General features: G+C 61.5%; 51 protein-coding genes and 1 riboswitch (2 of these 52 running past the window's edge). Of the genes, 33 read left to right on the plus strand and 18 right to left on the minus strand.

Annotated features, from left to right (window positions below):
- The 4 genes from C4J89_RS02435 to C4J89_RS02450 form a co-directional block, all read left to right on the plus strand.
- Positions 1-526, plus strand: the 3' portion of a protein-coding gene (locus C4J89_RS02435) for a GNAT family N-acetyltransferase (protein ID WP_124413662.1). Its footprint begins 371 nt before the window's first position; only the last 526 of its 897 coding nucleotides appear in the window; the start codon falls outside the window, past its left edge; it ends in the stop codon at positions 524-526.
- Positions 523-1,929 carry a PIG-L deacetylase family protein gene (locus C4J89_RS02440; protein WP_124413663.1) on the plus strand — a complete coding sequence of 469 codons (1,407 nt, stop codon included), beginning with the start codon at positions 523-525 and terminating at the stop codon, positions 1,927-1,929. The genes C4J89_RS02435 and C4J89_RS02440 overlap by 4 nt, the downstream gene beginning before the upstream one ends.
- Positions 1,930-2,015: 86 nt before the next feature.
- Complete coding sequence (locus C4J89_RS02445; RefSeq protein WP_124413664.1) at positions 2,016-3,164, plus strand: glycosyltransferase family 4 protein; 1,149 nt, start codon at positions 2,016-2,018, stop codon at positions 3,162-3,164.
- Complete coding sequence (locus tag C4J89_RS02450) at positions 3,161-4,042, plus strand: glycosyltransferase (RefSeq protein WP_124360982.1); 882 nt, start codon at positions 3,161-3,163, stop codon at positions 4,040-4,042. The genes C4J89_RS02445 and C4J89_RS02450 overlap by 4 nt, the downstream gene beginning before the upstream one ends.
- A 106-nt stretch (positions 4,043-4,148) precedes the next feature.
- Here the strand turns inward: C4J89_RS02450 and C4J89_RS02455 are convergent, their stop codons facing one another.
- Entirely contained in the window at positions 4,149-6,014 is a 1,866-nt protein-coding gene (locus tag C4J89_RS02455) for a bifunctional O-antigen ligase/aminoglycoside phosphotransferase family protein (protein ID WP_124413665.1), read from the minus strand.
- Between the two features lie 158 nt (positions 6,015-6,172).
- Between C4J89_RS02455 and msbA the strand changes: the two genes are divergently transcribed.
- The 3 genes from msbA (at position 6,173) to C4J89_RS02470 (ending at position 10,539) form a co-directional block, all read left to right on the plus strand.
- Entirely contained in the window at positions 6,173-7,978 is a 1,806-nt protein-coding gene (msbA, locus tag C4J89_RS02460) for a lipid A export permease/ATP-binding protein MsbA (RefSeq protein ID WP_124413666.1), read from the plus strand.
- A gap of 208 nt (positions 7,979-8,186) precedes the next feature.
- Positions 8,187-9,611, plus strand: a complete 1,425-nt coding sequence (gene hldE, locus C4J89_RS02465; RefSeq protein WP_124413667.1) for a bifunctional D-glycero-beta-D-manno-heptose-7-phosphate kinase/D-glycero-beta-D-manno-heptose 1-phosphate adenylyltransferase HldE — start codon at positions 8,187-8,189, stop codon at positions 9,609-9,611.
- Complete coding sequence (locus C4J89_RS02470) at positions 9,604-10,539, plus strand: NAD-dependent epimerase/dehydratase family protein (protein WP_124413668.1); 936 nt, start codon at positions 9,604-9,606, stop codon at positions 10,537-10,539. The genes hldE and C4J89_RS02470 overlap by 8 nt, the downstream gene beginning before the upstream one ends.
- A 68-nt stretch (positions 10,540-10,607) precedes the next feature.
- Here the strand turns inward: C4J89_RS02470 and C4J89_RS02475 are convergent, their stop codons facing one another.
- The 4 genes from C4J89_RS02475 to C4J89_RS02490 are packed head-to-tail and all read right to left on the minus strand — an operon-like array spanning position 10,608 to position 13,993.
- The gene (locus C4J89_RS02475; protein ID WP_124413669.1) at positions 10,608-11,576 is read right to left on the minus strand and encodes a metal ABC transporter ATPase; all 969 of its coding nucleotides are present in this window, start codon (positions 11,574-11,576) and stop codon (positions 10,608-10,610) included.
- Positions 11,577-11,617: 41 nt separating this feature from the next.
- Positions 11,618-12,430 (minus strand): aldo/keto reductase, encoded by an 813-nt coding sequence (locus C4J89_RS02480; RefSeq protein ID WP_124413670.1) that lies wholly within the window; start codon positions 12,428-12,430, stop codon positions 11,618-11,620.
- Positions 12,427-13,602 (minus strand): FAD-binding oxidoreductase, encoded by a 1,176-nt coding sequence (locus C4J89_RS02485; RefSeq protein ID WP_124413671.1) that lies wholly within the window; start codon positions 13,600-13,602, stop codon positions 12,427-12,429. The genes C4J89_RS02480 and C4J89_RS02485 overlap by 4 nt, the downstream gene beginning before the upstream one ends.
- Positions 13,603-13,657: 55 nt before the next feature.
- Positions 13,658-13,993, minus strand: a complete 336-nt coding sequence (locus tag C4J89_RS02490; protein WP_124360990.1) for a multidrug efflux SMR transporter — start codon at positions 13,991-13,993, stop codon at positions 13,658-13,660.
- 103 nt (positions 13,994-14,096) lie between these two features.
- Here C4J89_RS02490 and C4J89_RS02495 point away from each other — a divergent pair, with 103 nt between their 5' ends.
- Positions 14,097-14,987, plus strand: a complete 891-nt coding sequence (locus C4J89_RS02495) for a LysR family transcriptional regulator (protein ID WP_124360991.1) — start codon at positions 14,097-14,099, stop codon at positions 14,985-14,987.
- 23 nt (positions 14,988-15,010) lie between these two features.
- Positions 15,011-16,288, plus strand: a complete 1,278-nt coding sequence (gene waaA, locus C4J89_RS02500; protein WP_124413672.1) for a lipid IV(A) 3-deoxy-D-manno-octulosonic acid transferase — start codon at positions 15,011-15,013, stop codon at positions 16,286-16,288.
- 124 nt (positions 16,289-16,412) lie between these two features.
- On the opposite strand, the gene C4J89_RS02505 is transcribed toward waaA, so the two are convergent.
- The gene (locus tag C4J89_RS02505; RefSeq protein ID WP_124360993.1) at positions 16,413-17,852 is read right to left on the minus strand and encodes a TolC family outer membrane protein; all 1,440 of its coding nucleotides are present in this window, start codon (positions 17,850-17,852) and stop codon (positions 16,413-16,415) included.
- Between the two features lie 195 nt (positions 17,853-18,047).
- Positions 18,048-18,153, plus strand: a riboswitch (TPP riboswitch).
- Between the two features lie 148 nt (positions 18,154-18,301).
- On the opposite strand from C4J89_RS02505, the gene thiC reads away from it, so the two are divergent.
- Entirely contained in the window at positions 18,302-20,206 is a 1,905-nt protein-coding gene (gene thiC / locus C4J89_RS02510; protein WP_124402873.1) for a phosphomethylpyrimidine synthase ThiC, read from the plus strand.
- A gap of 135 nt (positions 20,207-20,341) precedes the next feature.
- Positions 20,342-21,631 carry a putative hydroxymethylpyrimidine transporter CytX gene (gene cytX, locus C4J89_RS02515; RefSeq protein WP_124413673.1) on the plus strand — a complete coding sequence of 430 codons (1,290 nt, stop codon included), beginning with the start codon at positions 20,342-20,344 and terminating at the stop codon, positions 21,629-21,631.
- Here the strand turns inward: cytX and C4J89_RS02520 are convergent.
- Positions 21,600-22,346 (minus strand): RsiV family protein, encoded by a 747-nt coding sequence (locus C4J89_RS02520; protein ID WP_124360996.1) that lies wholly within the window; start codon positions 22,344-22,346, stop codon positions 21,600-21,602. The genes cytX and C4J89_RS02520 overlap by 32 nt on opposite strands.
- Before the next feature lie 194 nt (positions 22,347-22,540).
- On the opposite strand from C4J89_RS02520, the gene C4J89_RS02525 reads away from it, so the two are divergent.
- From C4J89_RS02525 to cpdA, 3 genes are all read left to right on the plus strand, one after another.
- Positions 22,541-23,158: an NUDIX domain-containing protein gene (locus C4J89_RS02525; RefSeq protein WP_124360997.1), complete on the plus strand. Its 618-nt coding sequence runs from the start codon at positions 22,541-22,543 to the stop codon at positions 23,156-23,158.
- Positions 23,149-23,598, plus strand: coding sequence for a DUF1249 domain-containing protein (locus tag C4J89_RS02530; protein ID WP_124360998.1), 450 nt, complete (start codon positions 23,149-23,151; stop codon positions 23,596-23,598). The genes C4J89_RS02525 and C4J89_RS02530 overlap by 10 nt, the downstream gene beginning before the upstream one ends.
- A gap of 97 nt (positions 23,599-23,695) precedes the next feature.
- Entirely contained in the window at positions 23,696-24,508 is an 813-nt protein-coding gene (gene cpdA, locus C4J89_RS02535) for a 3',5'-cyclic-AMP phosphodiesterase (RefSeq protein ID WP_124413674.1), read from the plus strand.
- Between the two features lie 14 nt (positions 24,509-24,522).
- On the opposite strand, the gene C4J89_RS27065 is transcribed toward cpdA, so the two are convergent.
- The 4 genes from C4J89_RS27065 to C4J89_RS02550 all read right to left on the minus strand — a co-directional run bounded on the left by C4J89_RS27065 (position 24,523) and on the right by C4J89_RS02550 (position 28,050).
- Positions 24,523-25,041, minus strand: coding sequence for a hypothetical protein (locus tag C4J89_RS27065; protein WP_256681770.1), 519 nt, complete (start codon positions 25,039-25,041; stop codon positions 24,523-24,525).
- On the minus strand, positions 25,041-25,505 hold the full coding sequence (locus C4J89_RS27070) for a succinylglutamate desuccinylase/aspartoacylase family protein (RefSeq protein WP_256681771.1): 465 nt from the start codon (positions 25,503-25,505) through the stop codon (positions 25,041-25,043). Before C4J89_RS27070 ends, C4J89_RS27065 begins: the two co-directional genes overlap by 1 nt.
- 85 nt (positions 25,506-25,590) lie before the next feature.
- Positions 25,591-26,907, minus strand: a complete 1,317-nt coding sequence (locus C4J89_RS02545; protein ID WP_124413675.1) for an MFS transporter — start codon at positions 26,905-26,907, stop codon at positions 25,591-25,593.
- A 222-nt stretch (positions 26,908-27,129) separates the two neighbouring features.
- Complete coding sequence (locus C4J89_RS02550) at positions 27,130-28,050, minus strand: LysR family transcriptional regulator (RefSeq protein ID WP_124413676.1); 921 nt, start codon at positions 28,048-28,050, stop codon at positions 27,130-27,132.
- A 222-nt stretch (positions 28,051-28,272) separates the two neighbouring features.
- Here C4J89_RS02550 and C4J89_RS02555 point away from each other — a divergent pair, with 222 nt between their 5' ends.
- From C4J89_RS02555 to C4J89_RS02575, 5 genes are all read left to right on the plus strand, one after another.
- A complete protein-coding gene (locus C4J89_RS02555) occupies positions 28,273-28,881 on the plus strand; it encodes a YqiA/YcfP family alpha/beta fold hydrolase (RefSeq protein ID WP_124413677.1) in 609 nt (202 codons plus the stop codon).
- A 46-nt stretch (positions 28,882-28,927) separates the two neighbouring features.
- Positions 28,928-30,832: a DNA topoisomerase IV subunit B gene (gene parE, locus C4J89_RS02560; RefSeq protein WP_124413678.1), complete on the plus strand. Its 1,905-nt coding sequence runs from the start codon at positions 28,928-28,930 to the stop codon at positions 30,830-30,832.
- Positions 30,832-31,827 (plus strand): esterase-like activity of phytase family protein, encoded by a 996-nt coding sequence (locus C4J89_RS02565; protein ID WP_124413679.1) that lies wholly within the window; start codon positions 30,832-30,834, stop codon positions 31,825-31,827. The genes parE and C4J89_RS02565 overlap by 1 nt, the downstream gene beginning before the upstream one ends.
- Positions 31,828-31,897: 70 nt before the next feature.
- Complete coding sequence (parC, locus tag C4J89_RS02570; RefSeq protein ID WP_124413680.1) at positions 31,898-34,162, plus strand: DNA topoisomerase IV subunit A; 2,265 nt, start codon at positions 31,898-31,900, stop codon at positions 34,160-34,162.
- Between the two features lie 173 nt (positions 34,163-34,335).
- Entirely contained in the window at positions 34,336-35,046 is a 711-nt protein-coding gene (locus C4J89_RS02575) for a membrane integrity-associated transporter subunit PqiC (protein WP_124402881.1), read from the plus strand.
- Positions 35,047-35,233: 187 nt separating this feature from the next.
- On the opposite strand, the gene C4J89_RS02580 is transcribed toward C4J89_RS02575, so the two are convergent.
- Positions 35,234-36,766: an AhpA/YtjB family protein gene (locus C4J89_RS02580; protein WP_124413681.1), complete on the minus strand. Its 1,533-nt coding sequence runs from the start codon at positions 36,764-36,766 to the stop codon at positions 35,234-35,236.
- 133 nt (positions 36,767-36,899) lie between these two features.
- Between C4J89_RS02580 and serB the strand changes: the two genes are divergently transcribed.
- On the plus strand, positions 36,900-38,114 hold the full coding sequence (gene serB / locus C4J89_RS02585) for a phosphoserine phosphatase SerB (protein WP_124361009.1): 1,215 nt from the start codon (positions 36,900-36,902) through the stop codon (positions 38,112-38,114).
- Positions 38,115-38,230: 116 nt separating this feature from the next.
- Here the strand turns inward: serB and asd are convergent, their stop codons facing one another.
- Genes asd through C4J89_RS02600 form a run of 3 tightly spaced genes read right to left on the minus strand, consistent with a single transcriptional unit; the run spans position 38,231 to position 41,516 of the window.
- Complete coding sequence (gene asd, locus C4J89_RS02590) at positions 38,231-39,091, minus strand: archaetidylserine decarboxylase (RefSeq protein WP_124413682.1); 861 nt, start codon at positions 39,089-39,091, stop codon at positions 38,231-38,233.
- A 16-nt stretch (positions 39,092-39,107) separates the two neighbouring features.
- Positions 39,108-39,923 (minus strand): rhodanese-like domain-containing protein, encoded by an 816-nt coding sequence (locus tag C4J89_RS02595; protein WP_124413683.1) that lies wholly within the window; start codon positions 39,921-39,923, stop codon positions 39,108-39,110.
- A 57-nt stretch (positions 39,924-39,980) separates the two neighbouring features.
- Positions 39,981-41,516, minus strand: coding sequence for an HDOD domain-containing protein (locus C4J89_RS02600; RefSeq protein ID WP_124361012.1), 1,536 nt, complete (start codon positions 41,514-41,516; stop codon positions 39,981-39,983).
- Between the two features lie 167 nt (positions 41,517-41,683).
- Between C4J89_RS02600 and motA the strand changes: the two genes are divergently transcribed.
- Together motA and motB are read left to right on the plus strand one after the other, a co-directional pair.
- Positions 41,684-42,535 (plus strand): flagellar motor stator protein MotA, encoded by an 852-nt coding sequence (motA, locus tag C4J89_RS02605; protein WP_124361013.1) that lies wholly within the window; start codon positions 41,684-41,686, stop codon positions 42,533-42,535.
- Between the two features lie 3 nt (positions 42,536-42,538).
- Complete coding sequence (motB, locus tag C4J89_RS02610; RefSeq protein WP_124413684.1) at positions 42,539-43,558, plus strand: flagellar motor protein MotB; 1,020 nt, start codon at positions 42,539-42,541, stop codon at positions 43,556-43,558.
- 60 nt (positions 43,559-43,618) lie between these two features.
- Here motB and C4J89_RS02615 read toward each other — a convergent pair whose 3' ends face one another.
- Both C4J89_RS02615 and rsgA read right to left on the minus strand, forming a co-directional pair.
- Positions 43,619-44,014 carry a type II toxin-antitoxin system PemK/MazF family toxin gene (locus C4J89_RS02615; RefSeq protein ID WP_124361015.1) on the minus strand — a complete coding sequence of 132 codons (396 nt, stop codon included), beginning with the start codon at positions 44,012-44,014 and terminating at the stop codon, positions 43,619-43,621.
- A gap of 285 nt (positions 44,015-44,299) precedes the next feature.
- On the minus strand, positions 44,300-45,331 hold the full coding sequence (gene rsgA / locus C4J89_RS02620; RefSeq protein WP_005784215.1) for a small ribosomal subunit biogenesis GTPase RsgA: 1,032 nt from the start codon (positions 45,329-45,331) through the stop codon (positions 44,300-44,302).
- A gap of 108 nt (positions 45,332-45,439) precedes the next feature.
- Here rsgA and orn point away from each other — a divergent pair, with 108 nt between their 5' ends.
- Positions 45,440-45,982 (plus strand): oligoribonuclease, encoded by a 543-nt coding sequence (gene orn, locus C4J89_RS02625; RefSeq protein WP_010213620.1) that lies wholly within the window; start codon positions 45,440-45,442, stop codon positions 45,980-45,982.
- 178 nt (positions 45,983-46,160) lie between these two features.
- Positions 46,161-46,778, plus strand: a complete 618-nt coding sequence (locus C4J89_RS02630) for a trimeric intracellular cation channel family protein (protein ID WP_177412764.1) — start codon at positions 46,161-46,163, stop codon at positions 46,776-46,778.
- Here C4J89_RS02630 and queG read toward each other — a convergent pair.
- Positions 46,775-47,839 carry a tRNA epoxyqueuosine(34) reductase QueG gene (queG, locus tag C4J89_RS02635; RefSeq protein ID WP_124361017.1) on the minus strand — a complete coding sequence of 355 codons (1,065 nt, stop codon included), beginning with the start codon at positions 47,837-47,839 and terminating at the stop codon, positions 46,775-46,777. The two genes, C4J89_RS02630 and queG, sit on opposite strands and share 4 nt — an antisense overlap.
- A gap of 63 nt (positions 47,840-47,902) precedes the next feature.
- Here queG and C4J89_RS02640 point away from each other — a divergent pair, with 63 nt between their 5' ends.
- From C4J89_RS02640 to hflC, 9 genes are all read left to right on the plus strand, one after another.
- A complete protein-coding gene (locus tag C4J89_RS02640) occupies positions 47,903-48,763 on the plus strand; it encodes an NAD(P)H-hydrate dehydratase (RefSeq protein WP_124413685.1) in 861 nt (286 codons plus the stop codon).
- The gene (gene tsaE / locus C4J89_RS02645; protein ID WP_124365622.1) at positions 48,751-49,221 is read left to right on the plus strand and encodes a tRNA (adenosine(37)-N6)-threonylcarbamoyltransferase complex ATPase subunit type 1 TsaE; all 471 of its coding nucleotides are present in this window, start codon (positions 48,751-48,753) and stop codon (positions 49,219-49,221) included. Before C4J89_RS02640 ends, tsaE begins: the two co-directional genes overlap by 13 nt.
- Before the next feature lie 15 nt (positions 49,222-49,236).
- Positions 49,237-50,658, plus strand: coding sequence for an N-acetylmuramoyl-L-alanine amidase (locus tag C4J89_RS02650; RefSeq protein ID WP_124361020.1), 1,422 nt, complete (start codon positions 49,237-49,239; stop codon positions 50,656-50,658).
- Positions 50,658-52,571: a DNA mismatch repair endonuclease MutL gene (mutL, locus tag C4J89_RS02655; protein ID WP_124361021.1), complete on the plus strand. Its 1,914-nt coding sequence runs from the start codon at positions 50,658-50,660 to the stop codon at positions 52,569-52,571. Before C4J89_RS02650 ends, mutL begins: the two co-directional genes overlap by 1 nt.
- Positions 52,571-53,542 carry a tRNA (adenosine(37)-N6)-dimethylallyltransferase MiaA gene (gene miaA, locus C4J89_RS02660; protein ID WP_124361022.1) on the plus strand — a complete coding sequence of 324 codons (972 nt, stop codon included), beginning with the start codon at positions 52,571-52,573 and terminating at the stop codon, positions 53,540-53,542. Before mutL ends, miaA begins: the two co-directional genes overlap by 1 nt.
- A 93-nt stretch (positions 53,543-53,635) precedes the next feature.
- Entirely contained in the window at positions 53,636-53,896 is a 261-nt protein-coding gene (gene hfq / locus C4J89_RS02665) for an RNA chaperone Hfq (protein ID WP_016976904.1), read from the plus strand.
- Positions 53,897-53,908: 12 nt separating this feature from the next.
- Complete coding sequence (gene hflX, locus C4J89_RS02670) at positions 53,909-55,210, plus strand: ribosome rescue GTPase HflX (protein ID WP_124361023.1); 1,302 nt, start codon at positions 53,909-53,911, stop codon at positions 55,208-55,210.
- Between the two features lie 96 nt (positions 55,211-55,306).
- Positions 55,307-56,482: an FtsH protease activity modulator HflK gene (hflK, locus tag C4J89_RS02675; RefSeq protein ID WP_124365625.1), complete on the plus strand. Its 1,176-nt coding sequence runs from the start codon at positions 55,307-55,309 to the stop codon at positions 56,480-56,482.
- A protein-coding gene (gene hflC / locus C4J89_RS02680; RefSeq protein ID WP_003188064.1) for a protease modulator HflC crosses the window boundary here: on the plus strand, positions 56,482-56,519 show its 5' portion. 829 nt of this gene lie beyond the right edge of the window; only the first 38 of its 867 coding nucleotides appear in the window; it begins with the start codon at positions 56,482-56,484; its stop codon lies beyond the right edge, outside the window. Before hflK ends, hflC begins: the two co-directional genes overlap by 1 nt.

A 56,519-nucleotide genomic window follows, 5' to 3' on the forward strand; every position in this document is an offset into this window, starting at 1 on the left:
CCTCAAGCCCCAGGCCGAGCAATTGGCCATGGCGCGCACCCCTGAAGAACTCTCGAAAAAGTTTCGCTACAACCAGCGGCGTGAGTTGCGCTTGCTGGAAGAAGCGGGTGGCGTGGTGCGGGCGATCAACGAGTTTTCCAGCGTGGAACTGGCGGCGATCTATTGCGACCTGTTCCAGCGTCGCTGGGGTTTCCCGGCGGTCGGCGCGGCGCGCTTGGCCGAGGTGCTGGAGTTGCTCAAGGAGTTTCTGTTCGGCTCGGTGCTATTTCTCAACGACGCCGCAATCGCTGTGCAGTTGGTGTATCAGGTGCAGTCCCGCGAATGGTTCAGCGCCGAATACGTCAACGGCGGTGTCGACCCTGAAACTCGCGCGTTCAGCCCCGGCAGTGTGTTGAGTTTTCTTAATACCCAAAGTGCCTGGGAGCAGGCGCGCGCGGCCGACAAGTCGCTGCGCTTTTCCTTCGGGCGCGCCGACCGCGAATACAAGGAGCGCTGGTGCAACCCGGTGCCGGTGTTCAGCGTATGAGCCGCAAACAGCAGTTGCTCAAGCGCCATCGGCGCAACAAACGCATTGCGCTGTTAATCGGCTTGCTGGTGCTGATCGCGACCGGTGTGCTGGTGGCCTGGTGGCTGCCGCCGATCCTCGCGGTGTTGCTGTGGGCGGCCCATGAAGCCTGGTTTGCCGACCACCTGTTCTACTCGCCAAAAGACCCTTATGCGTACGCCTTCCCGGCCGGCAGCGAACAGCCCGGTTTGCGTCTGGAGGCGGGGCGGCTATTGCTGGACGCGCCGTTGGCGGCCGATGAAACTCTGATTGTCGGGGTTGAGTTGAAAAGCTCATGGCTAGGGCGCTTCCTCGACCCGGCGTTGGACGTGCTGGGCCTGGAAACACCGGACCGGCAAGTCTTCGAACGGGGTGTCGCCGGGCGGCGTTATCTCAACCTGACCGGCGCCACTGAAGCACTTGCGGCGGGCAATATCGTCTTGCGCGGACGTTTTTGCCGGATCGAGGGCCAGCCGACGCTATGGCGTTTTCGCCAACCCGACTATCGCCAGCAACGCGTAATGGTGATCGCCCCCCACGCCGACGATGCCGAGCTGGCCGCGTTCAGCCTTTACAGCCAGGCGACACAAAGCTGGATCGTGACCCTGACCGCCGGCGAAATCGAAGCCGAGCATTACCAGCACATGGGTTTGCCCAAGGCTGAGGCGGCGCGGCTCAAGGGCCGCCTGCGCGCCTGGGACAGCGTTGCCGTGCCGCGTTGGGCCGGTGTGCCCGAGGCGCAGTGCGTGCAACTGGGTTATTTCTGCATGCAATTGCAGTCTATGCAGGCCGCGCCGGATCAGCCTCAGGCCTCGCGCGAAGCCGACTTGGCCGATACGCGACTGTTCCGTCAATTCAATAGCTTTGCTTTGCCCGGGGATGTGGACGGCGCGCCGACCTGGCACAACTTGATCGCCGACCTGCGCGCACTGCTGCTCAAGGCGCAGCCCCAGGTGATCGTGTTGCCCACGCCGTTGCTCGACCCGCACGCCGACCATATCTGCGCTCATGCGGCGGTGCTTGAAGCGTTGCATGGCCTGGCGTGGCAGCCCGACACATTGCTCGGCTACGCCAATCACCTGCATGATAACGACCGCTGGCCGATGGGCGATTCCGGGGCCGGGGTGGCGCTGCCGCCGCATTTCGATGCCGCCGTAGCGCTGGTCCCTTGCAGTTTCACCCTGACCTTGCGCCAGCAACAGGACAAGGCCATGGCGCTGGGCATGATGCATGACCTGCAGCCGCGAGCGCCGTTCAAGCGTCGCGTGCGCAAGTGGTTGCAGCAGGTGCTGGCGGGCCGTAGTCCATCGCCTTATGGCGAGAACGAATTCTTTCGCAAGGCCGTGCGTCGTCACGAGCTGTTGTGGGTCCTTAAGCAGGACTGAGACCCTATCGAAGGCAGGCCGGCATGGGCCTGCCGCTGTTTTTTACCGGGCCGTGCGCCCGTAGCCAGATCGCTGCATGGAGAGTTATGAAGCCGCGTTTCAAGGTTTTGCAGTTACAGCCGGACTACAACGTCAAGACCCATGATTTCGCCGACCTGGGTGAGCAGATCGTCAAATCCCTGCCGGTTGAGCGTTTCGAGGTGACCTCCGGTTTTCTCAGTGGGCGTCCGCAGCCAGGCCAGCCCTTGAGCGTGGCCGAGCACTCCCACTATTTCGAGTTGCCGGAGAAGTCCCTCAAGGGCATCCGCTTTGGCGCCATGTGGCAGATCTACAAGTATTGCCGCGAGCAGAAATTCGACGTGGTCATCTGCAACCGCTTCAAATCGGTGAACATGATGCTATCGCTCAACCGTTGGCTGAAGATCCCGTTGTGCATCGGCATCTCCCACGGTTTCGGCGAGTATGCTCGTGGCTATCGGCGGCGCCAGACCCAGCGTTGGGTCAGCCCCGCCTGGCGGTTCGTCGGTGTGTCAGAGGCGGTGAAGGATTACCTGGTGAACCTCAACTGCGGGTTCACCCGTGAGAACACCAGCTATGTGACCAACGCGATCGATATTCCCCAGGCAGAAGCTTTGCAACTGTCCCGCGAGGACGCCCGCCAAGCCCTGGGCCTGCCGATGGACGCACGCATGATCGGCGCCCTCGGCCGCCTGGTGCCGATCAAGGGCCACACCCATTTGCTGCAAGCCTTTGCCACTCTCAAGGACAAATACCCTGAGGCGCAGGTGGGCATCATTGGTTCCGGGCGTGCCGAAGCCGATCTGCGCGCCGACATCGAGCGCCTGGGCCTGACGGGCCGTGCGCATTTGCTGGGCTTTCGCGAAGACGGCATGAAGTACGTGCGCGGCTTCGACATCTGGACCATGCCATCGCTGTTCGAAGGCCTCGGCCTTGCGCTGCTGGAAGGCATGAGCGGCCACTTGCCGGTGATCGCGTCCAACGGCCCTGCGATGCTGCCCCTGGTGCAGGGCGCGGGCGGCTTGTCCCATGACCCAGGCAACGTCGAGCAATTGGCCGAGGCCCTGGATACCTATCTGGCGCTGAGCGATGAGCAGCTGCGCGCCAAGGGTGAAGAGGTATTCCGCTATCTGGAAGCCAACCACACCCTCGACGAGTTCAAGCACAAGTACCTGACCCTGATTGAAACCGGTTTGCGTGAAGTAGGTAGAGCATGAATCAGCAGCAACCCCTGGTCTCGGTGATCATCGCTTCCTACAACCATGCCCGGTATATCGAACAGAGCATCCTCAGCGTGTTGGGGCAGACCTACCCCAATATCGAGTTGTTGGTGGTGGACGATGGTTCCAAGGATGACAGCGTCGAGCGCATCCGGCGCTTGCAGGCCGAACACGGCTTTGATTTCCAGGTGCAACAGAACCAGGGCCTCAGCGCCACCCTCAACGGCGCGATCGCTCGCGCCAAGGGCAGCCTGATCGCACCGTTCGGCTCGGATGACATCATGTTGCCGGACCGCATCGCGACCCAGGTGGCGTATATGGAGGGCAAGCCGAAGGTGGGCATGTGCGCCGGCAACATCGAGCTGATCGATGGCGATGGCAACCTGCACCCGGAGAAGAAGCAACGTCGCGATGTGCCGTTTCGCAGTCTCGATTTTGACGACATGTTCATGGACCGCAAGCCGTTCCCACCGGCGCCCACCATGCTGATTCGTCGGGACGTGCTGGAGGAGGTCGGCGGTTTCGACCCGCAGATTCCCCTCGAGGACCTGCTGATCCAATTGAAGATCACGGCGGCGGGCTACACCATCGACGCCCTTGACGTGGTGATGGCGCAGTATCGACAGCACGGCAGCAACACCTACAAGAACCACCGCTACATGATCCAGAACATCCTCAAGACCTACGCCAAGTTCAGCGACCACCCGGCCTATGACGCGGTGCGCTACAACTTCCTGAACTCGATGTTCTTAAAGACCGCCCAGCGCGACCGGCCGTTGGCGCGCGAGATTCTCAAGCAGATTCCCCTGAAGTTCTGGGGCCGCAAAACCTTGCGCGGGTTGGTGCGGCTCTACCTGGCACCGCTGAAAAGCTGAGGCGCTTCCCCTGTAGGAGCAAGCTTGCTCGCGAAAAAACCGAGGACACTGCAGGCAGTCTGAATGCCCGCGTTATCGTTGTCGATCTTCGCGAGCAAGCTCGCTCCTACAGGGGCTTATCACCTGGACGGGCCAGGCTCTGTACCTGCTCGCGAATTTTCGCAGTGGCCGTTGGGCTCGCAACCATTGCATAGCCCTTCACCAGTTGCTCGAAGTGCGTTTCGAACAGCCAGTTGCGGTCCTGCGGATAGCGTTGCATGTGGCGCAAATTACGCTGGCGCAATGCGTAGCGCAGGGGCGACGGGAAGATGCGCAGGTCGGCGACGTCAATCAGGCCGAACTCACCGTCGTCCATCAGCAACACGTTGCCCAGGTGCAGCGAACGGAAGTACACGCCGCGCTCATGCAATTGCGCCATGAACCGACCAAAACGCTCGACCAGCGATTCGCGCAGGCTGCTGTCCAGGCTTTGCAGGGCCTGGCGCAGGGTCAGGCCGGGCAGGGGCGTGTAGGCCACGGCGCTGCTGGCATCGGGCAGGGAGTAGAGCCCGAGGACGTGTGGTGCGGGGATGTCCAGGGTGCGCAATTGCTCGCTGTTGCTGGCAAAGCGCTCTGAATACGGGTTGAAGCTACCGGAGGTGTACCAGCGGCGTGGGCGGAACAGCTTGAGGAAGCTGCCATCTTCCAGGCGCAGGACTTTTGGCCCGAGGCCATCGGCTTCGATTACATGGGCATTGCTGCACAGCTGGTCGAATGCCTGGGGCTTGATCGATTGCACAGGCATGCGCAGCAGACTGCGGTGGCGCTGGGCGACGCTCAGGCCGGCAATGATTGCCAGCGGGATCCACAGCAGGAACCAATGCTCCTTGGGTCGCGACAGGATGCCGCCGCCTTCGGTCAGGCCGGCACCGATGCCGTAGGCCAGCAAGGACGATGCAAGGATGAACAGCGGCTGTGCGCGCTCTTTCAGACCTTTATACAGGCCCCATCCGAGCATGAAGGCCCACGGGATGAAGCCAATGATACCGACGTAATAGAGCACGCCGAGGGAGAAGCTGTGGGGCTCGCGAAGTTGGTCGCCAACTGCCAGAGTCAGATACAGCTCGGAATCGTAACTATGACCGATCCACGGATGCTCTGCGATTAGGTGCAACGACATGCGCCACAGCTCAAGGCGGAATGAGCTGCCTCGTTCGGTGATCGATTCAGGGTAAAACACCAGGAGCGCGACAGCACCCAGGATCATGCCGCTGAGAAGCAGTGCCGAGCGCCGGTTACGGCTGAGAAAGCTCATCCACAGGATGGCAAGCGTCAATGCTACAAGCGGCGTGCGTGAACCGGTCGCCAGCACGGCCGTGGCCATGATCGCAAGCGCTGGTACGCTGAACCACAATACCTTCTGTCGCTGGGTGGTCATGCAGGTGTATAGCCAATAAACCGTAAAAAAACCAAAAAGGTGCGAGCTGAGCAACGGGTTGTCGAGGGCGCCAAGACCGCCGATCATGCGCATGCCGGGTTGGAATCCCTTGGCGAACGCCACCAGATTCCACAGGCTTACCACTAGCGCAATGGCAGCGGCACTAAAGAAGATCGGTTTGAACAGTTCATTGCGATAATGCAGCAACAGCCCGCAGCCACCAAACAGCATGAATGTGTTCAGCGGGCGTTTGAACAGGTCGGTGTCGGTACTGGGCTCCGGGCTCCAGAGCAGGCTCGTCAAGGCCCAGGCAGAAAACACCAGGAATGCGAGGGCAATAGGCTCGCGCAACAAATCCTTGAGTTCCTTGGGACGCATGCACAACAGGAACAAGGTGGGCACGCTGAACAGGATGTAGAAAACCCGGTGCAGTACATTACGATTGCCGACGAAGAACAGTGCACTCAAGAGCAACAGCAAGCCAGCAGGCAAAATCCACAGGACCAGGAAGTCGAAAACGCGATTTGAGCCATAGATAAGGCGCTTTGAGTGCATACGATAAAGCCATTCCAGAAAGAGAAAGCCGACCATCTTAAGGTAGTGGCTATGTAATGTCGCCCGTCTGATCCAACCGGGCTGTGGGTTACGCCGGGTGCAAGTACAACAGAGAAGCTGTGCTAAAGTCAGCCTCCTTTTTCAAAACGCCGCGTGATATGACCGACTCCAGTCCGAGCGCAAGCCCTTCGAGCTTGAAAATATACTTCCGCCTGCTCAGTTACGTTAAGCCTTATATGGGCTTGTTCGCGTTGAGTATCCTTGGATTTCTGATTTTCGCGTCGACCCAACCGATGCTGGGTTACATCCTCAAATACTTCGTCGACGGCCTGTCCAACCCCGAAGCCGTGCTGTTTCCGACCGTGCCTTTCCTGCGCGACCTGCAGCTGCTGCAGGCGGTGCCGCTGCTGATCATTCTGATCGCGGCCTGGCAAGGCCTGGGCTCATTCCTGGGCAACTACCTATTGGCCAAGGTCTCCCTGGGGCTGGTCCACGATTTGCGCGTGCAGTTGTTCAACAACCTGCTGACGCTGCCAAACCGTTACTTCGACAACCATAACTCCGGCCACCTGATTTCCCGCATCACCTTCAACGTGACCATGGTCACAGGGGCGGCAACCGATGCCATCAAGGTGGTGATCCGCGAAGGCATGACAGTGATCTTCCTGTTCGCCTCGCTGCTGTTCATGAACTGGCGCCTGACGCTGGTGATGATCGCCATCCTACCGTTGATTGCGGTCATGGTCAGCACGGCCAGCAAGAAATTCCGCAAGCAGAGCAAGAAGATCCAGGTGGCCATGGGTGACGTCACCCACGTCGCCTCGGAAACCATCCAGGGCTACCGCGTGGTGCGCAGCTTCGGCGGCGAGGTCTACGAGGAAAAAAGATTCTTAAAGGCCAGCCAGAGCAACACCAACAAGCAATTGCGCATGACCCGTACCGGGGCGATCTACACGCCGGCGCTGCAACTGGTGATCTACTCCGCGATGGCGGTGCTGATGTTCCTGGTGCTGTACCTGCGAGGCGATGCGTCGGCCGGTGACATGGTGGCCTACATCACCTTGGCCGGTTTGTTGCCCAAACCGATCCGCCAACTGTCGGAAGTCAGCTCGACTATTCAGAAAGGCGTGGCCGGTGCCGAAAGCATTTTCGAACAGCTGGACGAAGAGGTGGAGGTCGACCACGGCACCCTCGAGCGTGAAAAAGTCAGCGGCCGCCTGGAAGTGCGCAACCTGAACTTCACCTACCCCGGCACCGAGCGCCATGTGCTCAAGGACATCAGCTTTACCGCCGAGCCTGGGCAGATGATCGCCCTGGTAGGGCGCTCGGGCAGCGGCAAGTCGACCCTGGCCAGCCTGATCCCGCGGTTCTATCACCACGAAAGCGGTGAAATCCTGCTCGATGGCATCGAGATCGAAGACTACAAGCTGCTCAACCTGCGCAAGCACATTGCCCAAGTAACCCAGCACGTGACCCTGTTCAGCGACACCGTGACCAACAATATCGCCTACGGTGACCTGGCCGGCGCGCCACGCGAAGACGTCGAGGCGGCGGCGGCGGATGCCAACGCCAGGGACTTCATCGACCAGTTGCCCAAGGGCTTCGATACCCAGGTCGGCGAGAACGGCGTGCTGTTGTCCGGTGGCCAACGCCAGCGCCTGGCGATTGCCCGTGCCCTGCTCAAGAATGCGCCTGTGTTGATTCTCGACGAGGCCACCTCGGCCCTCGACACCGAGTCCGAGCGGCATATCCAGGCCGCGCTGGACAAGGTTATGCAGGGCCGCACGACGCTGGTGATCGCACACCGCTTGTCCACCATCGAAAAGGCTGACCTGATCCTGGTGATGGACGACGGTCGGATCGTCGAACGTGGCACCCACGGCGAATTGTTGGCGCAGAACGGCTATTACGCCCGCCTGCATGCCATGGGCCTGGATGCGCCGGTAGCGGCCGATATCACCTGATCTGCAATACGCACACATCTACTGTGGGAGGGGGCTTGCCCCCGATAGCGAAGTGTCAGCCTGCACATATGTCAGCTGACCCACCGCCATCGGGGCAAGCCCCCTCCCACATTTGCCCTGCGCTTGATTCGGCGTCGCGCCAGTCGCAAGCCAGCGCAAACCCTGTGCTAATATCGCGCCCCTGTTCATTTTGTATGTGGGTTGCTCCATGAAGTTGTCCATGCCGCGATTCAATCAAGCCCCTGTCTTGGTGGTCGGCGATGTCATGCTCGACCGTTACTGGCATGGTGGTACCTCACGGATTTCCCCTGAGGCGCCGGTACCGGTCGTCAAGGTCGAGCAAATCGAAGACCGTCCGGGTGGCGCTGCCAACGTTGCCCTCAATATTGCCGCGCTCGGCGCCCCGGCCTCCCTCGTGGGTGTGACCGGTGACGACGAAGCGGCCGACAGCCTGGCCAATAGCCTGCGCGGGGCGGGCGTGCGCGCGTTGTTCCAGCGCATCGCGCATCAGCCGACCATCGTCAAGCTGCGGGTCATGAGCCGTCACCAGCAATTGCTGCGCATCGATTTCGAAGAACCCTTCGCCACCGACGCCCTGGCCCTCGGTGGTCAGGTCGAGGCGTTGCTCGAAGGCATCAAGGTGCTGGTGTTGTCCGACTACGGCAAAGGCGCCTTGAAGAACCACCAGGTGCTGATCCAGGCCGCCAAGGCCCGCAACATTCCGGTGCTGGCCGATCCCAAGGGCAAGGACTTCTCGATTTATCGGGGCGCCAGCCTGATCACGCCAAATCTCAGCGAGTTCGAAGCCGTCGTCGGTGGTTGCGCCGATGAGCACGAACTGGTGAGCAAGGGCGCGGCGCTGATGGCCGATCTTGAGCTCGGCGCCCTGCTGGTGACCCGTGGTGAGCACGGCATGACCCTGCTGCGTCCAGGCCATCCGGCGATGCACCTGCCGGCGCGTGCGCGGGAAGTGTTCGACGTCACCGGCGCCGGTGACACGGTGATTTCCACCCTGGCCGCGTCCATCGCCGCCGGTGAGGAGCTGCCCCACGCCGTGGCCCTGGCCAACCTGGCGGCGGGCATCGTGGTTGGCAAGCTGGGCACCGCTGCCATCAGCGCACCCGAGTTGCGCCGCGCCATCCAGCGCTCCGAAGGCTCGGAACGCGGCGTGCTGGGGCTCGAGCAATTGCTGTTGGCGATTGACGACGCTCGCGCCCACAACGAAAGCATTGTCTTCACCAACGGTTGCTTCGACATCCTGCACGCCGGCCATGTGACTTATCTTGAGCAAGCGAGCGCCCAGGGCGATCGCCTGATCGTCGCGGTCAACGATGACGCGTCCGTCAGCCGCTTGAAAGGCCCTGGCCGCCCGATCAATAGCGTCGACCGGCGCATGGCGGTACTGGCGGGTTTGGGTGCGGTGGACTGGGTGATCAGTTTTGCTGAAGGCACCCCGGAAAACCTGTTGGCCCAGGTCAAGCCAGACGTGCTGGTCAAGGGCGGTGACTATTCCGTCGACCAGGTGGTCGGTGCGGACATCGTCAGCGCCTACGGCGGCACGGTCAAAGTGTTGGGCCTAGTTGAAAACAGCTCAACCACAGCTATCGTCGAGAAGATCCGTAATAATGATTGATACTAAAAAGTGGGTTCTGATCACCGGTGGCGCTGGCTTTATCGGTTCGCATTTGGTCGATGCGCTGCTTGCGAGAGGCTATTGGGTGCGCGTGCTGGATAACCTATCCACGGGCAAGCGAAGCAATTTGCCGCTCGATAACCGGCGAGTCGATCTAATTGAAGGTGACGTCGCCAATGCCGAAGAGGTGGAGCGGGCCGCTGTCGGCGTGACTGCGGTGGTGCACTTGGCGGCGGTAGCTTCGGTACAAGCATCGGTGGATGATCCAGTCGGCACGCATCAGAGCAATTTCGTAGGCACCTTGAATGTCTGCGAAGGCATGCGTAAGGCCGGCGTAAAGCGTGTGGTATTTGCTTCCAGCGCAGCTGTGTATGGCAATAATGGGGAAGGTGCTTCGATTGAAGAGGAGACTGCTAAAGCTCCGTTGACACCTTATGCTTCGGACAAGTTGGCAGGTGAGTTCTACTTTGATTTCTATCGCCGTCAGCATGGCCTGGAACCGGTGATTTTTCGCTTTTTCAATATTTTCGGACCACGCCAGGATCCGTCATCACCGTACTCTGGCGTGATCAGCATTTTTAGCGAGCGTGCCCAGCGAGGTTTGCCTATTTCGGTGTTCGGCGACGGTGAGCAGACCCGCGATTTCATGTACGTTGAAGACTTGGTCGAGGTACTGGTGCAAGCCGTCGAAGCGCCAAGCGCACCCTTTGGGGCTATTAACGTCGGCTGGAACCGCACCACCACCCTCAAGCAGGTCCTGCACGCGTTGGAAGAGGCGCTGGGCTCGTTGCCTGCTGTGACGTACGAGCCGGCGCGCCCCGGAGACATTCGGCATTCAAGGGCGAATAACCAAAGGTTGCTGGCCAGTTTCAAGCCGCCTGAGCCTACTCTCTTGAAGGTTGGCCTGGAGCGTTTGTTGAACGGCTGACTTCTCTCCATGTAGGAGCTGGGTGGGTAGAGCCGTCCGGCTTGCTCCTTAGCGATAGCATTAACGCTTCAGTCCCTGGCTTTTTTCTTCGGCACGATCTTGCGCAGCATCTGCTGCGCCTTGCCGGTCAAGCGCTTGAGCTTCGACTCTTTTTCCGGTTCTGCCAGGCCTTGCTGGCGCAGCCAGTCCTTCCAGCGAATCCGCTCATCACGCACCAGCCAGCCTTCCTGCTGGGCGAAGCTTTCGGCCAGGTACAAACCACGCGTGCTCGCCGGGTACAACTGATCTTTCTTGACGGTGTACAGCTCGGCCAGCGGCTCGCCGTCTTTGAGCGGCATCAAGTACAGATCCGGACGCTGTCGATCCAGGCGCGCCACCAGTTGGTCACCTTCCAGGCGCTCATCCACATGAAACAGGCTCAGCGACTTGGCCTCCTTCGGCACTTCCAGGCGCAGATCGTAAATCAGCTGCAGTGACGCCGTCGGCAGGTGCACATAGGCCCGTGGGCGCTCGATCAACTGGGTTGTCGCACAGCGCACCGGGCGCGCGGCGCCAGACAGCGGGCTCAGGCGAAACGGCAGGGCTTCACGGTAATGCAGCGCGGCGGAGTAGGGCGCCGGCAGCCACGTGTCGTTGAAGCGCCCGCCGAGCCAGCCTTCCGGGGTTTCCAGCAAGCACTCTTCGGCAATTTCCTGGATGGCGGTATGCAGCGGCAGGTTCAGTTCATGGGCCGGGACGTAGCCGGAGATCAGCTTGAGCACCACATCGCCGCGATCCTGGCGCCGCTGGCGCACCAGTACCCAGTAATCCTTGTTTTGCCAGTGCAGCGTCAGGCGCACCGAGACGCCGAGGTTCGCCAGCTCCAGGGTGAAGCGTTCGGCGTCCGGCACCTCGACCGGCTTGCGCCGTTGCAGGGTCTGGGCGAAGTTGAGCGGCATGCCGACGCTCTGGTAACTCAGGCCTTCGGGGGTGGCTTCTACGTGCAGCGGCAGTGTCTTGAAGTTGCTGGGGTTCTTTCTTATGAGCGTACGCGGCATGTCGGCTCCTTTTTGCGACGGGGTCGGCCGCGTGGGCGGCATCAGAGTTGACGGATGACTCGGGCAGCGGTTGCCACGTTATGGGCCAGGTGCAGCGGATTAATCGTCCCGACAATAGCACTGGCGACACCCGTTTGCGCAAACAACAACATGAAACTGGCCTGAATTGGATCCATTCCAGGCTCCAGGCACACATGGCCGCTGGCCAGGGCTTTTTTCACCAGGATGCCCTTGCCATGGGCCGCCGCGTATTCAATGACGGCTTTTTCCGCTTGTTCGTTCAAATTGTAAGTGACCATTGCGCAATCACCCTGTTCCAGCGCCTTCACGCCGCCTTCAACGGTCTTGCCGGAGAAGCCGAAACCGCGAATTTTGCCCTCTTTTTTCAGCGCCTCCAGGGTCTGGTACACCTCGCAATCATTGAGGATATGCAAGTCGTTACCGTCGGAGTGCACCAGCACCAGGTCGATAAAATCCGTTTCAAGTCTTTTCAGGCTGCGCTCGATTGACATCCGCGTATGGGCAGCGCTGAAATCGTGGCGGGAAACGCCCGCTTCGAATTCCTCACCGACCTTGCTGACGATCACCCAATCCTTGCGCTGGCCGCGCAGCAGAGGCCCGAGGCGCTCTTCGCTGCGGCCGTAGGCGGGCGCGGTGTCGATCAGGTTGATGCCCAGCTGGCGCGCCTGGCGCAGCAACATCCGCGCCTCGTCGTCATCCGGAATCTTGAAGCCGTTGGGGTATTTCACCCCTTGGTCACGGCCCAGCTTGACGGTGCCCAGGCCCAGCGGCGACACCAGCAAGCCGGTGCTGCCCAGGGGGCGATGCAGGTCGTGCAGGGTTGGCAGGCTCATGGCAACAGTTGCTCCCAGGCGGGTTGGCCGATAGCCGGCTTTGGCAGCTCGGGCAGGGGGGCGCTGGCGCTTGGGCGGATGCCATCGCGTTCCAGGCTGTTGATCACGCGGTCGGCGAAGTCCGGTGCCAGGGCCAGCTTGGTCGGCCACCCCACCAACAGGCGCCCCTGTTCGGCAACGAAGGCATTGTCGGGCCGGGTCAGGCCCGATTGCAGTGGCTCGGCGCGGTTGACGCGCAGGGTGGCCCACTGGGTCTGGCTCATGTCGATCCACGGCAACAACTGGGCAAGCTCTTTCTGGGCGGTAGCGATCTGCTCTTGCGGCGTGCGTGCCACGCCGTCGGCCTCGGCGATATCACCACCGATGTACCACACCCAGCGACCGTCGGCGGCCGGGTGGGTGGTCACGGTCAGGCGCGGCTTGGTGCCGCCGCCCAGGCAGTGGGCATACAACGGCCTCAAGCCCGGGCCTTTGGCGATGATCATGTGCAGCGGGCGGGTTTGCATCGCCGGCTGGCTCAAGCCCAGGGCCGCCAGCAGCTCCGCCGTGCCGGCGCCGGCGCTCAGTACGATGCGCTGGGCGCGGATGTCGCGGCCATCAACCTTCAAGCCGACCAGCGTGTCGCCGTCGAGCAGCGGTTCGATCTGCCGGCCTGCGAGCAAACCGTCACCGGCCAGATGCGCCAGGCGTTCAATCAGGCTCGGCACGTCCACTACCAATTCCGCCAGGCGATAGACCTTGCCCTTGAAGCGGCGATCCTGCAGCGCCGGAGGCAGTTCGTCGCCCTTGACCTGATCGACACGCCCGCGCACGGCCTTGCTGGCGAAAAAGCTGGTGAGATTACCGGCGAGAGTGCCGGGGGACCAAAGGTAGTGGGCTTGGGAGAGCAGGCGCACGCCGGACAGGTCCAGCTCGCCAGTGCCGGCCAGGGCTTCACGCCAGCGGCGCGGCATGTCGGCAATCGCTTCGGAGGCGCCGGTGAGGGCACCGTGCAGGGCGTATTTCGCGCCGCCGTGGATGATTCCCTGAGACTTCACACTTTGCCCGCCACCCAGGGTCGCGCTTTCCACCAGCACCGTGGAAAACCCCTGGCGGCGCAGGCGCGCATTGAGCCAGAGGCCGGCAACCCCGGCGCCGACAATCAGAACGTCGGTGGAAATAACGGATGGCATCGGCGACCTCAATGTTCAAGACAAGAGGCGCAGTATACAGGCTGTTGAGTGGCGGTCAGTGACCGGCGGTTTTCGAGAACAGCTGAATCACCACCACGCCCAGCACAATCAGCCCCATCCCCAGCATGGCCGGGATATCCAGCTTCTGCCCGTAGATGAACAACGCTGCAATGCTGACCATCACGATGCCCAACCCTGCCCATACCGCGTACGCCACGCCCACCGGCACCGTGCGCACCACCAGCGTGAGCATCCAGAACGCCACGCCATAACCGACGATCACCAGCAGCAGCGGGATGGGGGTGCTCCAGCCCTTGATGGCTTTCATGGAAACGGTCGCGATCACTTCCGAGCAGATGGCGATGGCCAGGTAACAATAGGCGGCGTTCATGGTGCGTTCCTCAAGGTGAAGCTCGTTTGATAAGGTCGGCATTCTAGAGGTTCAACAGATGGGGTAAAGTCATTACCTATCCGAATTCAAGATAGGTTCAGCCATGAGCGTGCAGTGGGATCTGGAACAGATGCGCCTGTTTGTCAGCGTTGCCGAGCAGCGTTCGTTCTCTGCCGTGGCGCGCGGGCAACGCAAGGCGCAATCGGCCATCAGCAACGCGATCGCGATGCTGGAGGCGGACCTCGGCGTCAGCCTGTTCGAGCGTAGCAGCGGCCGCCAGCCGCGCCTGACCGAAGCCGGCAGTGTGCTGCTGGAGGAGGCGCGCGAAGTGCTGCGCCAGTGCGAGCGCCTGACGGGACGGGCATTGTCGTTGACCCGGGGCGAGGAAGCGTGCCTGCGCCTGGCCCAGGACGAGGCGATGTTGTTCCAGCCGGTGCTCGATAGCCTTGAGGCGCTGGCCATGCGCTATCCGTTGCTTGAAGTGCAGTTGTCCAGTGCCGCTCAGGGCGATGTGGCGCGCAAGTTGGTGGAACGCCAGGCCGACCTGGGCCTGTTGTTCTACCACGACCAGATCCCCGAAGCTCTCGAACGACGGGTGGTGGGCAGTGTGGAAATGGTCACGGTGTGCGGAGTGAATCACCCTTTGGCCAAGGAAAAGTACGTGGATTGCCAACGACTGGCGCAGTTTCGCCAGTTGCTGATGTCGACCCAGACCAGCGTCTACCCCGGCAGCGAAGCCGCCAGCCCGCTGGTGTGGCGGGCCGACAGCTTCTACGTATTGGCCGAATGGCTGATGAGCGGCCTCGGTTGGGCCTGGTTGCCACGGCATATCGTGCAATACCCGACCTACCAGCAACAAATGGTTGAACTGGACAGCGAATGGACCCCGCCGGCGCTGGTGGTGGAACTGGTGTGGCGCCGCGATGAGCCCCTTGGGCCCGCCGCGCGTTTTTTGGCTGAACGTTTTGCCGAGTGCCTGCAGGCGATCGACTGAAAAAGCCGATAAACTCCGCCGCCATGAATAGAACTCTCTACAGCTGTCTGTTTTACCTCGCGCTGCCGTTGGTGGCTTTACGTCTATGGTTGCGCGCGCGCAAGGCGCCGGCCTATGCCAAGCGCGTGGGCGAGCGGTTTTCCTATGGCTTGCCGGTGATGCAGCCCGGCGGCATCTGGGTGCATGCGGTGTCGGTGGGCGAAAGCATTGCCGCCGCGCCGATGATCCGCGCCCTGCTGGAGCGTTATCCGCAGTTGCCGATGACCGTCACCTGCATGACGCCCACCGGTTCCGAGCGCATCCAGGCGCTGTTCGCCAATGAGCCGCGCATTCAACATTGTTATCTGTCGTACGACTTGCCCTGCGCCGCCAAGCGTTTCCTCGACCGGGTACAGCCCCGGCTGGCGGTGATCATGGAAACTGAATTGTGGCCCAACCATATTCACGCCTGCGCCCAGCGCGGTATTCCGGTGGCCCTGGCCAATGCGCGGTTGTCGGCGCGCTCGGCCAGGGGCTACGCCCGGTTTGCCAGGCTGACCGCGCCGATGCTGGCGCAAATGAACTTGATTGCGGTGCAGACCGAGACCGAGGCCGAACGCTTTCGCAGCCTCGGCGCGCGTCCTGAAACCGTTGAAGTCACCGGCTCGATCAAGTTCGACCTGACCGTCGACCCGCAACTGCCGGCCCGCGCCGCCGTCCTGCGCGAACAATGGGGTGCCGGTGAGCGGCCGGTGTGGATCGCCGCGAGTACCCACGAAGGCGAGGATGAGGTGGTGCTTGCGGCCCATCGCCAATTGCTCGCCAGCTATCCCAACGCCTTGCTGATCCTGGTACCGCGTCACCAGGAACGCTTTGACCCGGCCTTTGAGCGTTGCGTGCAGCAGGGCTTTTCCACGGTACGTCGTTCCAGTGGCGAGCCGGTCACCGCCCACACCTCAGTGTTGCTCGGCGACACCATGGGCGAGTTGCTGTTTCTCTACGCCTTGGCCGACAGCGCCTTTGTCGGCGGCAGCCTGGTCCCGACCGGTGGGCACAACCCGCTGGAGCCGGCCGCGCTGGGCAAGCCGGTGATCATGGGGCCGCACCTGTTCAACTTCCTGGAAATCACCGCGATGATGCGCGACGCCGGGGCGTTGCGTGAGGTGGATGATGCAGAAGGCTTGGCCGAGGCGGTGCGGCAGCTGTTCGAGTTGCCACAGGATGCGCGCAGGATGGCGCAGGCGGGGTTGAAGGTGATGCAGGCCAACCAGGGCGCGCTTAAGCGCTTGCTGGCTGGCCTGGACAGACTGATAAGTCACTGACTCAACACTGAACCAACTGTGGGAGGGGGCTTGCTCCCGATAGCGGTCTGTCAGTTCAAGTTGTCTTGACTGACACTCCCTCATCGGGGGCAAGCCCCCCTCCCACATTGGTTTTGCAGTGTTCTCAAGAACCTGGGCGGGCCTTCAGTTGCTCGGCGGCGGCTTTGGCCAGGTCCGGTGGCAGGAAGTCCTTGTCCGGGTTGTAGTCGGCCTTGAGGTAGCGCGTCAGGTCCTGCAGATCCCCTGGATTCAACGTGCCCGCAGCCTGCTTCAAGCGCAGGTTGTCGAGGATGTAGTCGTAGCGGCTGTTGTTGTAGTTGCGCACCGACGCGTAGAGCTGGCGCTGTGCGTCGAGCACGTCGACGATATTGCGCGTGCCCACCTGATAGCCGATTTCCGTGGCTTCCACCGCACTCTGGTTGGAGATGATCGACTGGCGGCGCGCCTGTACCTGCTCCACGTCGGTGTTCACCGCGCGGTGCAGGTTGCGGGTGTTTTCCACAACCTGGCGGCGCAGGCCTTCGCGTTGCTGTTCGGTCTGGCCCAGGCGCGAGTAGGACTCACGGACCTGGGAGCTGGTCAGGCCGCCGCTGTAGATCGGAATGTTCAGGCGCAGGCCGATGGTGCGCTGTTCGACGTCACCGCGATAGGGCGTGCCGAACGCATTCGGGTTGCTGAAACCCAGGGCATCGTTATCGCCTTTTTCGTACTGCGCCACCGCGTCCAAGGTGGGCGCGTGGCCGGCCTTGCGCTGCTTGAGGGTTTCCTCGGCGGCGGTGACGGCGTAGTTGCTGGCCAGCAGGTTCAGGTTCTGGCGGCCGGCGGTTTCGACCCAGGCTTTGGCGTCGTTCGGCAGCGGTGGCAACACCGGCAGCGTATGGACAATGCCCTGGATCGAATTGTATTGGCGATTGGTCAGGGTGATCAGCGCCTCGAAGGCGTCTTCCACCTGGCGCTGGGCGAGGATGCGGTTGGCTCGTGCCGTGTCATAGCTGGCCTGGGATTGCAGCACATCGGTCTTGTCCGACAGGCCCACATCGAAGCGTTCATTGGATTGGTCCAACTGGCGCTTGAAGGCATTTTCTTCGGCCTTGGTCGAGGCCAGGTTGTCTTGGGCGCGCAGCACGGCGAAGTAGCTTTCGGCGCTCTGCAGGATCAGGTTCTGTTCGGTCGCCGAGAGCTGCAGCGCCGCCTGCTCGTTGGTGGCTTCGGCAGCTTGCAACTGGAACCAGCGGTCGGCACGGAACAGCGGCTGGCTCAGGGTTGCACGCCAGGAGTGCGCATCGCGATTGGCGGTGGCGGCCGGCGTGTCGATCTGGGTGCGGACGTTGTTGATATCAGCGCCGCCGGTCAGGTTCGGCAGCAACCCGGCGCGAGCCTGGGGCACCACTTCTTTCTGCGCGCCGTACTGGGCCCGTGCGGCGGCCAGGTCGGCGTTGTTGTCCACCGCTTCCTGATAGACGCTGACCAGGTCGGTCCTGGCAGACAAGGGCGCTTCAGCTGCCCAGACCATTGTGTGGGTCGCACAAGACACGGCAACTGCCAGTGAAAGTTTGCGCAGCATGAGTCGATCCCTGAATAAATATTACGATGATAATGTGTTGGCCAAGGCTACGGTGACCCAACTGGAGCGTCAAGCCTTGAGGCAGCTCCCGAGTGTAGTGGCCGGACCGCGGCACAACAATCCTGCAATCACGCCATTTATCATGCCCAATGCAGCGCCATTGGCAATTTGCCCACGCCATGGTCTAGACTGGCCGCGTTCTTGTCGGGGTGCCTTGTTGGAAGGCTGAGATCGGTAAATACCGGATCCCGTTGAACCTGATCAGGTTAGCGCCTGCGTAGGGAACAAGATTTCTCGTCACCCGGCGAGTCCTCTTGTGCTTCGTCCGGGATGTTGTTCGACAATCGAACAGCCCTCGTGCGCCAAGCACAGCACTGGTTCCAGTGCCTCCGTCCGTCACAGGTTCGCTCCGACAAACATCCACCGCCTGGAGAGTTGGAGAGCCCGTGATGAGCACAGAAATAAAAAGTACAAAACTGAAAAACACCGTGCACTTGAGTGAATCGGCCAAGGTCGACTCCGGCTCCGTGCAGCCGTTTACCCGCTCGCAGAAGATCTACGTACAAGGCACTCGCCCGGACATTCGTGTGCCGATGCGCGAGGTCAGCCTGGACGTGACGCCCACCGATTTCGGCGGCGAAATCAACGCGCCCGTGGTGGTCTACGACACCTCCGGTCCGTACACCGACCCCAACGTGATCATCGACGTGCGCAAAGGCTTGGGCGATGTGCGCTCGCCCTGGATCGAATCTCGCGGCGACACCGAGCGCCTGTCGGGCCTGAGTTCGCACTTCGGTCAACAGCGCCTGAGCGATGCCGAGTTGACCGCCCTGCGTTTCGCCCATGTAAAGAACCCGCGCCGCGCCAAGGCCGGGGCCAACGTCACGCAAATGCACTACGCGCGCAAAGGCATCATCACCGCCGAGATGGAGTACGTTGCCATCCGCGAAAACATGAAGCTTGAAGAGGCCCGCGCCAGTGGCTTGCTTGACCAGCAGCACGCCGGCCACAGCTTCGGCGCCAGCGTACCGAAGATCATCACCCCTGAATTTGTGCGCGAAGAAATCGCCCGTGGTCGCGCGATCATCCCGGCCAACATCAACCACACCGAATTGGAACCGATGATCATCGGCCGTAACTTCCTGGTGAAGATCAACGGCAACATCGGCAACAGCGCGCTGGGCTCGTCCATTGAAGAAGAAGTGGCGAAACTGACCTGGGGTATTCGCTGGGGTTCGGACACGGTGATGGACCTGTCCACCGGCAAGCACATCCATGAAACCCGCGAGTGGATCATTCGCAACTCGCCGGTGCCGATCGGTACGGTGCCGATCTACCAGGCCCTGGAAAAAGTCGGTGGCGCCGCCGAGGACCTGACCTGGGAGCTGTTCCGTGACACCTTGATCGAACAGGCCGAGCAGGGCGTCGACTACTTCACCATCCACGCCGGCGTGTTGTTGCGCTACGTACCGCTGACCGCCAAGCGCGTCACCGGCATTGTTTCCCGTGGCGGCTCGATCATGGCCAAGTGGTGCCTGGCCCACCACAAAGAGAACTTCACCTACACGCACTTCGATGAGATCTGCGAAATCATGAAGGCCTATGACGTCAGCTTCTCCCTCGGCGATGGTCTGCGCCCTGGCTCGATTGCCGACGCCAACGACGCCGCGCAATTCGGTGAACTGGAAACCCTTGGCGAGCTGACCAAGATCGCCTGGAAGCACGACGTGCAAACCATGATCGAAGGCCCGGGCCACGTGCCGATGCAGCTGATCAAGGAAAACATGGACAAGCAGCTGGAGTGCTGCGACGAAGCGCCGTTCTACACCCTCGGGCCGCTGACCACCGATATTGCGCCAGGCTATGACCACATCACCTCCGGTATCGGCGCGGCAATGATCGGCTGGTTCGGCTGCGCCATGCTCTGCTACGTCACGCCCAAGGAACACCTGGGCTTGCCGAACAAGGATGACGTGAAGACCGGCATCATTACCTACAAGATCGCGGCGCATGCTGCCGACCTTGCCAAGGGCCATCCGGGTGCGCAGATACGCGACAACGCGCTGAGCAAGGCACGCTTCGAGTTTCGCTGGGAAGACCAGTTCAACCTCGGCCTGGACCCGGACACCGCGCGTTCCTATCACGACGAAACCCTGCCGAAGGATTCGGCCAAGGTCGCGCATTTCTGCTCGATGTGCGGGCCGAAATTCTGCTCGATGAAAATTACCCAGGAAGTGCGTGAGTACGCGGCTAACCAGCGCATTGAAGCGGTGGATGTGGACGTGGCCAAGGGCCTGGCCGAGCAGGCGGAGCGGTTCAAGCAGGAAGGCAGTCAGCTGTACAAAAAAGTCTGAAACCCATGATCGTTCCCACGCTCCGCGTGGGAATGCATCCCGTGACGCTTCGCGTCACAAAGGCGGACGCAGAGCGTCCAAAGCGGCATTCCCACGCAGAGCGTGGGAACGATCAGCCCCTCAGAGATACCCCCCTTGAACATTCAACCGAGTACCTACTCCCCCGACATCGCGGTGCCCACCGACAAGCGCGTCTTCGGCGCCCGCGACCTGTTCTCCCTATGGTTCTCCCTCGGCATCGGCCTGATGGTCCTGCAAACCGGCGCGCTGTTGGCGCCGGGCCTGGGCTTGTCCGGCTCATTGTTGGCCATCTTCCTTGGCACTCTGGTGGGCGTGCTGTTGCTGGCATCCGTCGGTGTAATCGGCAGCGACACCGGCTTGTCCGCCATGGCCGCGCTCAAGCTCAGCCTCGGTGCCAAGGGCGCCAGCCTGCCGGCGCTGTTGAACCTGTTGCAATTGATTGGCTGGGGCTCGTTCGAAATCATCGTGATGCGCGATGCCGCCAGCCTGTTGGGCACAAGAGCGTTCAGCGAAGGCAACCTGCTGGCGAGCCCCTTGCTGTGGACGCTGTTCTTCGGCGGCCTCGCCACCTTGCTGGCGGTGAGCGGCCCGCTGACCTTCGTGCGCCAGGTCCTGCGCAAATGGGGTATCTGGCTGCTGCTTGCGGCCTGCCTGTGGCTGACCTGGAACCTGTTCGCCAAGGCCGACCTCGCTGCGCTGTGGGCCCAGGCCGGTGATGGCTCGATGCCGTTTGCGGTGGGCTTCGACATTGCCATCGCCATGCCGCTGTCCTGGCTGCCGTTGATTGCCGACTACTCACGCTTCGGCAAGCGCGCTAAAAGCGTGTTCGGCGGCACGGCGCTGGGGTTCTTTGTGGGTAACTTCTGGCTGATGAGCCTGGGGGTGGCGTACACCCTGGCATTTGCGCCAAGCGGTGAGGTCAATGCATTGCTGCTGGCCCTGGCCGGCGCCGGCCTGGGTATTCCGCTGTTGCTGATCCTGCTGGACGAGTCGGAAAACGCGTTTGCCGATATTCACTCGGCAGCGGTGTCGAGCGGGATTCTGCTGCGCTTGAAGGTCGAGCACCTGGCGTTGGCTATCGGTGTGATCTGCACCCTGATCGCCTGCTTTGCGCCCTTGGCGCAATACCAGAACTTCCTGTTGCTGATCGGTTCAGTATTTGCGCCACTGTTCGGCGTGGTACTGGTGGATCACTTCATCCTGCGCCATCGGCGCCAGGGCGCGGTGACCCAGCTGCACTGGCCGGCGCTGGTGGCCTGGCTGGGCGGCATCGCTACCTATCATGTGCTGGCCAACCTCTATCCGGATATTGGCGCAACCCTGCCGGCATTGCTGCTGGCGGGGCTGCTGCAGTTCATCCTGGGGCGGGCGGTCAGTGGCGCGCGGGCATCAGCTCAGGCTTGATCACACCGGTAAGGCGCGCATAGGGGATGGTGATTTCGATCAACCCCTGCGCATAAGGGGCGATGGTGCTCACGTTGTACTTGAGCACCACGCCGCCACTGGTCAAGGCCACATTCGGGGTTTTCTGGAACGGCCAGTTCTTCACGAACTCCGGATCGCGGTCCATCTTGGTGTTGATCAACCAACTGTTATGGGCAACTTTTGCCGTATTCCAGAAGGCCTGCTCCTGGCCGGGCAACAGCATGTCGGCCAGGCCCAGCTCTTTATGCAGCACACGTGAATAGTTGATGAACCCGCGGCCAGGCTCACCGTGGGCCACGCCGGTGTCGAGGTAACTGGACACTTCGACGATCACCAGGGCGTCATGCTGCTCGCGTACCTTGGCCTGCAAATACATGCTGTGGCGGTCGGGGGATTCGCGCAGGAACTTGTCCCGGTAGGCATTCAGGGTTGCCGGAACGCTGGCGCCGGGGCTGGTGCGGGTCATCTGCAGCAAGCGCTGCTCCACCAGGCTGTCGAGTTGCGGGTCGGCGGGGAAATGCACGGTATCGATGTTCACCAGCGGGCAGTCAGGGCTGCCGCAGCCGGGTTTGGTTTGCTCCGACTTGTCGGTGGTAACGTCCAGCGGCTTGAGCTGGCTGGGTTGGAACAGGCTCTGGCAGGCACCCAGGGTCAAGGCAATGCAAGCCACGGAGGCGATTTTTAAAAGCGACATGTGTGTCCTTCGTAAATCGATGGAAAGCGAAAAGAGTAGCGCTTGGACTGCCAACAAGGCCGCCAGTTCGCCACTAGACTGATTAGAGTGAGTTTGACGCCCGCCGTCTATCCCGGCAACCGGAAAGGGGCTGCGCCAACCTGCATGGGCGCGTTAGGATGGCGCCCATTGCACGGCTTATGACGAGGAAGGATATGACGGATTTTACGAAGTCGACGCCGAATAAAATCGAGATTGTTCAGCGCGACTCTGCCTACAAGGGCTTCTACCAGCTCGATCGCGTGCAGTTGCGCCACGAGAAGTTTGACGGCGGCATGAGCCGCGTGATCAATCGTGAAGTCTTCGTGCGCCATGATGCGGTGTGCGTGCTGCCCTACGATCCGCAGCGCGATGAAGTGGTGCTGATCGAGCAGTTCCGCGTGGGCGCCATGGGCCGCACCGACAACCCCTGGCTGGTGGAAATGGTCGCCGGACTGATCGACAAGGACGAGCAGCCGGAGGAGGTTGCACACCGCGAAGCCGAGGAGGAAGCTGGGCTGACGTTCTCCGCGCTGTGGCCGATCACCAAGTATTTCCCCTCGCCTGGCGGCAGCACCGAATTTGTCCACTTGTACCTGGGCCGTTGCGACAGCTCCCAGGCGGGTGGTATCCATGGATTGGAAGAAGAGGCAGAAGACATCCGCGTCACCACCTGGGCATTCGAAGATGCCTTGCAGGCGGTACGCGACGGTAAGATTTCCAACGCAGCCAGCATTATCGCCCTGCAATGGCTTGCGCTTAATCGCGCGGAAGTGAGGGGGTTATGGCAGTAAAGGCACGGGAACGTTATCGGGTCGACCTGATCGGGCTGCAAGCCGCGTGCGAGGCCAACTATGCGCGGCTGATGCGCCTGCTGCCCGACATGCGCCACGCGCCCGAGGCGCGGCGCATTGCCGTGACCCACGGCGACCAGATGCTCGGCGTGCTGGCCCTGGAAGTCATCGTCAATTGCCCGTACACCACCACCCTGCGCGTGCGCCAGGAACACAGCCTGCCGTGGCTGCCGGTGCCGCAGCTGGAAGTGCAGGTGTACCACGATGCGCGCATGGCCGAAGTGATCAGCGCCGAACATGCACGGCGCTTTCGCAGCATCTATCCTTACCCGAATGTGTTCATGCACCAGCCCGATGAGAAAGCACAGCTCAATGTGTTCCTCGGCGAATGGTTGAGCCACTGTCTGGCCTTGGGCCATGAGTTCGAAGTCGTGCGTTAGATGTGAACGGTGTCCGTTTGTCCAGGTTTCCTCTTTGTGTCCTGCCCTAGCATAATTGCCCCAACTATCTATTCCTGTGATTGCTAGGGAGAGCGCCTTGCCGAGCGTATCCGCCGTGAACCCTGACGCTGTGCTGCTGGTGCAGCTGACCGACAGCCATCTGTTTGCCGAGGCCGACGGCACGCTGCTGGGTATGAATACCCGCGAAAGCCTGCAGCGGGTGATCGAATTGGTCCGCGAACAGCAGCCGTCTATCGATCTGGTGCTGGCCACCGGGGATCTTTCCCAGGACGGCACATTGGCGTCATACCAGCAATTTCGCGATATGACCGCGCCGATCGGTGCTCCCGCGCGCTGGATTCCCGGCAACCACGATGAGCCGCAGGTCATGGCCCAGGCTGCCGTGCACAGCGACCTGCTTGAGCCGGTGGTCGATGTCGGCAACTGGCGCATCATCCTGCTGGACTCCGCCGTACCCGGCTCCGTGCCCGGCTACCTGCAAGACCAGCAACTGCAATTACTCGCCCAGGCTTTGAGCGAAGCGCCGAACCGGCATCATCTGGTGTGCTTCCATCATCACCCGGTGTCGATCGACTGCGCCTGGATGGAGCCGATTGGCCTGCGCAATCCCGATGCGTTGTTTGCCGTGCTCGACCGCTTCCCGCAGGTCAAGGCGGTGCTTTGGGGCCATGTGCACCAGGAAATCGACCGCGAGCGCAACGGTGTACGTCTGCTGGCTTCGCCGTCCACGTGCATCCAGTTCGCACCCGGCAGTGAGGACTTCAAGGTCAGCGAGCAAGCGCCGGGCTATCGCTGGCTGCGCCTGCATGCCGACGGATGGTTGGATACCGGCGTAGAAAGGCTCGAAGGCTTCGCGTTCCAGGTGGACTACGGCAGCAACGGCTATTGACCATCGCGGCGCGGCTATAGGTCCAGCATCTTCGCCAACCTGACCACCGTAACGCCTTGCCCCAAGTGCCGCAGCGAGGGTTGGATCAGCACGCAGTTGTCATACGGCGTGAGGATTTCGCGTTCGGCGTCTCTGGCGATCACTGTTCCCGCGTGAGCGATCCGTTTAAGGCCACGGAAGTCATCGGTAAAACTGAAGTCCATGCTGTGCGCGATCACTGGATCGGTGACCTGCAAACAGTGCTGGGCAACGGGCTGTTCACGGCTTAGAAACCTCGAAACGTCGGCCTCGGCGACGGTTTCAGTCGCCATCAGGAAACGAGCGGCTATATCGAGGGCGACGTATTCGCTCTTTTTTGAAAAGTGCTGACCTGTTTCGATGAGCAGCGCGTTTTTGGTGCTTTTGGCGTCACCAAACCCGCCGTAGTCTCGCATGCGTTGTCCATTGGCGTGGCCAGCGTCGGCGACGACGGTGGCCGGTACACCCAACGATTTGGCAAATGCCAGGCCTTTGGCGCACGCCCCGCACATCATCAAGGGGGGGATTCTTCGTGCATTGAATGGATATCGAGCAGCAAATCGACAGTGTCGATCAGCGGTCGCAGTTCACGTGCGCGGCGCAACTCGACAGACTCTCGCTCGCCTTCCAGTGCGGATGGCAGCCAGACACGGTTCATGTCCTCGTCGATGAAGCGGGACGCGTCGATGTTTTGCGGGTCGAAGCGTTGATAGGCCTCAACGTTGCCGAACGCCAGTGACAAGCGGCCCTTGCGCGGGCGGATACCGCGGCGTAACAGGGCGTCTACCGCGATGGCTCCGCTGACTTCATTCCCATGGGTCAATGCCATGATCAAAACATGCGGCCCTGGTTCGCCGCTGTCGAAGCTGTAGACGTAGTCAATCCCGCTATTACCGTTTTTCCATGGGCTGAGGTCGGGGAAGTCGACTTCAATCGGGTATGGCTTCAGGGATGCACGCACTTGCTCTAAGGTTTTCATTTCTGTCTCCGACAGACCAACGTTTAGACGTGTCGCCAGATGAGGCACGACAATCAAGAGAAGCTGGCTTTCATAAGTGCTCGGCTCAACTGGCCGAAGGTTGCGTACCGCGCATGCGCCGGCCGAGGCAGACGATCGACACGACACTGATCAAGATGGTCCCCATCACGTAAAAGCTCGGTGCGAGCTTGCTGCCGCTGGCTTCGATCAACGCGGTCACGATCAATGGCGCAAAACCACCAAACAGGGTGACGGAAAAGTTGTAGCTCAGCGCCAGGCCCGTGCCGCGAATGCTGGTCGGAAAAATGTCGGAAAGCATCGCTGGAATCGGCCCCAGGCAGGCTGCGATCAACAAGCCAACAAGGGCTTGCACGATCAGCAGTGTGGTGACGCTGGGGAAGGTGTTGAGCAGCACGAACATCGGGTAAGACGAAAACCCGGTAATCAACAGCGCAATGGTCAGTACCCGGTATCGTCCGTAGCGGTCGGAAAGCCCGCCAAATACCGGCGCCATCAGCATTAACATAACGCCCGTCATCAGCGCCCCGAGGTAAGAAGACGTGGCGGCGATGTTCAGTTGCTTGAACGCGTAGATCGGCATGTACAACTTATGGACATAATTGAATGCGGTCGCACCGGCCACTACACCGATAGCCAGCAGCAGGCTGACATGCTCCTTGATCAAGACGTCTCGCAGCGGGGTTTTGGCCGTGCTGCTGACCAGCGTTTTCTTGAAGTCCGGGGTTTCATCGATTTGTGTACGAATGTAATAGCCCACCGGCCCGATCAGCAGGCCGAAACCGAATGCGACGCGCCAGCCCCATTCGTTCAACTGCACATCCGACAGTACATAACTGAGGATCGCGCTGACCCCCGCTGCCAGGACGGTTGCCAGCCCTTGGGTGGATAGTTGCCAGCTGGCAAAGAAGCCCCGGCGCTTGGCGTCTGCGTGTTCGACCATAAACGCCGTCGCGGCGCCGAACTCACCGCCTGTGGAGAACCCTTGAAGCATGCGCGCAACGATGATTAACAGCGGCGCGGCCAAGCCAATCTGTTCATAGGTGGGTGCGAAAGTGATTATTGCGGTGCCGAGCAACATGATCATGATCGACAGTGTCAGCGAGGCTTTTCGCCCGGCTTTGTCGGTATAGGAACCCAGCACAATGGCGCCCAGCGGACGCATCAGAAAGGAAATGCCGAATGAACCCACGGCCAGCAACAGTGAGGTGGTTTCGTTATCGGAGGGGAAAAACTGTTTGCCGATGACGACTGCAAAATAGCCGTAGATCAACAAATCATAGAACTCCAGCGCATTGCCGAAACTGGCAGCGATGATTTCCTTCCATGGGCCTCGTCGGGCTGGGGTCGTTGCCGAGGGTAAGGCGGGTGATTGAGCGGTCATGGGTGTGCCCCGGGTGTATTTCACGTTTGGCATTCGGATTCGCCCAAGCTGCTACGCGGCCTGGCGAGATCGAAAGCGTTAATTGTTATGGGTGAAAGCCCGGATGAAAGTGAATCAATAGCGGTGTAGCGGCAATTGCTGATTTGGCACAGGTTTGAGCTGTTTTGGCACGGCCCAGGCCAGTCGCGGCTGGTAGCGGTGGTGAAGCGGAAAAACGGGCGGTCATGAGGGGGGCGGCAGCGTTTCAAACGCTGCCAACGCTTCCCATATCTTCATCACCATCTCGCTCTGGTTATCGCGTAACCGATGCAGCGATACGTCGAAGCTGACGCAAAACTCGGCGCCGCCCGCAATCAGCAGTTCGCCCGACGCCAGCGCATCGCTGACGACCATCTGCGGTAACCACGCAAGGCCCTTGCCACGCTTGGCCATTTCCAGAATCGCATCATAGGAATCGGCCTGGTAAACCATCCGCAACGCCAGGCGCTGTGGCAGTCGCTCCAGGTGCTGCGCCAGCACGCCGCGCAGCGCAAGGGAAGGTGAAAAGGCCAGCCAGGGAATAGAGAGGGCGTTACTGCTTGCGGCTATCTGCTGGCGCGGTTGGCCCTGAGCGTCCGGCGCACTGACCGGTAGCAATTGCTCCTTTGCCAGCACTCGAGAGTCAAAACGCTGCGGGTCGATCAATGACTGGGTCAGCGGGCTGGAAAAGCTCAGCAGCAGATCGACTTCGCCAGCCGACAGCCGGCTGATGGCCTCTTGCGCACCGCTGGTGAGCAGTGACACCGCAAAACTGCCCAATTGCGGGTACAGCGACTCGTACCAGTCGGGGAAGAAGTCACAGGCCAGGGTTCGCCCGGTGGCGATACGCACGGGTTCATCGCGGCTCAGGGGGCCACCTTTGAATTGCGCTCTGACGGCGGTCAGCAGTTCCAGCGATTGGGTGGCGGCGTCCAGAAACAGTACGCCGCAAGGGGTCAATGACACTGGTTGTGTACGTTCGATCAATGGCGTGCCGACCCATTCTTCCAGCGCCCGGATACGGCGCCCGAACGCGGGGTGCGTGACGCACCGATTTTCCGCAGCGCGCGACAGGCTGCGGGTGCGGGTCAGTTCAATAAAGTCCTCAAGCCATTCCAGTTGCATGCTGTTTTCCCGCTCGGCAACCTATTTAACGCGCCGCCAGTACCGGCGAATTCCACAAGCAATGAAGAAAGGGTGCGCTGATCAAAAAATGAGCATTTTGCAGCCGATCAGGTGCTTAAGGGGCGTGGAACGGATAGTAACGCCAGCGGCGATGGGCTGCACCCACGACCCCGCTGTTACCTGTAAACTGCGCCTCTTTGGCGCAAGCATGGAGAGCCCGGCATGTCCGCATCAATCTTGTATATCCACGGTTTCAACAGCGCACCGGCGTCCAACAAGGCCAGCCAGTTGATGACCGTGATGGACAGCCTGGGCCTGGCCGACCAGTTGCGTGTACCGGCCCTGCATCACCACCCGCGTCAGGCGATTCCTCAATTGGAGGAAGCCATCGCGCAACTGGGTCGGCCACTGCTGGTGGGAAGCTCACTCGGCGGCTACTATGCAACCCATCTTGCCGAGCGCCATGGCCTCAAGGCGTTGCTGGTCAACCCGGCGGTCAGCCCCCATCGGATGTTTGACGGTTACCTGGGCACCCAGAAGAACCTCTACACCGATGAAACCTGGGAATTGACCCACGATCACGTCACAGCGCTGGCCGAGCTGGAAGTACCGGCGCCCCAGGATGCCACGCGTTATCAGGTGTGGTTGCAGACCGGGGATGAAACCCTGGATTATCGCCTGGCCCAGCAGTATTACCGGGCCTGTGCCTTGCGCATTCAGGCCGGTGGCGACCATGGTTACCAAGGGTTCGCCCAGCAATTGCCGGCACTGTTGAGCTTTGCCGGCATTGGCGCAGATCAGTATCAATCCTTCGATTTTTCGTCACTGTAAAAATCGCGGGTCACTTTTTTAATCGAACGACTCACGACGAGACCCCATGGCCACTCCCAGCGCTAGCTCTTATAACGCCGACGCCATCGAAGTCCTCTCGGGCCTCGACCCGGTGCGCAAACGCCCCGGCATGTACACCGACACCAGTCGGCCGAACCACCTCGCCCAGGAAGTCATCGACAACAGCGTTGACGAAGCCCTGGCCGGCCACGCCAAGTCGGTGCAGGTCATTCTCCACGCCGATCACTCCCTGGAAGTGTCCGATGACGGTCGCGGCATGCCAGTGGACATCCACCCCGAAGAGGGCGTGTCGGGCGTCGAGCTGATCCTTACCAAGCTGCACGCCGGCGGCAAGTTCTCCAACAAGAACTACCAGTTCTCCGGCGGTCTGCACGGCGTGGGTATTTCGGTGGTCAACGCGCTGTCCACGCAGGTCAGGGTCAAGGTCAAGCGCGATGGCAACGAATACCAGATGACCTTCGCTGATGGCTACAAAGCCACCGACCTGGAAGTGATCGGTACCGTTGGCAAGCGCAATACCGGCACCAGCGTGTACTTCGCGCCGGACCCGAAATACTTCGATTCGCCGAAATTCTCCATCAGCCGCCTCAAGCACGTGCTCAAGGCCAAGGCCGTGCTGTGCCCGGGCCTGCTGGTGAGCTTTGAAGACAAAGGCACGGGCGAGAAAGTCGAGTGGCACTACGAAGACGGCCTGCGCTCCTACCTGGAAGACTCCGTCAGCGCCTTTGAACGCCTGCCCAACGCGCCGTTCTGCGGCAGCCTGGCCGGTAACAAGGAAGCCGTCGACTGGGCGCTGTTGTGGTTGCCCGAAGGCGGCGACAGCGTGCAGGAAAGCTACGTCAACCTGATCCCCACCGCCCAGGGCGGCACCCACGTCAATGGCTTGCGCCAGGGCCTGCTGGATGCCATGCGCGAATTCTGCGAATACCGCAGCCTGCTGCCACGCGGCGTGAAGCTGGCGCCGGAAGACGTGTGGGAGCGCATCGCCTTCGTGCTGTCGATGAAAATGCAGGAGCCGCAATTTTCCGGCCAGACCAAGGAGCGTCTGTCGTCCCGCGAGGCGGCGGCGTTTGTCTCCGGGGTGGTCAAGGATGCCTTCAGCCTGTGGCTCAACGAGCACCCGGAGCTGGGCCTGGCCCTGGCGGAACTGGCGATCAACAACGCCGGCCGTCGCCTCAAGGCCAGCAAGAAGGTCGAGCGCAAGCGCATCACCCAGGGCCCGGCATTGCCCGGCAAGCTGGCCGATTGCGCCGGGCAGGACCCGATGCGTTCCGAGCTGTTCCTGGTGGAAGGTGATTCCGCCGGTGGTTCCGCCAAGCAAGCGCGGGACAAGGAGTTCCAGGCGATCCTGCCGTTGCGCGGCAAGATCCTCAACACCTGGGAAGTCGACGGCAGCGAAGTCCTGGCCAGCCAGGAAGTGCACAACATTGCCGTGGCCATCGGCGTCGACCCGGGCGCGGCGGACATCAGCCAGTTGCGCTACGGCAAGATCTGCATCCTCGCCGACGCCGACTCCGACGGCCTGCACATCGCAACCCTGCTGTGTGCGTTGTTCGTGCAGCACTTCCGCCCGTTGGTGGATGCCGGTCACGTCTACGTCGCCATGCCACCGCTGTACCGGATCGACCTGGGCAAGGAGATTTTCTACGCCCTGGACGAAGCCGAGCGCGATGGCATTCTCGACCGCCTGGTGGCCGAGAAGAAACGCGGCAAGCCACAGGTCACGCGATTCAAGGGCCTGGGTGAAATGAACCCGCCGCAACTGCGCGAAACCACCATGGACCCGAACACCCGGCGCCTGGTGCAGTTGACCCTGGAAGACTTCGCCGGCACGTCGGAAATGATGGACATGCTGCTGGCGAAAAAGCGCGCACCGGATCGCAAAGCCTGGCTCGAATCCAAAGGCAACCTGGCCGAGGTGCTGGGCTGATGCGCACAGGCGTCGCCCTGGCGATCCTGATGATGTGCGGGTTGGCGGCCACCGATGTGGCGGCCGCGCCCGTGGCTGAGCTCAAGCTGGTGTCGGAGCACGCGGTAGACGGCATGCGCGGCGGGAACCTGTCGGGCCTGGCGCTGTGTGGCAAGCAATTGTGGACCGTATCGGACCGTGATGATGAGCAGATTTATCGCTTGGACACCCGCGCGCCGACCTGGACCGCCGAAGTGGTGGCGATCGACGTACCCCCCGTGCCCGAATCCGGCCTGCCGTGGGGTTTGCGCTCGCGCACCAAGGCGGCTTCGTTCGTTCGCGGTGGCGACCTGGATTTCGAAGGCATCAGCTGTGATGCCGCAGGCAACCGCTACATCGTCAGCGAAGCCCACGCGGCGGTGTTGCAGGTGCCGGTAGCAGGCGCACCCGAGTGGCTGAAAATTGCCCCAGGCATGGTGCGCGAAGCCCGGGCCAGTGGCATGTTGCTGCACTTCAATGCGTTGTTCGAGGGCCTGACGGTGAACCCGCAAGGCGATCAGCTCTGGCTGGCGGCCGAGCGTGAGCGCCGCGGCCTGGTCTCGATCAAGCGCGGGCAGAGCGTGTGGGATTGCGACGGTGCTTGCGTGTTGTTGAGCGAGGCCGGCCTGGAAGTGCAACCGGCGCAGTTCCCCAACGCCAAGGCGGTGTCGAAGGACTTTGCCGACCTGGCGCTGTTCAACGGCAAGCTGTTTACCCTGGAGCGTAATGCGTTCCAGATTTGCCGGCGCGATACGGTGACGGCCAAGGTTGAGCTGTGCTGGTCGTTTGCCGACGAAACCCTGAGGCCCGAGCGGCGTTACCCCCAGCCCTATGGCCTGGCCGAAGCCCTGGTGATGGACGCCGACGGTGCCTGGATTGGCATCGACAATAATTTCGGCGCGCGCGCCGATGGTGAAAAGCGCCCGGTGGTCTATCGGTTCGCCGCCCCGGCCGGTGGCTGGAGTGCCCAGCCATGAGCCGTCACGAATTTGAATTGAATCAGCGCAGCGGCCATTCCGTTGCGCCTTACCCCATGATGAGGCCCGCATGAGTGACATCCTCGCAGACAGCTTAGATGGCGTAGAACGCCGATCGCTGGCTGACTTCACCGAAAATGCCTACCTCAACTACTCCATGTACGTGATCATGGACCGTGCCCTGCCGCATATCGGCGACGGCCTGAAGCCGGTACAACGGCGCATTATCTACGCCATGAGTGAGTTGGGCCTGGACGCCGATTCCAAGCACAAGAAGTCGGCGCGTACCGTCGGTGACGTGCTCGGTAAGTTCCACCCCCACGGCGATTCGGCGTGCTATGAAGCCATGGTGCTGATGGCCCAGCCGTTCAGCTACCGCTACACCCTGGTCGATGGCCAGGGTAACTGGGGTGCGCCGGATGATCCCAAGTCCTTCGCCGCCATGCGTTATACCGAGGCGCGCCTGTCGCGCTACTCGGAAGTACTGCTCAGCGAGCTGGGCCAGGGCACCGCGAACTGGGGGCCGAACTTTGACGGCACCCTCGACGAACCCCTGGTATTGCCGGCACGCTTGCCGAACATCCTGCTAAATGGCACCACCGGCATCGCGGTCGGCATGGCCACCGACGTGCCGCCGCACAACCTGCGCGAAGTCGCCACGGCCTGCGTGCGCCTGTTGGATGAGCCAAAAGCCACGGTCGAGCAGCTGTGTGAGCATATCCAGGGCCCGGACTACCCGACCGAGGCGGAAATCATCACGCCGCGCGCCGACCTGCTGAAGATGTACGAAACCGGCAAGGGCTCGGTGCGCATGCGCGCGGTGTACCACTTCGAAGACGGCGACATTATTGTGACCGCGTTGCCGCATCAGGTATCCGGCGCCAAGGTGCTGGAGCAGATTGCCGCGTTGATGCAGGCAAAACCGTCGAAATTGCCGCAAGTCGCCGACCTGCGCGATGAGTCCGACCACGAAAACCCTTGCCGCATCGTGATCATCCCGACCAATAGCCGGGTTGATCATGAAGTGCTGATGCAGCATTTGTTTGCCAGCACCGACCTTGAGTCCAGCTACCGGGTCAACGTCAACATCATCGGCCTGGACGGCAAGCCACAGCTCAAGAACCTGCGCAATTTGCTGGTGGAATGGCTGGAGTTCCGCGTGCAGACCGTGCGCCGCCGCCTGCAATTCCGCCTGGACAAGGTCGAGCGCCGCTTGCACCTGTTGGACGGCTTGCTGATTGCCTACCTCAACCTGGATGAAGTGATCCATATCATCCGTACCGCCGAGCACCCGAAGGCCGAGCTGATCGCGCGCTTCGAGCTGAGCGAAATCCAGGCTGACTACATCCTCGACACCCGCTTGCGCCAGTTGGCACGCCTGGAAGAAATGAAGCTGCGCGACGAGCAGGACGCGCTGCTCAAGGAGCAAGCCAAGCTGCAGGCGCTGTTGGGCAGCGAAGCCAAGCTCAAGAAGCTGGTGCGCAGTGAACTGATCAAAGACGCCGAAACCTACGGCGATGAGCGCCGCTCGCCGATTGTCGAGCGCGCAGAAGCGAAAGCTCTGACAGAAACCGAGCTATTGCCTAACGAGAAAATTACCGTCGTTCTGTCGGAAAAGGGTTGGGTTCGTTCCGCCAAAGGGCATGATATTGATGCCACCGGCCTGTCGTACAAGGCCGGTGATGGCTTCAAGACTGCGGCGGCTGGGCGTTCCAACCAATTTGCGGTGTTTATCGACTCGACCGGGCGCAGTTATTCGGTGCCGGCCCACACCCTGCCCTCAGCACGCGGGCAGGGCGAGCCGCTGACCGGGCGCCTCACGCCGCCGCAGGGGGCGAATTTCGAGTGCGTGCTGTTGCCGGACGATGATTCGCTGTACGTCATCGCGTCCGACGCCGGCTACGGTTTCGTGGTCAAGGGTGAAGACCTGCAGGCCAAGAACAAGGCGGGCAAGGCGTTGTTGAGCCTGCCGAACAACGCCAAGGTGATCCTGCCGCGACCGGTGGAGGATCGCGAGCATAACTGGCTGGCCTCGGTGACCACCGAAGGGCGTTTGCTGGTGTTCAAGATCAGCGACCTGCCGCAGTTGGGCAAGGGCAAGGGCAACAAGATCATCGGTATCCCTGGAGAGCGGGTGGCCAGTCGCGAAGAGTACGTGACCGACATCGCCGTCATCCCGGAAGGCTCAACCCTGGTGCTCCAGGCCGGCAAGCGCACGTTGTCCTTGCGCCCTGACGACCTTGAACACTACAAGGGCGAGCGCGGTCGACGCGGTAACAAACTGCCTCGCGGCTTCCAGAGAGTGGATGCTTTGTTGGTAGAAACGCCTGCTTAAGGCGTACTAGAGGCCTCGATCTACGATTTAACGCGTAGATCGACGCTTTGGCGCTGGAGTCATGGCGCATATTCACGGATGATATGGCCTTTCCAGCGCCGGCGTGGCCGAGCGTATTTAGGTTATTTTTAGTATTACATTGTGGTTCGCCGTGCGGCAGCCACCTGGATGGGATGATGACTGCTCCACGCCTTCCTCTATTTTTGATGCTCGCTGGCCTGTTAGGGCTGGCGGGTTGCAGCACGCACCAGCCGGTGTCGCTGTACCAGCTGGACAGCGGAAGTCCGGCTCAGCCAGCACAAACCGCCGGCATGGCCGTTCTGCTGGGGCCGGTAATCGTTGCCGATTACCTGCAACGCGAAACCCTGCTGCAACGTCAGAACGACGGCAGCCTGCAAGGTTCCACCGATGGTCGCTGGGCGGGCAGCCTGTCCTCCGATATCAATCAATTGATGTTGCGTCAGGTGGCCGGTCAGCTGGACAGCCAGCGTGTGGTGCTGGCGCCGGGGCCATCCGGGTTTACCCCGGATGTGCAGGTGCTGCTGACGATCACGCGGCTTGACTCCGGTACCTCGCAACCGGCGATCCTGGATGCACAGTGGCGCCTGATCGACCGTCGCGGCCAGGTGCGGGACAACCGTATCGTGCACCTGCAGGAAGAACATACCGGCACCACGGCGTCCCAGGTCCAAGCCCAGGGCGTATTGTTGCAGCACTTGGCGCAACAGTTGTCGGTAGCGCTCAAGCCGCTGGCCAACCAGCCGCCAATTGCCGAGGCCCCGCGCAAGCAGGCACCGACACAGGCCAAGCCGGCCACACCGGAAAAGCCCAAGATGCCGATGGCGACACCGATTCGTACGGATTTGGAAGTGTTCAGGTTTTGATCTGAATGGCAGACAAACAAAAGGCCCGCTGAGTAAGCGGGCCTTTTTGTATCTGAAAATAGAAGCCATGGCGCAGTCAAATGTGGAAAGCGGCTTGCCCCCGATGGCGGTGGTTCAGTGAGTGATGTGCTGACTGATACTCCGCTATCGGGGGCAAGCCCCCTCCCACAGGGAGCAATTGCGTGCCTTATGTCTTTGTGCGCGTCTCATGCATCCGCGCCAGCTGCCGTTCCAGCATTGAGGGATAAGGTTCCATCAAGCGCTCCACACAGCTGGCGCCCTCAGGGCTGGCAATCGGGCGGATGCGTGCGCGTTGGCGGATCAACGTGTCTTCACTGATCTTGCGCTCCACCAGCAGCAGGTTGCGGCTGTGTTGCGACAAGGCCAAGGCATCCTGGGCGATCTCGGTCAGCAGCAGGTCGATCTGGCTGATGCCGAACAGGTCATCACCCACTGTCAAACCCAGCTGCAGTTGCAACGTGATGCCGCTGTCCGCGACTTCGATCTGCAGGGCATGACCCAGGGCGCGCAGCAATTCGCCGCAGCAGATGGCGTTGGTCAGGTAGTCCTCGCCGCTGTCTTCGCTGTGGAACAGCATCAGCGTGCTGCCGTCGTTCAGGGTGTGCAGTTCGCTCTGGTAAAGCGAAGCGGCCTGGTCGAGACAGTCGCGGTAGCGTTCCAGCAGTTCCGTCAAGCGAGCGCGGGGCAAGCGGCGCAGTTGGTCCTGGGCACCCAGTTGCACGGCGAGTACGGCGCTGTACTGAGGTTCGCTGCTTTTGGCGGGAAGCGGCTTCGGCGCCACGACGGGCGCGGCCTCGGCGGTATCGCGCAGGTCGGCGAACGGGTCTTCGTCGTCAAGCTCGTCTTCTTCGGCCTTGATTACATGTCGCGGCGCAGGCTTCAAGCCCGCCACCGGAGCGCTTTCGTCAAAGCCTGGGTCGCGCAGGTCGCGTACTTCAAACTCAGGCTCGTCGGTGTAGTCGGCGTCGTCGTACTCGGGTTCGGGTTCGACTTCAGGCACGGTCGGCTCCGGGGCGAAGCTGGCATGCAGCTGGCGCGCCAGGTCGCCGATTTCGTCCTGGCGGTCGGTGGCCGGGGTGTGTTCGTCGATATCGCGCAGCCAGATGCGCAGTTGCATCAACGGCGTGGAAATATGCCGTCCCAGGCGCAGGCTCAACGCCAGGGCGAGGGCCAGCAGGATCGCGCTCAAGATGCCCATGCTCTGCAGGCTGATGGTCATCGGCTGCTGGAATTGCTGCATGTCCAGGCTGATGCGCAATTGGCCGGCTTTTACATCCTGAAACGTGATATTGCTCTGATACAGGCCCTCGGCTTCGCCCAGCAGGCCGTTTTTCGGGCGCTGCCCGGCTTCGGCCATGATCCGGTTGTCCACGCTATAAATGGCGGCGTGGGCCACCAGCGGGTTCTTGGTCAGGTTGTTGAGCAATACATTGAGGCTGAGGATGTCGTTGGACACCAACAACTCAGTCGCCGAGGTGGCGGTCTGGGTGGTCAGGCTCTCGCCGAGGGCGTCGGCCTGCTCGTGCATGGCCTGCTTGAACTGCAAACCCATCACGCAGGCGTAGATCACCAGGGCCAGGGCGACCAGGATCACGTTATGGCTGGCGATGCGTAATGCGATCGGTACACGGCGGTGGCGCAGTGCCCGGAAGATCAGCAGGAAGAAGTTATCGGTTTTTACTGGCGTGGGCCGGTTCACTTGCGCTCGGCTCTTGGTCCGTGAAGTTGACGCGCAGTATAGCGACAGGCCCATGACCGGCAAAGCGCTGGCTGTGCCCGATGGTCACTGAAAGTGGGTAGAATGCGGTTTTTTTCCAGCCTGGGGGTGCGCTTTGCGCGAAATCGTCCTGATCAACATCACAGGTCTTGACCGACCGGGTCTCACCGCTGCCATTACCGGCGTTCTGGCCCAGGGTGGTGTGAACATTCTCGACATCGGCCAGGCGGTGATCCACGACACCCTGTCGTTCGGCATCCTGGTGGAAATCCCCAGCAACGAGCAGGCCTCGTCGGTACTCAAGGACATCCTGTTTACGGCCTACAAGCTGGATCAGCAGGTGCGTTTCACGCCAGTGTCCGAAGCCGATTACCAGCATTGGGTCGAAGGCCAGGGCAAAAAACGCCATATCGTGACGTTGCTCACCCGCAAGGTCACGGCCGAACAGTTGCAGCGCGTCAGTTCGATCACCGCGCACTACGGCTTGAACATCGACCATATCGACCGTCTGTCGGGGCGTATGCCTTTGGACACGCCCGCAGACAAAGGCAAGGGCTGCATCGAGTTCTCCGTGCGGGGTGAGCCGGCCGATGCGCAGGCGCTGCGCGCTGAATTCCTGAGCGTGGCTCAGGAGCTGAATGTCGACATCGCCTTCCAGGAAGATTCGCTGTTCCGGCGCAACCGTCGCCTGGCGGTGTTCGACATGGACTCCACGCTGATCGAAGCCGAAGTCATCGACGAACTGGCCAAGGCCGCCGGTGTGGGCGAGCAAGTCTCGGCCATTACCGAGCGCGCGATGGCCGGCGAGCTGGATTTTCGCGCCAGCTTCAAGGAGCGCCTGGCGCTGCTCAAAGGCCTGGATGTGAGCGTGCTCGATTCAATCGGCGCGTCCCTGCGTCTGACCGAAGGCGCCGAAACCCTGTTCGCCGAACTCAAGCGCCTGGGCTACAAGACGGCCATCCTGTCTGGTGGCTTCACCTACTTTGCCAAGCAGCTGCAAGCCAAGCTGGGCATTGACTACGTGTTCGCCAACGAGCTGGAAGTGGTGGATGGCAAAGTGACCGGCGTGGCGGTGGAGCCGATTGTCGATGCACAACGCAAGGCGGACCTGCTCAAGGAGCTGGCGCACAAGGAAGGTTTGCGTTTGGAGCAGACCATTGCGGTCGGCGACGGCGCGAACGACTTGCCGATGCTGGCGATTGCGGGATTGGGTGTGGCGTTTCGCGCCAAGCCATTGGTCAAGCAATCGGCCAAGCAGGCAATTTCGACCTTGGGGTTGGATGGGGTGCTGTATCTGCTGGGCTTGCGCGATCGCGACGGTCAGCTCTAACTCGACAGATCATTCCCACGCTCCGCGTGGGAATGCCTTCTGTGACGCTCTGCGTCAGGCTTTGGGGGCGCAGAGTGCCCTGCGCTGCATTCCCACGCAGAGCGTGGGAACGATCATCAGGCTTTAGGTGAGCCGATACCCTGGCCCATCTGCACCGGCGTGCCCGCCGCCAGTTCCTGCGCCCACTGCACTTGGCCCGGCCCGAACAGCACGATCGCGGTAGAACCCAGCTTGAAGCGACCCAACTCCGCACCTTTCTCCAGGTGAATCGGTGCGCGAGCAGCTTCGTCATAGCGGAAGGTTTTCAGCTCGCGCTTCGGTGGTGTTACCAGCCCGGCCCACACCGTCTCGATCGAGGCTACGATCATTGCGCCCACCAACACTACGGCCATCGGGCCGCGTTCGGTGTCGAACAGGCAGACAACCCGCTCGTTACGCGCAAACAGTTCCGGCACGTTCTCGGCGGTGGTCTGGTTCACCGAGAAAATCCGCCCCGGTACGTACACCATCTCACGCAAGGTACCGGCCAGCGGCATATGCACGCGGTGATAGTCCTTGGGCGACAGGTAGATAGTGGCGAAGTCACCGCCCATGAACGGCGCTGCCAGCGCGGCGTCGCCACCGAGCAATTCCAGCACGCTGAAACTGTGGCCCTTGGCCTGGAACACACGGCCATGTTCGATCGGGCCGAGCTGGCTGACAGCACCATCGGCCGGGCTCAGTACGGCGCCGGGGGTTGGGTCCAGCGGGCGCGCACCGTCTTTCAATGCGCGGGTAAAGAAGGCGTTGAAATGCTCGTAGGCGGTCACGTCTTCAACCAGCGCCTGGGACATATCCACCTGGTAACGCTTGGCGAACCAACGGGTGAAGGCGTTCTTGAACCAGCGCACACGGCACTCGGCAATGCAGCCGGCCAAGCGCGACAGCAGGTGGTGCGGCAGCAAGTACTGACTGAGGATAAACAACTGCTTTTTCATTAAGTGTCCTTAAGCTTCAAATCTCGACGGGGGTGTCGGGGTGGTTGCCCCATTCGCCCCAGGAACCGGCATAACCTTTGACTCGCGGATAACCGAGCGCCTTGGCCACCAGGTAGGTGAAGCCAGAGCGGTGGTGGGTCTGGCAGTGGGTGATGATTTCTTTATCGCGGGTCAGCCCGAGGTCTTCGAGGATTTGCGGCATGTCGCGGCGGATGCGCAGGCTACGCGCCTCGTCCATGCCAGCGGTCCATTCGAAGTTCACCGCGCCGGGAATGTGCCCGGCTTTGGCCGCGAGCACTTTTTCGCCGGAATACTCCAGCGGGCCGCGTGCGTCCCAGATACCCAGGTCGGCTGCGCCCAGCCGGCTTTGCAGGTATTCGCGGGTGGCGGTGGGGCCGTCGTGCAGCGTAAGGCTGACCGGGCCACCGGCGGGCGCGGGCACCTCGGTGGAAACCGGGTGTTTTTCCTCCAGCCACGCCAGAAGGCCGCCGTCGAGGTAGTGATACTTCTGGTGGCCGATGACGTCGAGCATCCAGATAAAGCGCCCGGCCCAGCCGCCGCCTTCGTCGTCATAGACCACATAGGTGGCGTCGGGGGTGTGGCCCAGCTCGCCGAACAGTTTTTCCAGGTCGACCTTGTGCGGCAGCAGGCCTGGCGCGGGTGGTTGGCCCAATTGGGTGCGCTTGGGGTCAACGAAATGCGCGCCGGGGATATGCCCTTCGGCGTAGCGGGCGGCACTGGTGAGGTCCACCAGAATCAGGTGGTCGGCATCCAGGCGACCTTGCAGGTCGCTGGATTCGATCACCAGCGGCAAGCCAGAGAAGTCAGGCATGTGAGGTCTCCTGGGCACAAATGTTGGCGATAAAGGAGGGCGATTGTAGCGCAAGCATCAGGCGCTGCGGTTGGTAAAGCTGTGCAGGGCTTTTTCAATGCATTGCGCGGTTTTACCGAAGGCCTGCACGGTGGTTTCCGAGAACGGCCCGCCACCCTGGTCCGCCACCATCAGCATCACCACGCGGCCATTGCAGCTCAGCGAGCGCAACAGCAGGTGCTCGCCGGTAAACAGGCGGCGCAGGATCGGTGGCAGCAGAGCGGAGAATTGCGCATGGTTGTCAGGGCCGAGACGCACCTGGGCGGACTTTTCCAGCAGGCGTTGCAGCAATGTACTGTTGACCACATCCAGGCTCAGGTTGGCAGCGTCCCTGGGCAAGCCATCGGCCTGATGCGCACGCAAGGTGCTCAAGGCGCGATCCGCCATGAACAGCAACACGCGCTGCATGCCGCTGGCGACCAGGGCTTCCTTGGCGCAAGTGGTCAGGTGCATCGCGTTGGCAAAGCGGCTCGGCTCGACCAACAGCTCGGTGCAGCGGCTGCGCCACAGTGCCAGTGCTTCGGCCGTGGGCGGCGGCGCGGGCAACAGGCCACGATGGACTTTTTGCACATGCCACGGCCAGATCAACGACAGGGCCGGGTGCCAGAGGTCAGGCATCAAGGTGCTGCGCGCGCTGGTCACCGCTTGCTGGTGCACCTGCTGCTGCACATCGCCCAGTGGCTCCTGCAGGTACAGCGCAGTGAGGTATTGCCAGCGCTCGGTGTGCGGGCAGGTCCAGGACTCCTGCGCCGACATCGCCAGGCCGTTGGCCAGCAGTACGGTGTTGGCCGGCTGGTTCAGCCAGCGGCGCAGATTGGGGTCGGCGTCGAGTAGTTGTTGGTGGCGCAGAGGGTCGTCTTCGCGCGCGATGCGCAGTGCCTTGACCAGCAGACGACGCTCGCCCAGCAGCAGGTGATAGCCCTGGGACACCCAGATCGGCAAGTGCCAGGCTGCCGTCAAAGCAAGGCACAGGTCCAGCAGGCGCACGCCGAATAATTGCTGCTCGACCTGGCGCGCCGACTCGCCTTTGTGGATCACCCGCAGTTCCCATTCCTCCAGGAGCTTGGGGTAGGCGACGGCCATCGGCCACAACGGTGACAGAAACAACAGGCTGCCCCAATGAATGTCTTGCCACAGACGCGCCAGGCGGTTGCCGAACAAGCCGTTGGCCTGCTGCGAGGCATGCTGGCTGATCAACAGCAGCTGGCGCAGCGCTACGGGAATTTCAAGGGCCGGCACCGAAGGCAGGCGTGCCAGCAGTTCCTCGGCGCGCTTGAGACCGAGGCGGTTGAGCGCCACTTCGAGGTTTTCCGCCGGTTCCGCCAGGCTGCCGTGAGTGTGGCTGTTGGCCTCGCGCATCACGCTGAGCACCAGGGCCGGGCTGTCTTGCATCAGTTCGGCAATGTCTCTTAACGAGCTGCGGCTGTCGCGGATGGCTTTGCACACGCGCTCGTGGCTGGCCTGGGGAACTGGCAGCAGCACGTCGTCCAGGCACTTGATCCAGGCGGCGAGTGTGGCGGGTTTTGCAGTTGGGACTGTCGTTTCATTAGCCATGATTGGGGCGCGATCGTCACTTGTGTTCAACACGCCCGGAACGGGCTGAATTGGCTTTTCGCCTTAACGGGCTATAGTCTGGCGCAGTTTTGCCGATAAGTAGAACAAGAGTTTTCCAGCTGCACCCACTATGTCCATGAACCCGACGGCGCAAGTACAGATCCCCTATGGCTAAAATTATCGGCATCATTGTCGTCATCGCAAGTGTGCTCGGTGGGTACGTCCTGTCCCACGGTAAAATTGCCGCGCTGATTCAGCCTTTCGAAGTGTTGATCATTGGCGGCGCCGCCTTTGGCGCCTTCCTGCAGGCCAACCCCGGCTACATGACCATGCATGTGATCAAGAAGTCGCTGGGCATGTTCAGCTCGCGCTTCTCGCATACGTTCTATCTGGAAGTGCTGGGGCTGGTCTACGAGATCCTCAACAAGAGCCGCCGCGAAGGCATGATGGCCATTGAAGGGGATATCGAAGACGCCGCCGCCAGCCCGATCTTCGCCAAGTACCCCGCCGTGCTCAAGGACGAGCGCATGACCGCGTATATCTGCGATTACCTGCGCATCATGTCCTCCGGCAACATGGCTCCCCATGAGCTTGAAGGCCTTTTCGACATGGAGCTGTTCAGCCTCAAGGAAGAGCTGGAGCATCCTTCCCACGCGGTGACCGGCATTGCCGACGGCATGCCCGGTTTCGGTATTGTTGCGGCGGTGCTGGGTATCGTGGTGACCATGGCTTCCCTGGGCGAGGGCGACCAGGCGGCCATCGGCATGCACGTCGGCGCGGCGTTGGTCGGGACCTTCTTCGGTATTCTCGCGGCCTACGGTTTCTTCGGCCCGCTCGCCACGTCGCTGGCCCACGATGCCAAGGAAGAGATTAACCTCTACGAAGCGATCAAAGCGTGCCTCGTGGCTTCGGCATCCGGCATGCCGCCATCGCTGGCGGTAGAGTTCGGACGCAAAGTGCTGTACCCGAAACATCGCCCAAGTTTCGCCGAGCTGGAACAAGCGGTTCGCGGTCGCTAAGCCATGGAAAACAACCAGCCGATCATCATCAAGCGCGTCAAGCGCTTCGCCGCGGGGCACCATGGCGGCGCCTGGAAAATCGCCTTTGCCGACTTCGCGACGGCAATGATGGCGTTCTTCCTGGTGCTGTGGCTGATGTCCACCGCTACCCCTGAACAGAAGATCGCCATCGCGGGTTACTTCAAGGACCCGATTGGTTTTTCGGAAAGTGGTACGCCCTTCGTGATCGACCTGGGTGGCTCGCCGCAGTTGGCGCCGGAGCGCACCATCAACCCGGAAGTGCAGACCGAATCGCCCCAGGAAAAAATCCCGATCGAGCGCGATAAGGTCGAAACCATGGCCGAACAGGTCGAGAAAGAACGCCTCGAGCTGCTGTTGCAGGAGCTGCAGACCAAAGTTGAGGAAAACCCGCAACTGCTGAAGTTCAAGGATCAGATTTCCTTCGAGATCACCCCGGAAGGCTTGCGCATCCAGATCACCGACGCGGCCAACCGGCCGATGTTCGATTCCGGCAGCGCACGCTTGAAGCCGTACTTCGAAGATATCCTGCTGGCCATGGCCGACACCATCAAGGCGGTGCCGAACAAGATCAGTATCAGCGGTCACACCGATGCCAAGCCCTATGCGGGGCAGGGCGACTTCGGCAACTGGGAGCTCTCGGCCAACCGCGCCAACGCCGCCCGCCGTGCGCTGGTGGCTGGCAGCTACCCGGACCCGCAAGTGGCGCGGGTGGTGGGCTTTGCGTCATCGCAGCTGTTTGACCCCAAGGAACCGTTCAACCCGATCAACCGTCGGATCGACATCGTCGTGCTGACCAAAAAGGCCCAGCGTGCGATCGAAGGCGATCAACCGCCGCCGCCACAGCCGGCTCAGGGTGATGGCGCCCCCGGTGAAGTACCGGCGGACCCGAACGCGCTCCCGCCAGGGCAGGAGCCGCTGCCGGCCCATGAACTGCGCCAGAAGCTGAACCTGTTTGATGATGGCGGCGTGAAGGACCCGACGGCGCCTGCGCCGGGGTCGTAAGCGGTCTCTATAAGCCAGAAATGAAAACGCCCCGATCAGCCGGGGCGTTTTCATTTGCGGTCAGAGTGGCAGGTACGCTTTGACGCCACCGATTACGCCTCGCATATCATCCTCGCACAGGCGCGGTACGAAGTACTCTCGCCCCTTGGAGCGGGTCTTTCTGTGCAGTTTGTCGAGGCGTTCGAAGCTGACGGTGTAAATCATGTCGCACTTTACCCATAGCTCTTTGTAACCGTCGGATTGAAGTGGGTTGGTGCGTAGCAGATGGTGCCAGTCGTGCCGGATATCTGGTGCAGTAGAGGAAATCGGCACCACGGTGCACAGTTTGCGAGTGTGTGTAGAGGTTGGGGATATCACTACGACCTTACGGATCTTCAGCATCTCCGGAGCCACAAAGCCCCGCGTGAAGTCGCACAGCAGTACATCGCCCTGTTTGGGGTGATAGTAGAGAGCCAAATGTTAATTCCCCACAAAAAGCAAAGCCGCCCGAAGGCGGCTTCATTCGACACGCAGCGGAGCTTGCTTCGCCCCTTCTGCGCCGCTGGATCAACTCCGAAAAGGATCCAGACTCCTGCCAGCTTTCGCTGGTGACGGAGCAATTATGGGCATCAGAAAATCCGAATACAAGCCAGCTTGTGTTGTAAGCCACCGAGTTGGCCTGAATTCTTGATGCCTGCACCTATTAAATCAATGGATTATGAGGATCATCGTCCTGATTTATGTGTATCAAGAAATTGACCGTCAGTAACTGCTCTCAGGCAAACTCGCAATAATCGACCGATAGCTGTTCATCCGTTGCTGCTGCACGCGGCCATCTTCAAGGGCCTTGAGCAATGCACAGCCCGGCTCGCGGTCGTGTTTGCAGTCGCGGAAGCGGCAGGTGCCGATCAGGTCGTTGAACTCGATGAAGCCGGCTTCCACGTCGCTGCGGCTGACATGACCGAGGCCGAATTCACGAATGCCTGGGGAATCGATCAGCTCGCCGCCTCCGGGGAAGTGGAACAGCCGTGCGGTGGTGGTGGTGTGGGTGCCCTGGCCGGACAGCTCCGACAGCGGGCCGACACGGGTGTCGACTTCCGGCAGCAGGCTGTTGACCAGCGATGACTTGCCCACGCCGGACTGGCCGACAAACACGCTGATACGCCCGTCCAACTGCTGTTGCAGCTGTTCCATGCCGTTGCCGTGGTGCGCCGAGACTTCCAGCACGGGGTAACCCAGGGTGCGATAGACCGCCAGCAATGCGTTGAGCGCCGGGGCGTTCTGCTCATCGATCAAGTCGAATTTGTTCAGCAGCAGCAGCGGGCGGATGCCGGCATGCTCGGCAGCGACCAGATAGCGGTCGATCAGGTTGGCGTGGGGCTCGGGCAGCGGCGCGAACACAATCACGATCATGTCGACGTTGGCCGCCACCGGCTTGAGTTGGCCGCGGCTGTCGGGGCGGCGCAGTTCTGTGCTGCGGGGCAGCTGGGCGACGATCACGCCGATGCCCTGGTTGCCGGCGCGCCAGACCACCTTGTCGCCGGTCACCAGCGCAGGCAGGTTGGCGCGCAAATGGCAGCGGGATACCGAGCCGGCGAGCTCGCCTTCCAGCGCCTCGACTTCGACCTGCACGCCGAAGTGCGCGATCACCAGGCCCGTTTGTTCGGGGCCCAGGTCGCCGCCCTCAAGCGCTTCCACGGCGGAGGATTCTCGTTTGGCGGCGCGCGCTGCGCGTTCACCTTGAATCTTTTCGATGCGCCAGTTTTGGCGACGATTGAGCTGGCGTTTGGCCATTGGTGTTCCGTGTCGATAATGCAATAGTTGGGTGAAACGGTCGCGAGTCTAGCACGGCGCCGCCTGCTAAACTGCCCGGCTACGCCAAGGTGCCAAGAGAATCAAGCCATGCAAAACCCACAGAACCTGATTTGGATCGATCTGGAAATGACCGGTCTGAACCCCGACACCGACGTCATCATCGAGATGGCGACGATCGTCACCGACAGCAACCTCAACACCTTGGCCGAAGGTCCGGTGATCGCCATCCATCACAGCGATGCCGTGCTCGCCACCATGGACGAATGGAATACACGCACCCACGGCAACTCTGGCCTGACCCAGCGTGTACGCGACAGCCGCATCAGCATGGCCGAAGCCGAAGCCGAAACCATCGCTTTCCTGGAAAAATGGGTGCCCAAGGGCAAATCGCCGATCTGCGGTAACAGCATCTGCCAGGACCGTCGCTTCCTTTATACGCATATGAAGGCGCTGGAGAGCTACTTCCATTATCGCAACCTGGACGTGTCCACCTTGAAAGAGCTGGCTGCACGCTGGGCGCCGGAGGTCAAAGACAGCTTCCACAAAGGCAGCACGCACCTGGCGCTGGATGATATTCGCGAGTCGATCGCCGAGTTGCAGCATTACCGCAAGCATTTCATCAAGGCTTGAAGACCTTCCGCCTTGGATCGTTCCCACGCTCCGCGTGGGAATGCAGCCCAGGACGCTCTGCGTCCCAATGTGGGAGGGGGCTTGCCCCCGATGGCAGGCGACTCGGTTTATCGCCAAGCGCCCCCTTTTGGTGCCATCAGCAAATGATTAGACTGCCGGCCTCTCTGCAAGGATCGCCATCATGCTGCTGATGCTCTACCTCATCGCCATCACCGCCGAAGCCATGACGGGTGCCTTGTCCGCGGGCCGGCGCGGCATGGACTGGTTTGGCGTGGTGCTGATCGCGTGCGTGACGGCGCTGGGTGGCGGTTCTGTGCGCGATATGTTGCTAGGGCATTACCCGCTGACCTGGGTCAAGCACCCTGAATACCTGGTACTGACCTCCGTCGCCGCGCTGGTGACTATCTTTATCGCACCGCTGATGCGCCATCTGCGCTCGCTGTTCCTGGCGCTGGATGCCGTGGGGTTGGTGGCGTTCACCTTGATCGGCTGCATGACCGCCCTGGAAATGGGGCATGGCATGCTGGTCGCCTCGGTCAGTGGCGTGATCACCGGCGTATTCGGCGGCATCCTGCGGGATATTTTCTGTAATGACATCCCACTGATCTTCCGCCGTGAGCTGTACGCCAGCGTGTCGTTCCTTGCCGCCTGGTTTTACTTGCTGTGCCTGTATCTGGAATTGCCCAGCGAACAGGCGATCCTGCTGACCTTGTTCAGCGGCTTTCTACTGCGCCTGCTGGCGATACGGTTTCATTGGGAAATGCCCAAGTTCGTCTATAACGACGACGTCCACTAGCGGGCGGCGTGCTGGTTCAGCGCCCATTGCACATGCTCACGCACCAGTTCCGACGGGTAGTCGCGCCGCGCCTTCAAAGCTTCCAGCACCGGAATGCTTGAGGGGGCATTGCCCAGGCCCACCGCCAGGTTGCGCAGCCAGCGCTCGTATCCGGCACGGCGCAAGGGTGAGCCTTCGGTGCTGCTGAGGAATTTATCCTCGTCCCACATAAACAGTTCGGCCAGGGTCGCGTTATCCAGATTGTGCCGTGGCTTGAAATCGCTTTCGCCAGTGGGTCGGGCGAAACGATTCCACGGGCAAACGATCTGACAGTCATCGCAACCGAATACCCGGTTGCCGATCAGTGGGCGCAGGTCCTCGGGAATGGCGCTCTTGAGCTCGATGGTCAGGTAGGAAATGCAGCGCCGGGCATCCAGCACGTAAGGGCCGACGAACGCGTTGGTGGGGCAGATGTCCAGGCAAGCCGTACAGCGGCCACAGTGTTCGGTGGCATGGGGTGGGTCGACCGGTAACGGCAAATCGACAAACAGTTCGCTCAGGAAGAAATAGCTGCCGGCCTTGCGGTTGAGTACCAGGGTGTTCTTGCCGATCCAGCCGAGGCCGGCCTGTTCGGCGATGGCTTTTTCCAGTACGGGTGCGCTGTCGACAAAGGCCCGAAAGCCGAACGGCCCGATTTGCGCCTGAATACGGTCAGCCAGTTGCTGCACGCGCTTGCGGATCAGCTTGTGATAGTCGCGGCCCAGGGCGTAACGCGAGACATAGGCTTTTTCCGGCTCGGCCAGTAGCTGTGCCATTTGCGTGTCGCCGGGCAGGTAATCCATGCGCAGTGACACCACGCGCAAGGTACCGGGCACCAGCTCTTCGGGGTGGGAGCGTTTGCTGCCATGGGCGCCCATGTAGTCCATCTCGCCGTGGTAGCCCGCGTCGAGCCAGCGTTGCAGGTGCTGTTCATGCTCAGCCAGGTCGAGACCGCTGATGCCGACTTGTTGGAAACCCAGCTCGCGGCCCCAGTCTTTGATCGATTGGGCGAGGGCGGGCAGATCGGAGGTAATAGCGGGCATGAGACACGGGAAACCACAGGTTAGATGCGTATAATTCTGCCAGACATCGGAGCTTGAAGACGCATGCCTCAGACAAAACACGAAATAACCGACGTGCAGCCGCTGTTGCCCGGCCACTTGCCGCAACTGGCTGCGCGCTCCCCGGACGCTCATAAAGGGCAGTTTGGCCATCTATTGGTGATTGGCGGCGACCGAGGCTTTGGCGGCGCCGCGCTGCTCAGTGCCGAGAGCGCGTTGCGCAGTGGCGCCGGCATGGTGTCCCTGGCGACCCGCGTGGAGCATGTTCCCGCCGCGCTGGCGCGCTTGCCGGAAGTGATGACCGTGGGCGTGAGTTCGGCCAATCAACTGATAGGCTTGCTGGAAAAAATCTCGGTCATTGTGATCGGCCCCGGTCTCGGGGATGCGTCCTGGGGTAAAAGCCTGCTGTCCGTCGCCGCCAACACGCACCTGCCGCAAGTCTGGGATGCCGATGCCTTGAATCAGCTGGCGACCGGCAGCGTCAGCCTGCCTGCCAACTGCGTGATCACTCCGCATCCAGGCGAAGCCGCGCGGCTGTTGGGCATTTCGACAGCCGAGGTTCAGGCCGACCGCCTTAAGGTGGCGCGCGCGTTGAGCCGTAAATTCGACTCAGTGGCTATCCTCAAGGGTGCTGGCAGTTTGATTGCAAGCCCGGACGGGCGCGTTTCACGTTGTGACCAAGGCCATCCCGCCATGGCGACGGCGGGGCTCGGTGACGTATTGGCCGGCCTCGTGGGCGCATTGCTCGCCCAAGGCATGCCGGCGTATGAGGCAGCTTGCCTGGCCGTGTGGTTGCACGCCACGGCAGGGGATCGCCAGGGCACCTTCGGTCGCGGGCTGGCAGCGAGCGACCTGATACCTGCCATTCGTCAATTGCTGGAGGAGCAGTCGCCGTGCCTGAAGTAAATCTTTTCCTGGCCGATGAAGACGCGATGGTCGCGTTCGGTCACGCTATTGCACGGGTGACGGGCGGAGCGGGGCTCGTCTTTCTCGAAGGTGACCTGGGGGCGGGCAAGACTACGCTGTCTCGGGGCATCATTCGCGGGTTGGGCCATGCCGGTGCGGTAAAAAGCCCGACGTTCACCCTGGTCGAACCTTACGAGATCGGCGACGTGCGTGCGTTCCACTTCGACCTCTATCGCCTGGTCGACCCTGAAGAGCTGGAGTTCATGGGCATTCGTGATTACTTCGACGAAGACGCGCTGTGCCTGATCGAGTGGCCAGATAAAGGCACAGGCTTTTTGCCAAAGCCTGACATGACCATTACCATTACGCCGCACGAGCACGGACGTCAGCTGAAGTTGTTGCCCCAGAGCCCGCGCGGTGAAGCGTGGCGTGATGCTCTGGCATTGGAATTCAAATAATTGGTGGGGTTAGGTATGCGCTTTCGCGCGTTGGTTGCTGTCGTGGGGGTGTTGCTTGCGGCAATGACTGTCAATGCTGTGGCTGCTTCACAGGTCAAGAGTGTCCGCCTGTGGCGAGCGCCGGATAACACGCGACTGGTATTCGACCTGTCGGGCCCGGTCCAGCACAGCGTCTTTACCCTCACGGCGCCTGATCGCCTGGTGATCGACATCAACGGTGCGACCCTGGCCGCGCCGCTGAAAGTCTCCACCGCCAACACCCCGATTACGATGATGCGCTCGGCCCAGCGCACGCCGACCGATTTGCGCGTGGTCATCGACCTGAAAAAGGCGGTCACCCCCAAAAGCTTCTCCCTGGCGCCCAACGCCCAATATGGCAACCGCCTGGTGGTCGACCTGTTCGACAACCCCGCCGATGCCGCACCGCCGCCTGCGCCGACGCCCAGCGTGGCGACGGTGCCGGCGGTGCCGGTCAATCCATCGCAGCCGCAGGTCAAGCTGCCACCGCCGCCGCCCGCTCCGGCAGGCAAGCGCGACATTATCGTGGTGATCGATGCCGGCCACGGTGGCGAAGACCCGGGCGCGTCCGGCTCGCGCGGCCAGCATGAAAAAGACGTGGTGCTGGCCATCGCCCGCGAACTGCAACGCCAGGTCAACGGCATGAAAGGCTATCGCGCCGAACTGACCCGTACCGGCGACTATTTCATCCCGTTGCGTGGGCGTACCGAAATCGCCCGCAAGAAGGGCGCGGACCTGTTCGTATCGATCCACGCCGACGCTGCCCCTTCCTCCGCTGCGTTCGGTGCGTCGGTGTTTGCCTTGTCCGATCGTGGCGCCACGTCCGAGACCGCCCGTTGGCTGGCCGACAGCGAAAACCGTTCCGACTTGATCGGCGGGGCCGGCAACGTCTCCCTCGATGACAAAGACAAAATGCTCGCCGGCGTATTGCTCGACCTGTCGATGACCGCCTCGCTGACCTCCAGCCTGAACGTCGGCCAGAAAGTCCTGAGTAACATCGGCCGGGTCACGTCGCTGCACAAACAGCGCGTGGAGCAGGCCGGGTTCATGGTGTTGAAGTCGCCGGACATCCCGTCGATCCTGGTCGAAACCGGCTTCATTTCCAACGCCAACGAGGCCTCGAAGCTGGCCAGTGCCAGCCACCAGCAAGCGTTGGCGCGCTCGATCAGCGCCGGCGTGCGCCAGTTCTTCCAACAGAACCCGCCACCGGGCACTTACATCGCCTGGTTGCGTGACTCCGGCAAAATTGCCCAGGGCCCGCGCGACCACCGCGTGCAGCCTGGCGACACCGTGGCCATGCTGGCCGTACGTTTCCAGGTCACGCCCGCCGCCTTGCGCAGCGCCAACAACCTGAAAACCGACGAGTTGAAAATTGGCCAGGTGTTGACCATTCCTGGCACCGAATTGGCGGCGCAGTAATGAGTGAATCTGTGTTGAATAGTGGCTCGCGCATCGAACTGCTCAGCCCGCGCCTGGCTAACCAGATCGCCGCAGGTGAGGTGGTTGAGCGCCCGGCGTCAGTGATCAAGGAACTGCTGGAAAACAGTATCGATTCCGGCGCCAAGCGCATTGACGTAGACGTGGAACAAGGCGGCGTCAAGCTGCTGCGGGTACGTGACGATGGCAGCGGGATCTCTTCAGATGACCTGCCGCTGGCCCTGGCCCGTCACGCCACCAGCAAGATTCGCGACCTGGAAGACCTTGAAAGGGTCATGAGCCTGGGCTTTCGCGGTGAGGCCCTGGCCTCCATCAGCTCCGTGGCCCGCCTGACCCTGACGTCCCGCACGCGCGGCGCCGAACAGGCCTGGCAAGTGGAAACCGAAGGCCGCGACATGGCGCCTCGGGTCCAGCCGGCGGCCCATCCGGTGGGCACCTCGGTGGAAGTGCGCGACCTGTTCTTCAACACCCCGGCGCGGCGCAAATTCCTCAAGGCCGAGAAAACCGAATTCGACCACCTGCAGGAAGTGATCAAGCGCCTGGCCCTGGCGCGCTTCGATGTGGCGTTCCATCTGCGCCACAACGGCAAGACCATTCTCAGCCTGCACGAAGCCAATGATGACGCCGCGCGCGCTCGGCGAGTGGCGGCCGTGTGCGGTGCCGGGTTCCTGGAGCAGGCGCTGCCGATTGAAATCGAACGCAATGGCTTGCGCCTATGGGGCTGGGTCGGTTTGCCGACCTTCTCCCGCAGCCAGGCCGATTTGCAGTATTTCTTCGTCAACGGCCGGGCGGTGCGCGACAAACTGGTGGCCCATGCGGTGCGCCAGGCGTACCGCGACGTACTGTTCAACGGTCGGCATCCGACGTTTGTGCTGTTTTTCGAGGTCGACCCCTCGGTGGTCGACGTCAATGTGCACCCGACCAAGCACGAAGTGCGCTTCCGTGACGGGCGCATGGTGCATGACTTCTTGTACGGCACCTTGCACCGTGCCTTGGGCGATGTGCGCCCGGATGACCAGTTGTCCGCGCCAATCGTAACGGCGGTGGTCCGCCCGAGCGGCCCTGAGGCCGGCGAGTTCGGCCCCCAGGGCGAAATGAGCCTCGCCGGTAACCTGTTGCAATCATCGCAGCCGCAGCCGAGTTACACCGCGCCCAACTCGGGCGCCGGCGCGGGTTATCAATATCAATACACCCCACGGCCGCAGTCGACCGTGCCGGTGGCTGAGGCCCAGGCGGCTTACCGTGAATTCTTCGCGCCGTTGCCGGGTGCCGAGCCGGGCATTGTTGCCTTGCCCGAGGGCGGCGGTGATATTCCGCCGCTGGGCTACGCGCTGGCGCAACTCAAGGGCATCTACATCCTTGCGGAAAATGCCCACGGCCTGGTGCTGGTAGACATGCACGCCGCCCACGAGCGGATCATGTACGAGCGCCTGAAGATCGCCATGGCCAGTGAAGGTCTCAGTGGCCAGCCGCTGCTGGTGCCGGAATCCCTGGCAGTCAGCCAGCGGGAAGCCGATTGTGCCGAGGAACACCATGGAGTGTTCCAGAAGCTGGGCTTCGAACTGCAACGCCTGGGCCCGGAGACCCTGGCGATCCGTCAGATTCCCGCGCTGCTCAAGCAGGCCGAGGCCAATCGCCTGGTGTCCGACGTACTGGCGGACCTGATGGAATACGGCACCAGCGACCGTATCCAGGCGCATATCAACGAACTGCTCGGCACCATGGCCTGCCACGGCGCCATCCGTGCTAACCGCCGACTGGCCCTGCCGGAAATGAACGGCCTGCTGCGCGACATGGAAAACACCGAGCGCAGTGGCCAATGCAACCATGGCCGACCGACCTGGACCCAGATGGGCCTGGATGATCTGGACAAACTGTTCCTGCGCGGTCGCTGATGAGTGCTTTGCCCCCCGCGATCTTCCTGATGGGCCCGACGGCCGCGGGCAAGACCGACCTGGCCATCGAACTGACCAAGGTCTTGCCGTGCGAGCTGATCAGCGTCGACTCTGCCCTGGTTTACCGGGACATGGACATCGGCACGGCGAAGCCTTCGAAAGAGCTGTTGGCCCGGCATCCGCATCGGTTGATCGACATTATCGACCCGTCCGAAAGCTATTCGGCCGCAGATTTCCGTACCGACGCCCTGGCCGCCATGGCTGAAATCACCGCGCGGGGCAACATCCCGCTGTTGGTCGGCGGCACGATGCTCTACTACAAGGCTTTGCAGGAGGGCCTGGCGGACATGCCCCCCGCTGACGCCCAGGTGCGCGCCGAGCTTGAAGATCAAGCCGCGCGCCTCGGCTGGCAGGCCCTGCACGACCAGCTGGCGGCGGTAGACCCGGTGTCTGCGGCGCGCATCCACCCCAACGACCCCCAGCGACTTACCCGTGCGCTGGAAGTCTGGCGCGTCAGCGGCCAGACCATGACTGAACACAGGCTGAAACAAACTGCGCAAAGTGCTGATGCAGACGCATCTGGTCAGTCACAATTGCCCTATACTGTGGCGAATCTGGCCATCGCTCCGGCAAATCGCCAGGTGCTGCATGAACGAATTGCACAAAGATTCACAATTATGTTGGAACAGGGGTTTGTGGAGGAGGTCGTAGCACTGCGTTCCCGAGGTGATTTGCATCCAGGATTGCCTTCGATACGCGCTGTAGGCTACCGCCAAGTCTGGGATCATCTGGATGGCAAGCTGACGTCAGCCGAAATGCAGGAGCGCGGCATCATCGCCACGCGCCAATTGGCGAAGCGCCAGTTCACCTGGCTGCGCAGCTGGAGCGATTTGCACTGGCTGGACAGCCTGGACAGCGACAATCTGTCACGCGCCTTGAAATACTTGGGAACGGTCTCCATATTGAGCTGAGTCCTTGCAATTGCCGTCTATCCTTGGGGGTGTGACGGCCATGAGCTATTTATTTTCCGATTTTTATTATTGATCCTTAAAGGAGTGCGGCACATGTCAAAAGGGCATTCGCTACAAGACCCTTACTTGAATACTTTACGTAAAGAGAAAGTGGGGGTTTCCATCTATCTGGTCAACGGTATCAAGTTGCAAGGTACGATCGAGTCGTTCGACCAGTTCGTGATCCTGCTGAAAAACACCGTCAGCCAGATGGTTTACAAACACGCTATCTCGACAGTCGTCCCTGTTCGTCCGATCCGTCTGCCTAGCGCAGCAGGTGATGAAGCAGCTGACGCTGAGCCAGGTAACGCCTGATAGGAGTCTCCTTTGTTCTTTGAGCGCCACGGTGGTGGTGAGCGAGTAATCCTCGTTCACTTGGATGGACAGGACCCTGAGGCGCGCGAAGATCCGCAGGAGTTTCAGGAGTTGGCAAATTCGGCCGGCGCCGAGACCGTTGCGTTTTTTAACGTGCCGCGTCATCGGCCAACCGCCAAATACCTGATCGGCAGCGGCAAGGTCGAGGAATTGCGCGACCTGGTCCACGCTGAAGAAGCCGATCTGGTGATCTTCAATCACACCCTCACGCCCAGTCAGGAACGTAACCTCGAACGTGTCTTCGAGTGTCGCGTGATCGACCGCACCGGTCTGATTCTCGATATCTTCGCCCAACGCGCGCGTACCCATGAAGGCAAACTGCAGGTCGAACTGGCCCAGCTTGACCACATGAGCACCCGTCTGGTGCGCGGCTGGACTCACCTTGAGCGCCAGGGCGGCGGCATCGGCATGCGTGGTCCGGGTGAAACCCAGCTGGAAACCGACCGGCGTCTGTTGCGGGTTCGCCTGCGCCAGATCAAGGGCCGCCTGGAAAAAGTGCGCAGCCAGCGCGAGCAATCGCGTCGAGGCCGTTCGCGTGCGGATATCCCTACCGTGTCCCTGGTGGGGTACACCAACGCCGGCAAATCCACACTCTTCAACAACGTGACGAAATCGGACGTGTACGCGGCAGACCAACTGTTCGCCACGCTCGACCCGACCCTGCGCCGCCTGGATATCGGCGACCTGGGGCCGATCGTCCTGGCCGATACCGTGGGTTTCATCCGCCACTTGCCGCACAAGCTGGTCGAGGCATTTCGGTCTACGCTCGAAGAATCGAGCAATTCCGACCTGCTGTTGCACGTAATTGATGCGGCTGAACCGGATCGCATGCTGCAGATCGAGCAGGTGATGGTAGTGCTGGGCGAGATTGGTGCGCAGGACTTGCCGATCCTCGAGGTCTATAACAAACTCGATTTGCTTGAAGGGGTTGAGCCACAAATTCAGCGCGACGAGAACGGCAAGCCTCAGCGGGTCTGGCTGTCGGCGCGTGATGGGAGTGGCCTGGAGCTGCTGGAACAAGCCATTGCCGAGTTGCTCGGCAGCGATTTGTTCGTGGGCACCTTGCGCTTGCCGCAGCGTTTTGCTCGACTGCGTGCACAGTTTTTCGAGCTGGGCGCGGTACAGAAAGAAGAACACGACGAAGAAGGTGTCAGCTTGCTGGACGTTCGATTGCCACGCTCGGAGCTCAATCGACTGGTCAGTCGCGAGGGTGTTGTACCGGCAGAGTTCATCGAGCAACACACTTTGCAATAAAAGCCTGAGAAAGCGGTTGTGCCGCGGTGGCAGGCATTCTGTAGCATTGGTCGGCGCGCCGTGGGTGCGTCTTTGCTTTATCAGATGGAGAGCGCTATGGCTTGGAATGAGCCGGGTGGCAACTCGAATAATCAGGATCCTTGGGGTGGTAAGCGCCGCAATAATGGCGACCGCAAGGGGCCACCGGATCTCGACGAGGCCTTCCGAAAGCTGCAGGAAAGCCTGAATGGGTTGTTCGGTGGTGGAAAAAAACGCGGTAGTGACGAGGGTGGTCGCACGAGCAAGGGCGGTGGCTATGGCCTGCTGGGCTTGGGCCTTGTCGTGCTTGCGGCCGTCTGGCTGTACAGCGCGGTCTATGTAGTGGACGAGCAGGAGCAAGCCGTGGTGCTGCGCTTCGGCAAGTACTACGAGACCGTCGGGCCAGGCCTGAACATCTATTTCCCGCCGATCGACAAGAAGTACATGGAGAACGTCACGCGTGAGCGTGCCTACACCAAGCAGGGCCAGATGCTGACCGAAGACGAGAACATCGTCGAAGTGCCGCTGACCGTGCAGTACAAGATCACCAACCTGCAGGACTTCGTGCTGAACGTCGACCAGCCGGAAATCAGCCTGCAACACGCAACCGAAAGTGCCTTGCGCCATGTGGTGGGTTCCACCGCCATGGACCAGGTGCTGACCGAAGGGCGTGAATTGATGGCCAGCGAAATCAAGGAGCGCCTGCAACGGTTCCTCGACACCTATCGCACCGGTATCACGGTCACCCAGGTCAACGTACAGAGCGCTGCCGCACCGCGTGAAGTGCAGGAAGCCTTTGACGACGTGATCCGTGCCCGTGAAGACGAGCAGCGTTCGCGCAACCAGGCTGAAACCTACGCCAATGGCGTGGTGCCGGAAGCCCGTGGTCAAGCCCAGCGCATCCTTGAAGATGCCAACGGTTACCGCGACGAAGTGGTCTCCCGTGCCAAGGGTGAGGCAGACCGCTTTACCAAACTGGTTGCCGAGTACCGCAAGGCACCTGAAGTGACCCGTGAGCGTCTGTACCTGGACACCATGCAGGAAGTCTTCAGCAATACCAGCAAGGTTCTCGTGACCGGCAGCAAGGGTGGGCAGAACAACCTGCTGTACCTGCCGCTGGACAAGATGATCGAAGGTGGTCGTAGCGGCGCCAGCGCGCCGTCCACCGGTTCGAATGCTGCTGCCAACGAAGCGAGCGCCCGTGCGGCCGCTGACTTGCTGCAACAGCAAACACGTACCAGGGAGAGCCGTTGATGAGCAATAAATCGCTGACCGCCCTGATTGTGGGCGT

Source organism: Pseudomonas sp. R4-35-07 (genome assembly GCF_003852235.1).
GTDB lineage: Bacteria > Pseudomonadota > Gammaproteobacteria > Pseudomonadales > Pseudomonadaceae > Aquipseudomonas.

What these genes read in the sequence shown, in the direction of transcription:
- C4J89_RS02440 (WP_124413663.1), top strand. Translation starts at nt 523, where the DNA reads ATGAGCCGCAAACAGCAGTTGCTCAAGCGCCATCGGCGCAACAAACGC.
- C4J89_RS02445 (WP_124413664.1), top strand. Translation starts at nt 2,016, where the DNA reads ATGAAGCCGCGTTTCAAGGTTTTGCAGTTACAGCCGGACTACAACGTC.
- C4J89_RS02450 (WP_124360982.1), top strand. Translation starts at nt 3,161, where the DNA reads ATGAATCAGCAGCAACCCCTGGTCTCGGTGATCATCGCTTCCTACAAC.
- C4J89_RS02455 (WP_124413665.1), bottom strand. Translation starts at nt 6,014, where the DNA reads ATGCACTCAAAGCGCCTTATCTATGGCTCAAATCGCGTTTTCGACTTC.
- msbA (WP_124413666.1), top strand. Translation starts at nt 6,173, where the DNA reads ATGACCGACTCCAGTCCGAGCGCAAGCCCTTCGAGCTTGAAAATATAC.
- hldE (WP_124413667.1), top strand. Translation starts at nt 8,187, where the DNA reads ATGAAGTTGTCCATGCCGCGATTCAATCAAGCCCCTGTCTTGGTGGTC.
- C4J89_RS02470 (WP_124413668.1), top strand. Translation starts at nt 9,604, where the DNA reads ATGATTGATACTAAAAAGTGGGTTCTGATCACCGGTGGCGCTGGCTTT.
- C4J89_RS02475 (WP_124413669.1), bottom strand. Translation starts at nt 11,576, where the DNA reads ATGCCGCGTACGCTCATAAGAAAGAACCCCAGCAACTTCAAGACACTG.
- C4J89_RS02480 (WP_124413670.1), bottom strand. Translation starts at nt 12,430, where the DNA reads ATGAGCCTGCCAACCCTGCACGACCTGCATCGCCCCCTGGGCAGCACC.
- C4J89_RS02485 (WP_124413671.1), bottom strand. Translation starts at nt 13,602, where the DNA reads ATGCCATCCGTTATTTCCACCGACGTTCTGATTGTCGGCGCCGGGGTT.
- C4J89_RS02490 (WP_124360990.1), bottom strand. Translation starts at nt 13,993, where the DNA reads ATGAACGCCGCCTATTGTTACCTGGCCATCGCCATCTGCTCGGAAGTG.
- C4J89_RS02495 (WP_124360991.1), top strand. Translation starts at nt 14,097, where the DNA reads ATGAGCGTGCAGTGGGATCTGGAACAGATGCGCCTGTTTGTCAGCGTT.
- waaA (WP_124413672.1), top strand. Translation starts at nt 15,011, where the DNA reads ATGAATAGAACTCTCTACAGCTGTCTGTTTTACCTCGCGCTGCCGTTG.
- C4J89_RS02505 (WP_124360993.1), bottom strand. Translation starts at nt 17,852, where the DNA reads ATGCTGCGCAAACTTTCACTGGCAGTTGCCGTGTCTTGTGCGACCCAC.
- thiC (WP_124402873.1), top strand. Translation starts at nt 18,302, where the DNA reads ATGAGCACAGAAATAAAAAGTACAAAACTGAAAAACACCGTGCACTTG.
- C4J89_RS02520 (WP_124360996.1), bottom strand. Translation starts at nt 22,346, where the DNA reads ATGTCGCTTTTAAAAATCGCCTCCGTGGCTTGCATTGCCTTGACCCTG.
- C4J89_RS02525 (WP_124360997.1), top strand. Translation starts at nt 22,541, where the DNA reads ATGACGGATTTTACGAAGTCGACGCCGAATAAAATCGAGATTGTTCAG.
- C4J89_RS02530 (WP_124360998.1), top strand. Translation starts at nt 23,149, where the DNA reads ATGGCAGTAAAGGCACGGGAACGTTATCGGGTCGACCTGATCGGGCTG.
- C4J89_RS27065 (WP_256681770.1), bottom strand. Translation starts at nt 25,041, where the DNA reads ATGATGTGCGGGGCGTGCGCCAAAGGCCTGGCATTTGCCAAATCGTTG.
- C4J89_RS27070 (WP_256681771.1), bottom strand. Translation starts at nt 25,505, where the DNA reads ATGAAAACCTTAGAGCAAGTGCGTGCATCCCTGAAGCCATACCCGATT.
- C4J89_RS02545 (WP_124413675.1), bottom strand. Translation starts at nt 26,907, where the DNA reads ATGACCGCTCAATCACCCGCCTTACCCTCGGCAACGACCCCAGCCCGA.
- C4J89_RS02550 (WP_124413676.1), bottom strand. Translation starts at nt 28,050, where the DNA reads ATGCAACTGGAATGGCTTGAGGACTTTATTGAACTGACCCGCACCCGC.
- C4J89_RS02555 (WP_124413677.1), top strand. Translation starts at nt 28,273, where the DNA reads ATGTCCGCATCAATCTTGTATATCCACGGTTTCAACAGCGCACCGGCG.
- parE (WP_124413678.1), top strand. Translation starts at nt 28,928, where the DNA reads ATGGCCACTCCCAGCGCTAGCTCTTATAACGCCGACGCCATCGAAGTC.
- C4J89_RS02565 (WP_124413679.1), top strand. Translation starts at nt 30,832, where the DNA reads ATGCGCACAGGCGTCGCCCTGGCGATCCTGATGATGTGCGGGTTGGCG.
- parC (WP_124413680.1), top strand. Translation starts at nt 31,898, where the DNA reads ATGAGTGACATCCTCGCAGACAGCTTAGATGGCGTAGAACGCCGATCG.
- C4J89_RS02575 (WP_124402881.1), top strand. Translation starts at nt 34,336, where the DNA reads ATGATGACTGCTCCACGCCTTCCTCTATTTTTGATGCTCGCTGGCCTG.
- asd (WP_124413682.1), bottom strand. Translation starts at nt 39,091, where the DNA reads ATGAAAAAGCAGTTGTTTATCCTCAGTCAGTACTTGCTGCCGCACCAC.
- C4J89_RS02595 (WP_124413683.1), bottom strand. Translation starts at nt 39,923, where the DNA reads ATGCCTGACTTCTCTGGCTTGCCGCTGGTGATCGAATCCAGCGACCTG.
- C4J89_RS02600 (WP_124361012.1), bottom strand. Translation starts at nt 41,516, where the DNA reads ATGGCTAATGAAACGACAGTCCCAACTGCAAAACCCGCCACACTCGCC.
- motA (WP_124361013.1), top strand. Translation starts at nt 41,684, where the DNA reads ATGGCTAAAATTATCGGCATCATTGTCGTCATCGCAAGTGTGCTCGGT.
- motB (WP_124413684.1), top strand. Translation starts at nt 42,539, where the DNA reads ATGGAAAACAACCAGCCGATCATCATCAAGCGCGTCAAGCGCTTCGCC.
- rsgA (WP_005784215.1), bottom strand. Translation starts at nt 45,331, where the DNA reads ATGGCCAAACGCCAGCTCAATCGTCGCCAAAACTGGCGCATCGAAAAG.
- orn (WP_010213620.1), top strand. Translation starts at nt 45,440, where the DNA reads ATGCAAAACCCACAGAACCTGATTTGGATCGATCTGGAAATGACCGGT.
- queG (WP_124361017.1), bottom strand. Translation starts at nt 47,839, where the DNA reads ATGCCCGCTATTACCTCCGATCTGCCCGCCCTCGCCCAATCGATCAAA.
- C4J89_RS02640 (WP_124413685.1), top strand. Translation starts at nt 47,903, where the DNA reads ATGCCTCAGACAAAACACGAAATAACCGACGTGCAGCCGCTGTTGCCC.
- C4J89_RS02650 (WP_124361020.1), top strand. Translation starts at nt 49,237, where the DNA reads ATGCGCTTTCGCGCGTTGGTTGCTGTCGTGGGGGTGTTGCTTGCGGCA.
- mutL (WP_124361021.1), top strand. Translation starts at nt 50,658, where the DNA reads ATGAGTGAATCTGTGTTGAATAGTGGCTCGCGCATCGAACTGCTCAGC.
- miaA (WP_124361022.1), top strand. Translation starts at nt 52,571, where the DNA reads ATGAGTGCTTTGCCCCCCGCGATCTTCCTGATGGGCCCGACGGCCGCG.
- hfq (WP_016976904.1), top strand. Translation starts at nt 53,636, where the DNA reads ATGTCAAAAGGGCATTCGCTACAAGACCCTTACTTGAATACTTTACGT.
- hflK (WP_124365625.1), top strand. Translation starts at nt 55,307, where the DNA reads ATGGCTTGGAATGAGCCGGGTGGCAACTCGAATAATCAGGATCCTTGG.